This window comes from Mycobacterium sp. IDUB_5 (assembly GCF_055419565.1).
In genome coordinates this window covers 561,517-615,834 of sequence record NZ_JBVAXX010000004.1, presented here as the reverse complement: position 1 = coordinate 615,834, position 54,318 = coordinate 561,517, and the positions used below count along the sequence as shown (strand labels likewise).

Here is a 54,318-nt window from a genome sequence, read left to right as displayed (position 1 = left end):
CACCCCGGAGTTCGGCGCGAAGGGAATCACCGAACCTGTCGCGAACGGTGCGACGCGCAATCCATGGAACCTCGCCCACAGCCCCGGCGGCTCCTCGGGCGGATCGGCGGCCGCGGTCGCCGCCGGCATCGTCCCGTGCGCGGGGGCCAGCGACGGTGGCGGTTCGATCCGCATCCCGGCGGGCTGCTGCGGACTGTTCGGTCTCAAACCCGGCCGCGGCCTCATCCCGTCGGGTCCCAGCGCCGGCGAACCGATGCACGGCGCCGCCGTCAACGGTGTCGTGTCCCGGTCGGTTCGCGACACCGCGACCATGCTCGATGTGCTGCGCGGTGGCGAACCCGGCGCGCCGTACCTCCCAGCCGTCCCCGCCGAGCCGTTCACCGCCGGTCTGGAGGCCGACCCCGCCCCGCTGCGGATCGGTTACCGGGTCCCGTCGGCGATCACCCCTTCCCCACATCCGGAGGCCTATGCCGCCGTCGAGCACGCCGTTCGGTTACTGACCGAGCTGGGCCACCACGTCGAGGAGCTGCCGGAGGCGCCGTTCGACGACGCCGCGCTGGCCCGCGACTTCCTGCTGACGTGGTTCGTCACGCTCGCCTACCAGGTCGACGAAGCCAAGCGGCTGACGGGCGCCGGCGACTCATCCTTCGAGCGGGACACGCTGATCATGGCCGCGCTGGGTCGTGCCACCGGCGCCGTGGAGTACGTCGACGCCGTGGCCCGCCGACACGAACACACGCGGCGGCTCACCGACTACTTCTCCTCGTATGACCTGCTGCTCACGCCGACGCTGGCCAGCCCGCCGCCGAAGATCGGTGCCTTCGATCTGCCGGCGGCGTTGGCGCGCGGCGCCGACGTGCTGCTGAGAACCCGCACCGCAAAGATGCTGCGGTACACCAAGATCGTCGACGACATGGTCGACGACAACCTCGGCTGGGTGCCCTACACGCAACTGGCGAACCTGACCGGCCGCCCGGCCATGTCGGTGCCGCTGCACTGGACCGCCGACGGACTACCGCTCGGGGTGCAGTTCGTCGCGCCGCTGGCCGGGGAAGCGCTACTGCTCCGCCTCGCCGCGCAGCTGGAGCGTGCCGCCCCGTGGTTCGACCGCGTCGCTGCGCTCTAGCGTTCCTCGCCCGCCGGCGACTCAGCCTCGCGGCGTTCCTCTTTGAGCCGATCCTTGCTGCGGATCAGCCGCAGCAACGTGACCAGCGCCAGCCCGCCGACGATGTTGCCGATGAGCGTGTAGCCGAACCAGGACAGCCAATCCAGATAGCCGAACGAGGTGCCGCCGGCGATCAGCGCGCCGAAGATCAGCAGCGAATCCAGGATCGAGTGGAACAGCTGCAGACCGGCGAGCAGGAACGCACCCGCGACCGCCGCGGCGATCTTGGCCGGCATCGAGTCGGTGCCGTGCTGCATGCGCGTCATCAGCGTGATGGCCATGCCGCCCAGCAGCGCGAGCGCGACGGATTCGGCGTTCAGCGGCGCGTCCACGAAATGCTGCGCGGATTCGATCGTCTGGGCGTGCAGCTTCGGGAACGCCGTCATCACCAGCCACATGATCAGCCAGCCACCGACCAGATTCGCCGCGAGCGTGCCGGCCCAGAGCTTCAGCAGCTGCGCGACGCTCGCGCGTTTGGCGACCACGGTGGTGACCGGAACCAGGAAGCCCTCGGTGAACAGCTCGCTGCGGCCCAGCAGCAGCGCCAGGAACCCGACCGAGAAGGCCAGCCCGGCCAGCAGCGGGTTGCCCGTGGCCAGCAGCACCGACAGGTAGGCGAGCACACCCATCGCCACCTCGGTGCCACCGAAGAATCCGGTGACCAGAACTTCGCGGACACTTCGGTGCAGACGCTGGGTCCCCTCGTCGACCATCCGATTGAAGGCCTGTTCGAGGGCGTCCTCGATCGGGCTGTCGGAATCGCCGAGTTCGCGCTGGTCGGTGTCCATCGCGCGCGGGTACCCGCTTGCGGCCGGGTCACCCCCGAGGGGGTGCGAAATACAACTCCTGGCGCACGGTGCACACCAGCCGGCCGTCGCGGTTGAACATCGAGCCGCTGCCCAACGCCAGCGCACCGGTACTGCTGGGCGAGCACTGGTCGTAGAGCAGCCAGTCGGACAGGTCGGCCGGGGCGTGGAACCACACCGAGTGGTCACGCTGCAGCGAGACGCCGACCCTGCCGCGCGCCCGGTACACGGGCTCGGTCAGCGTCACCGCCGACAGGTAGGCGACCAATGCCGCCGTCCGCACCGGATCCTGATCGGGGAGGGGACCGTCGGGGCGCCACCAGATCCGGCTGCGCGCAGGCGGCGTCGACGCGGCATCGACGATCCGCCGCTCGAACCAGCGCAGGCTGGCCCACTGCCCTGCCGTCGCCTCCGACGATTCCGCGAGGTGTGGCGCGACCACAGGCAGCGATTCCGGCGCGGGCACCTCCGGGCACGTGGGCTGATACCCGTCGGCGGTCGGCCCCGGTGTCAGCGCAGTGAAGGACGACATCGCCTCGAGCAGGATCTGATCCTCCTGGCGGGCCGTCACCCGGCGTGCCGAGAACGTGCGGCCCTCCTGCAGGTCGACGACATCGAACCGGACGGGCCGGCGGGCATCGCCGGGACGCAAGAAGTAGACGTGCACGCTGTGCGGGGTGCGGTCGGGCGAGGTGAGGCTCGCGGCCAACAGAGCCTGCGCCGAGATGTGCCCGCCGAGGATGTGGTTGGCGGGGGCGGGCAGCTGCTCGCCGCTGAACGAGCGCGCGTCGATCCGCGTCAGGTCCAACGAGGCGAGGACGTCGACCAGCGAGGAGTTCGGGGAAGAGCCCATGCCGGCGATCTTGCACGACGTTCGCCAGCTCCCAGGATCGGGTGCAGGTTTACCCTGACCCCATGGTGGTCAATCTCACAGCCATGCCCGGGTTCGGTGATGCGCTGGAATGGCTCAAGCACGAGATCTCGGCACGCGTGCCGAAAGCGGACATGGATCAGCGCGACGCCGACTACATCCTCGAGCAGCTGCCCGGGCTGTGGTTGCTGGCATCGCTGTACTTCCGGGCCGACGTGCGTGGGCTGGACCGCATCCCGGCCAAGGGTCCGGTGCTGCTGGTCGGCAACCACAGCGGCGGCAATCTGCCCCCGGACACCTTCGTGTTCACGCTGGCGTTCTGCTCGTACTTCGGCGTCGAGCGGCCCTTCTACCAACTGGCCCATAACCTCGTGGTCTCCATGCCCGGGCTGGGTTCTCTGCGCAAGTTCGGCACGATCGCGGCCAATCACGACAACGCGACGCTCGCCCTGAAGTCGGGCGCAGCCCTTCTGGTGTATCCGGGTGGTGACTACGAGGTGTTCCGGCCGTCGTGGGAGCGCCACGAGGTCGATTTCGGCGGCCGCAAGGGCTACGTGAAGCTGGCGCGCGAGGCCGGTGTGCCGATCGTCCCGATCGCCAGCGTCGGCGGCCAGGAGGCCGCGCTCTTCCTCGACCGCGGGCAGTGGCTCGCCAAACTGCTGATGGTCGACAAGCTCGCCCGGCTCAAGAGCGTGCCGATCCTGTTCGCACCGCCGTGGGGAATCACGGTCAGCGACATGGTGCCGCGGCTGCCGCTGCCCACCAAGGTGGTCATCGAGGTCCAAGAACCCATCGAGGCCTCCGACATCGCCGACTCCGACGACGACGACGTCAACGACCGCGTGCTGGCCAGCCTGCAGGGGGCCGTGGATCGGTTGGCGGCCGAGCGGCGCTTCCCGGTGATCGGATAGGTGTAGCGATGCGACTCTCACGCAGCATCGTCGTCGACGCCGAACCGCACCTCGTGTGGAAACACATCAGCGATCCCGGCTGCTACCCCGAGTTCATGGCCAACCTGGAGCGCTGGGAGATCGCCACCGACTCTCCGGCCGGCGCGGGTGCGCGCTACACCGTGCACTGGAAGGTGGGCTCGGTGCCCATCGGCGGGGTGATCGAGGTGTCCGAGTTCGACGAGCCCCGCGACCTGGCGTGGATCGGCATCACCGGCATCACGCTTCGGGGTCGCTTCCGGATGCGCGACGTCGGTGACGGCCGCACGAAGGTGACGTTCCGGCTTGCGTACGAGGCGCCCGGCGGATTGCTGGGACTGATCGCCGACCGCGTCGCCGCCAGCCAGGTCACCCGCACGATGGACGAAACGCTGCGACGGCTCAAGGATCTCGTCGAGCACTGATGTCGGGCCGGTACTGACTCTGCTGTACTCGCAGGCGTGCCCGCGCGTGCGATCCCGACCTGGTCGGTACCGCTGTTCTTCGTCGTCGGCGCGATCTCGCAGTACGGCGGCGCGGCAATCGGCGTGTGGCTGTTCGCGACCACCGAGCCCGCGACCGTGGCGTGGCTGCGTGCACTGGGCGCCGCGGTGGTGCTGCTCGCGTGGCGACGGCCGTGGCGCCACGGCTGGACCCGGCGCGGCCTGGGTGCCGCCGCGGCGTTCGGCGCCGTCACCCTCGCGATGAACATCGCGTTCTACGAGGCGATCGCCCGGATTCCGCTCGGCACCGCCGTCGCCATCGAATTCACCGGGCCGGTGGCCGTCGCGGTGCTGGGCTCCCGCCGCCCCCTCGACTACCTGGCGGCGGGGCTCGTCGGCGCGGGCGTCTACCTGCTGGCGGGGGCGCAGTCCGATGTGGACACGGTGGGTGTGGCCTTCGCGCTGCTGGCCGCCGCGCTGTGGGCGGGGTACATCGTGCTCGGCAAGAGAGTCGCCGACGCGGGGGGCGGGCTGGACTCGCTGGCCGTGGGCATGGGTGTCGCTGCCCTGGTCAGCGCGCCGTTACTGCTCGCGACGCAGGTCGCCGTCGACGCGTCTGTGCTCGCCGAACCCCGAACCTGGCTGTGGGGCGCGGGTATCGGAGTGCTCTCCAGCGCCATTCCGTACGCGTTGGATCAACCGGTGCTGGCCACGATCGGCAGGGCCCGCTTCGCACTGCTGCTGGCATTGCTGCCCGCCACCGCAGCCGTGGTCGGCGCCCTCGCTCTCGCGCAGCGGCCCACCGTCGCCGAGGCTGCCGGTATCGCCGCGGTGATGGCCGCCCTGGCGGTCAGTGCGTGGGCCGCCCGCAGCCACCGTGACGCCGGCGGCACAATCGAGCCATGAGCTGTCAGCACGAGGCAGGCCTCGACACCGCATTCACCGTCGACGCCTCCCGCATCACATTCGGCCGCGGCTGTATCCGCGAGGTGGGGGACCGGGCCGCGGCGCTGGGGATGCGTCGTGTCGCGCTGTTCACCGATCCGTCGGTCGCCCGGCTGGAACTGTTCGCCGATGCACAGCGGTCATTAGGTGATGCGGGCCTCGACGTCGTCACCTATGCCGAGGTGGCTGTCGAGCCCACCGACGAATCCTTCCGTGCCGCAGCGGCTTTCGCCACGGACTCCCGACCTGACGGATACGTGTCGGTCGGCGGCGGATCGGTCATCGACACCGCCAAAGCCGCCAACCTCTACGCCAGCCATCCCGCCGACTTCTCCGCCTACGTCAACGCTCCGATCGGAGAGGGACGGCCGGTTCCCGGACCGCTGGCGCCGCACATCGCCTGCCCGACGACGTCGGGTACCGGAAGCGAAGTCACCGGCATCGCGATCTTCGATCTGCTGTCGCTGCACGCCAAGACCGGCATCGCCAGCCCCGCACTGCGGCCCTCCGAAGCGCTCGTCGACCCCGACAGCACCGACACCCTGCCCGGCGAGGTCGTCGCCTGCAGCGGACTCGACGTGCTGTCCCATGCGCTGGAGTCCTACACCGCCCGGCCGTTCACCCGGCGTACGGCACCGGCGCGGGCCAGCGCCCGACCCATGAGCCAGGGCGCCAACCCGTGGAGCGACCTGGGCAGCCGCGAAGCCCTGGCGCTGCTCGGCCGCTACCTGGTGCGTGCCGTCACCGACGCGTCGGACCGGGAGGCTCGCGAGCAGACGATGTGGGCGGCGACGCTGGCGGGCATCGCGTTCGGCAACGCGGGAGTGCACATCCCCCATGCGATGGCGTATGCGGTGGCCGGTCAGGTCCGCGAGTTCCGCCCCTCCGGCTATCCCGATGACAAACCGCTTGTGCCACATGGCATGTCGGTTATTCTGAACGCGCCGGCGGCTTTCCGGGTCACCGCGGCGGCCGACCCGGCTCGCCACCTCGCGGCCGCAGGCCACCTCGGCGCCGACGTCACGGACGCCGCCGACGCCGACGCAGGCGAGGTACTCGCCGGACATCTGACCGGCATCATGGCCGCGGTCGGGATGCCGGCCGGCCTCGCGGACGTCGGCTACACCGACGCCGACGTCGAGACCCTGGCTGCCGGGGCGTTCCCGCAGCAGCGGCTGCTGGGCAACGCACCGATCGATGTCGACGAAGCGTTGTTGGCCACCATCTTTCGCGGAGCGCTGAGCTATGCCTGACACAGCTCTGGACAGCTACGGCTACGTCCTGCCTATCGCCACCCGGTGGATGGACAACGACGTGTACGGCCACGTCAACAACGTCACCTACTACAGCTACTTCGACACCGTCGCCAACCACTTCCTGATCACCGAGGGCGGCCTCGACATCCACACTTCACCGGTCATCGCGCTCGTGGTGGAGTCGTCGTGCACCTACAGCGCCCCGGCCGCCTACCCGGACCAACTCCGGGCGGGTCTGCGCGTCGATGCGATGTCCCGACGATCGGTCACCTGGGGTGTGGCGGTCTTCGGTGCCGACGACACGGCGGCGCTGGCCCGCGGCCGCTTCGTTCATGTGTTCGTCGACCGCGCGGAGCGAAAGGCGGTACCGATTCCCGAGCGGATCCGCACCGCGCTGGAAACCATTGCCGCACAACCATAGCCAAAGCCACTACTCCCCGAACAGCGCCAGCCAGGTGTCGGTGACCGCGGACACCTGCGCGTCATCGGCGTTCATCAGCGGCGCGAGGTCGAGAAAATGCCTCGCGACGGTGATGCCGAGAATGCTCGACACGATGAGTGCCGCACGGAGTTCGGTGTCGTCACCGCTCATCGCGTGGGCAAGATTGGCGGTGCGTTCTTCCAGGTATTCGCGCATCACGCCGGCGGCCTCCGGCGACGTCAGCATCGAACGCATCAATGCTCGTGTCGGAGCGGGTAATTCGCGCAGTCTCGTCTGCAGCACCTCGGCCAGATGCGCAGGGATGTCGTCACCGGTCAGGTCGATCGCAGGCCGCACCGCCAATGCGAACAGCGACTGCTTCGAGCCGTAGTGCTGGAGCACCAGCGACGGATCGACCCCTGCCCGCCGCGCGATACCGCGAATCGTCGCGCCGTCTTCACCGCGAGCGCCGAATTCATATTGCGCCGCCTCGAGGATCTTGGCCGCCGTCGCAGCTCGTCGCTCGGCCCTGCTCAGCCCCTCCCGCACACCGTCACTCTACACACGTTGAGTGAACCTGGTACATTCACTCAACAGGTGATGAGTGAAGAACGGAGCAACCATGAGCACCTCGCACACCGTGACGACCCCGAACCGGAACGTGCTCGTCATCGGAGCCTCCCGAGGGTTGGGTGAAGCGATCGTGGAGACGTATGTCGCTCGCGGCGCCCACGTGGCGGCAACAGTGAGGGACGGCGCGCCCTCGCCCCTCACCGAATTCGCACGTCGGCATCCTGACGCGGTAGTCGTCGAGCACGTCGACATCACCGACCAGGACGAGATCGAGGCGCTGAAGGCGCATCTGGCGGGCCAGACGTTCGACCTGATGTTCGTCGTCGCGGGCATCTCGCTTGCCGAACGGTCCGCCGTCGGCGCCGATATCGACACCGACGACTTCCACCGCATGATGGACACCAACGTCCTGGGCGTCATGCGTACCGTCGAGCGTTTGCAGGACCTGGTCGACGCGGTCGGGACGATCGCGGTCATGTCATCTGGCCAAGGCAGCCTCGCCAACAACACCAGCGGCGGCTTCGAGGTCTACCGGGCGACCAAATCGGCTCTCAACCAGATGTTCCGTAGCTACGCCGCCCGGCATGCCGACACCACCCGGACGCTGTTGCTCATGGCGCCCGGGTGGGTGAAGACCACGATGGGTGGCCCCGGTGCCATGCCCGAAATCAGCGACAGCATCCCCCCACTCGTCGACACGGTGGACGCGCAGCGCGGTGTGCCGGGTCTTCGCTTCCTCGACCGCTTCGGCGAGACAGTGCCATGGTGACGGAACGGGTGACGGAAACTAGTGCCGCACAGCCGCAATGAGCTCAGCCACCTGCTGAGCAGCGAGCAGTGCGGACGGATCGTCCGACGGTGCGTAACGGTCAGCCGCGGCGTCGTAGCGCGCTCCGGCGATCGCACCGTGGTCGGTGTCGAGTTCGACCACGCGCACAGGCCATCCGGCGGAGTCCAGCCGCTGGGCGAACCGACGGCTCACCTCCACGCCGACGACGTCGTCGGCCCGGCCGTGCAGCAGCGTGAACGGCGCGCCGGGCGCGGCTCGCGGCAGCGCATCGGCCGGCGGCGCCCCGCTGATCGGGTCGGCCGCCATGAACGCCCCGGCCAGACACACCGTATGCGCCAGCGGCACCTGCAGGTCGTCGGCGTGCAGCGTCAGACCCGCAGCCGCAGCACCCCCGAGTGACCACCCGACTAGCGTGAGCCGATCCGGGGCGGCCGCCCAACCCCGCACGCAGTCGACCGACGCCAGCAGGTCCGCCCGGCCATGATCCGGTGCATGCGAATCCCAATCGGGCGCCACCACTCCGAAGCCCCATTCGGCAAGAGCGGTGGCCAGCCGCGCGACGGTGGCACGGGCGTCGGTCTGGGTCCCGTGCCACAGCAGCAGTGGCGCATCGGCCGGCTCCCCGTAGATGTCCGCGCGGCGGCCGGGTGCGTACTCGATGGTGTCCATAACCCTCGGGTGCCCAGCGCCGACCATTCGATTCATCGCTGACAGGTCGGGCACCACCAGGTGCGCCTGCGTTCCGGATCTCCTGCCACCTCGGCGACCACCCGCACCGCCGTCCCGCAGCGCAGACACGGACGGCCTGCGCGACCGGCCACCCAGTGCTGCTCGCCTTTGCGTCGCACCCCGGTCGTCACCTGCATCGCGCCCGGAACCGTCGCCGAATGGCGCAGTGCCCGCGCACCCAGCTCCAACAACCTGGCGACGTCGACCTGCCCGACCGGTGTCCACGGATCATGCCCTCGCAGGAAACACAGCTCATTGGCCCACAGATTGCCGAAACCGGCGACACACCTCTGGTCGAGCAGTGCGGCGACGAGCGGTCGTCGCGGATCAGCGGCGAGGCGGCGGACCGCCTCGCCGAGGTCCCAGTCGTCGCGAAGAGGATCGGGTCCGAGGTGGCCGATGCAGCGCCCCTCGTCGGGCGTGCGCACCAGCTCGACCACCGGGAGCTTCACCCCGTAGGCGGCGGGACCGTCGGTGCGCAGCAGCACCCGGACATCGGGCATTACCGACCGAGGCAACCACCGACCCGTCGGCGACACCGTCCACGAACCGGACATGCGCAGATGGGTGTGCAGCGTGACGTCGCCGGACAGCCGTGTCAGCAGATGCTTGCCATGGGTCAGGTGTGCCGTCACGGTCTGGCCAGCGAGATCGTCGGTGGCGTGCGCGGGCACGCGTAACTCGCCGCGGACGAGGGTGCGGCCCCTCAGGGCGTCATCGAGGCGCCGGGCCAGCGCGTAGACGGTGTCACCCTCGGGCACGCGGTTCTCAGACGCTGCGGGATTCGCTCGCCGCTTCGCGGGTGGGCCGGGTGGTCAGGTGATCCAGCACGCCCGTGATGTCCAGCAGCCGCTGCAGCTGTGCCGGCCGGTGGTCGAGGTGCAGCTGCACGCCCGCGGCGGAGGTCTTGCGGCGCACGAGCAGAAGACCGGACAGGCCGGCCGAGTCGCAGAACGTCAGACCGGAGAAGTCGAGGCGCAGGTCGGTGGCCGACGACGAAGCGGCCAGCAGGTCCGTCACGGCCGAGACCAGCGTGGGCGTGCTCTCGTAGTCGAGGTCTCCGGTCACGGTCAGCGTGGTGCACGTGCCGTCGATGTCGGTGCTCAGCGTGAGATTCATGCGGATGCTGCCTGGTCGATCGGGGCCCTGCCGAGTGCACGGTGTGCCGCGGCGAGGAGGCGCTGGGTACGGGGGAATTCGGACAGTCGGGCGGCTAGTGCGTCGAGTACGGGGGGCAGCGACGCCGCGGGCACCCCACGGGCGGAGAGGATCTGGGCGGTCCAGGTGACGAAGTCGGTGAACAATGCATCGTCGTCGGTGTACAGCGCGGTGGCCAGGAAGTCGACGATGTGCGCGATGTCCTCGACGGTGTGCTGGCGTTGCTGCTCGGTGAAGTCGCGCATCGCGGGAAGGCGGCTTTCCAGCTCGGTCATCGTGGTCGCGACCAGACTGCCGGCCGATGTGCTGACCATCGTGTATTCCTGGTCGGCCAGGTGCGGCAGGTCGTCGATGGGTTGATGCGGCGCGCACGGCGTCCGACGCGGGACACCGTCGGCGAGCAGGGTGGCGGCGGTCCTCGCGTCCGGCGCCCACGCATCGGCCCCCAGCAGTGAGGCGAAGCGCCCGTCGCTTCCGAAGCCGGCGCCGCCGGCGAGCACCGGAACTCCCGCGGCCTGGCACGCCGTGATCGCGGCGTGGGCGGTGGGGAGTCGCGTCGGGATCATGCAGGACAGTGCCACCGCGTCCGGACCGTGGTGATGCAGGTGGGCGATCAGATGGGGCGTCGGGACCTGGGCGCCGAGGAAGTCGACCTGCCACCCGCGCAGGCGCAGGACCTCCGCGAGCAGCCGGGCAGGCAGCGCGTGCCACTCGCCGTCTACGCAGGCAACCGTGACCCGGCCCGCCGTCGTCTCCGGTGACCGGCACGCACCGTGGTGCGCCAGAGCCGCGATCACCCGGTCGTTGATGGCGGTGGCGACGTGCTCCTGCACGACGGTGATCCGGTTGGCCGCCCACTCCGCGCCCACTCGGCGCTGCACGGGAGCGATGACGTCGAGCAGCAGTTCCTCACAGGGGACCCCGGTGTCGGCGGCACCGAGAACCGCTGCTGCGGCGGCGTACTCGTCACCGTCGAGGAGCGCGGTCCACAGCGTGTCGATGGTCGTGCTCATGCGGACGCCGTGAACCTCCCGGCCGTGTGCCCGTCGACCGCGCTGAGGTGAGTGCGGCGGGGGGACGTGATCGCCACGACGGCGATGTCGTCATGAGGGCGACCCTTCACCCACTGCGAGGTGAGCATCATGATGCGCTCGACGACGGCCTCGGCGGGCATGCCGGCGCACTCGCGCAGAGCGGCGGTCAACCGTGGCTCCCCGAACATCTCCGCTCCCGTCGGGCCGCCATGTGCCTCGGTCACACCGTCGGTGAACAGCAGGCAGGTCTCGCCAGGCGCGAGCGTGGTCTCGAAAGTGGACGACCTGATCTCGGGCAGCGCCCCGACCAGCGTTCCGCGCGTGTCGGCCTCTTCCACCCGCCCGTCAGCGCGCACGATCAGCGGCGCCAGATGTCCGGCGCTCGTCAGCCGCAGGCAGACCTGGCCGTCACGGCGGCACACAGAGGCCAGCACCAGCGTGGCGAACTTCGTGTGCTCGGCAGACAGCAGCGCGCTGTTGAGCAGACGCAGCACGCCGGAGTGGTCGTCGGCCAGCGGCGCGAGGGCCTGCAGGGTGTTGCGGATCTTGCCGGTGACGAGTGCGGCCTCGAGGCCCTTGTCGCACACGTCGCCGAGCACGACAAGGGTCTCGCCTTCAGGGCTCGCCGCCTGATGGACGTCGTAGAAGTCTCCGCTGATGAGATGGTCGTCCTCCGAGGCGCGATAGCCGCCCGCCAACTCGATACCGTGGAAGCGATGCAGCTGCGGGGGCAGCAGGTCACGCATCAGGGTGCGGGTGATCGCGGCCTGCTCGCCGTAGAGGCGGGCGGCGGACAGAGCCGTGCCGGCGCGGGCGGCGAAGAGGCGAGCGAACACCTCCTCGCCATCGCTGAACGCCATCTGCGAGGTCTGCCGCAGCAACACCAGCGCGCCGGCCGGCACACCGTGGCCAGGCAGCGGGGTGATGACAACGGACCCGACGGGACCGGAGAAGCCCGCGGGGATGAGCCATTCGGGAACCGTGGCCGGATCGATCCACCGCGACGGCACCGGTGGGAACCCGCGTAGGGCCTCCGCGAGGCCGGACACCAGCTCGGGGCCGCCCTCGACGGTGCGTTGCACGACCGTGCCGTCCGGACCCGCGCACACCAGCGAGATCTGTCGGCGCGTCGCGGGAGCCACGACGACCGCGGCGTCGGCAAGGTGGCGCGCCGCCATCCGGACCGTCGCCTCCATGCAGCGTTCGACGTTCAGCGACGCCATCAGCTCGGTGGACGCCTCGTCGAGGAACGCAGCGCGGTCGCGTTCGCGGCCCACGGCCTCCTGGGCCTGCAGCAGAGCCCGGTCGATGTCGGTGAAGAGCCACCAGGCGATCGCGCCATCCGGCAGCCGCGTCGGTCGCGCCTCGATCTCGCGGCCGGAGACGTCACCGGCGGCCGTGGCAGGCAGCTCCAGGTGGGCGGCGTTCAGCCAGTCCGGGGCACAGTCGGACAACGCCGCGCCAGGCTGCGCAGAGGGCAGGAGCTCCAACGCAGCGGCGCTGACGGCGCACACGACGCCATCGGCGTCCACGACGATCACGGGGTGGGGGACATGGTCCCACGGGGGCTCTGCGGCGATGGTTCCGTTGACAGCGCCGACGGCCAGTTCGGGGGTAGCGTTCTTACGCACGTCAACCCCCATTCGATGGTCTCGATCACTCTGCGCCGGTACAGCAGTTCAGCGATTTGCCTTCACTGCGGTGGTCGGACCACTCTGGAAGAAGTGAGCAAGGCCCCCACCACCGCAGCTGTTCCTTCGACGGTAACGCATCATCGGCCGCGGACGGGAGTTGTGACGATTCTGTCGGCGGTCGCGATCATGCTCGTCGCGGCGAATCTGCGGCCGGCCGTGGTGGCGGTGGCGCCCCTCGTCGGAGACATCAAGTCGGCGACGGGGTGGGGAAGTGGGGTCACCGGACTGCTGACCACCCTGCCGGTGCTGGTGTTCGGCCTCGTCTCCCCGCTCGCACCCCGGTGCGCGGCGCGTTTCGGCATCGAACGCACGGTGTTCGGGGCAATGGTGGTTCTCGTGGTCGCCAGCGCGGTGAGGCTGGTGCCCACCCCGGCCGCACTGTTCGCCGGGTCAGCGCTGGCCGGCGTCGGCATCGGAATCTGCAACGTCGTACTGCCGTCACTGATCAAACGCGACTTCGTGCACCATTCGGGCCTGATGACCGGTCTGTACTCGATGACGCTGTCGGGTGGGGCCGCGGCGGCCGCGGCGCTGACCATTCCCATCGACGGCGCGCTGGGCGGCAACTGGCGGCTCGCGCTGGCCAGTTGGGGTGTGTGCGCGGCGGTGGCGCTGCTCGTGTGGGTGCCGCAGCTGCGCCGGGTGCACCGGATCAGCGCGGGAGGGCCGGCACCGTCGCTGTGGCGGAACCCGATCGCGTGGGCCGTCACCGCCTTCATGGCGTCTCAGTCGTTCATCTTCTACACGTTCACGGCCTGGCTGCCCGAGGTTCTGGTGGACCGCGGCATGTCGGCCAGCAGCGCGGGTGCGGTACTGGCTCTCGGCCAGGTGGCCGGGCTGGTGATGTCGCTGCTGGCGCCGATCGTGGCAGGCCGGTTCACCGATCAGCGGGCGGTCACGCTGGCGGCGCTGGTGCTGACCGCCGTGGGTTTCGTCGGCTTGCTGACGACGACCTCGGCCCCGACGCTGTGGACGATGCTGGTGATGGCGGGCCCGGGTGCGTCGATCAGCCTCGCGCTGCTGTTCATGGTGTTGCGCAGCACCTCGACCGACCAGACCGGCCAGGTGTCGGGCATGGCGCAGAGCGTCGGATATGTCGTCGCGGCGATCGGGCCGGTCGCGATCGGTGCGCTGCACGATGCGACGGGGTCGTGGACCGTCGCGATGACCGTGCTCGCCCTGGTCCTCGTTCCACAGGCGGTCTCGGCTCTGTGGGCGGCCAGGGACGTGACGATGGACGAGTACCAGAAAAGCCGGTGACCGCGAGGTCACCGGCTTCTACGGCTGTTCCGGGGTGTTCCCCAGAACGTTGGTGGGCGTACGTCAGCCCTGAGAGGATTCGTACCGCTCAGCGACGGCTACGAGTTCGTCGCGGATCGACGAATCCGGCAGAGAGCGGATTCGCGCGTACAGACGACGCCGATCCCTGGCGAGCCTGAGGTTGGCGCGGAACTGCGCGACAGACATGGTGCGTGTACTCCTTGTTCGTGCCCCGGGGTGCCGGGGTGCTTGGTGTGGCCTGCGGGGCGAGGATCGCTCGCCCAGCAGGCACAACCAGACATGCTCCCGTGTTAATTCCACGTAAATCAACTCGCTGACGTGTGAGTTTGCGGACAGTGAGCGCTGTCACGCGGGAATAGCCGGAAGGGAAACGGGTAAATCCGCTGCCATGACAACCGACCCAGCCTCTGGTGATCCCGCCGACCTGAACGAGGTCATGGCGCCGACCGAGGAACCCCACCCCGATCATCGCGAACACTCCAAAGCGTCAAACCATCCCGACGACGACGAATTGGCTCGGCGCACCCAGCACGAGCGCGATCTGGTGGCCGAGGACCGGGAGCAGCAGCGATGACCACCCCTGACGATCCGGACGAGTCCGTCACCGATTCCGGGGAGGGCATGCCGCCGGCCAACCCGGCCTACGCGACGCCGCCACCCGAGGGAATGCCGGACGCCGACCGCGACTGAGCCGCGGCGCGGGGGCGTACGGCGACCAGCAGTGCGCCACCCGAGAACAGCGCGGCCGCAAGCACCGGGAGGTGGCCGCCGGGCGCGAATCCCTGGGCCGACAGCACTGCCAGAGCCAGCGCACACGCCGCGGTACCCGCATACAGCGTCGCCTCGGCCAGTGCTACCGCGAGCGGAACGGCGACCGTCGGCATGGCGGCCGCGACCAATCGGCGTTGCCAGTGCAGCAGCGCCAACAGTGCAGCCGCGACCACCGCGAGCACCACTTCCCACTCCAGCCGGGCCAGCCACCAGGCGCCCGAGCCCAGCGGGGGCTGCGGCAGCAGCCCGGTGGGATAGCCGACCAAGGTCACGATGATGACGGGCAGCATGTGCCACAGGTAGAGCGCCATGACGTTCGTGTTCGCGACGGCGAGCACCCGCGGCCAGACACCGCGTGCCAGCACCCGGTTCAGCGCCGGAGCCAGGGCGAACAGCACCCCGAACTGCACCAGGGCCAGCGCCAGCAGTGCCGCCGACGGGGGTGCGCTGTTCTCCACACGGTCGCCGGGAACACCGATCATCGCGATGGGATACGGGCCCCACGTCACCAGCGCGGGCAGCGCCAGCGCAGCGGCCGCCGCCGTGCCGAGCAACACGCGCCGGCTCGTCAGGCCGTCATGGAAAGTGATACCGAGCTGGTAGACCGCGGCCCAGCAGAAGAAATAGTTCGCCATCCGGATCTCGGCGTGGTCCGTCGCGATGCCGACCACGTCGACGAGCACCAGGCAGGTCCCCAGTGCCAGGGGCACCCGCAGCCCCCACCGCCGGTTCGCGGCAACCGCCAGCGGCGTCAGCGCGACGACCATCAGGTACACGGCGAGAAACCACAGGTGCATCGCGACGGCCCAGCCGCCCAGTTCCAGCACCGAGCCGCTGATGCCCAGCGCCATCAGCACCGCCATCACCACCACGATGAATCCTGCATAGACGCCGGTGGGGCCCAGCGTCCCGGCCACCCGGCGCCGGATCCACTCCTGCCGGCCTGCGGTACCCGCATCGGCGGGCTGCCGCTCCCACGATGTCGCGCTGGCATACCCGGCGACGGCGAAGAACACAGGAACGACCTGGAAGAACCACGTGATCCACTGCGTGAACGGCATCAGCACCAGCGGGTTGTCCCGACCGAAGGAGCCGTCGCGGTAGGTCATCACCGACAGCAGCCAGTGCCCGATCACGACGAGCAGCACCGCGGCGGACCGGTAGAGGTCGAGCGCGCCCTGGCGCGGTGCAGCTCCGGCGGCGGCGGTCTCGGTCATCGACCCTCCCGGGGCGCGTGTCTCCTCTTCGCACGGTAGCCGACACGCGAAGTCACCGATCCGTGCGAAACGCAGACTGAGGCTGACGGCAGCGTCAGAATCTCATGTGTGAAGTGCCTGCTGAGTCATCGCCGAATGGGCGTGTTGGCCGGTCTGGGCGCGACGCTGCTGGGCAGTGCGGTGTGTGCACCCACCGCGTCGGCTGACGTGTGCGGCAGCGTGGGCGGCCGATTCGTCTCCGTGAGCGGGTGCGGCAACATCGCCGACGCGGTCGCGCCGTGGGTGCCGCCTCCCGGTGCGTATGCGCCGTTGCCCGAGGACTACGCGGCTCCGCCGCCACCACCGCCTCCGCCGCCGCCGAACGTCAACGTCTGCGCGAGCGTCGGCCGTCGCATCAGCGTGAGTGGCTGTGTCTAGCTTCGGGGCCGCCGCGGCACTGTGCGGGTCGTCGGTACTGGTCGCCGGAACCCTGGCGGTCGCGCCGCCGGCCGGCGCGGAATGCGTGAGCTCCAACGGCACCACGGTCTGCTCGCAGGGCTCCGTGCGTGGCACCGACAACGGGCAGGGTCCCGGAACGCTCGACACCGGACCCGCGTGGCCCTATCCCTGCGACTACGACTGGTACTGCGACGACGGCGGGCTCTCGATCATCTTCACGCCCGGCCGCAACTGAATCCGAACAGGAGCACCATGAGAACTTTCCTCCCCAGCGCCGTGATGGCGGCACTCGCCTCGGCAGCGGCGCTGTTGGCCGTCGCGGTCCCGGCGTCCGCCCAGCCGGCGCCGCCCCCGCCGCCGAACTGCACGGCCGCCGACCTGGCAGGCGTGATGGCCGGCGTCACCGCCGCCACCTCGGCGTATCTGTTCACCCACCCGGACGTGAACGACTTCTTCACCAGCCTGCGGGACAAGAGCCGCGAGGACATGAAGACCGCGGTCGAGGCGTACATCGCCGCCCGCCCGGACGTGGGTGACTCGCTGCGCGCGATCCGGCAGCCCTCGGTCGACTTCCGCGCCCGCTGCGGCTAACCGCTGTGCGGTGACGCGGCCCGAGCCGTCCCGGTCGACGGGGTCATCTGACGTGGTCGGCACAGCACCACCACGGCACCGCACAGCACGGCCGCGACGCCGAACGCGGCGTACACGCTGACGGCGTCGGCGGTCCCGCCGAGCAGGACGGCCGCCAACGGGCGTGAGCCGAGGAAACCCACCAGCCACAGCGCCATGATGCGGCCGCGGAGCTCCTCGGGCGCCTGCTCCTGCACGACGGTGCCGAGCCCTGTCATCGCCCATCCGAACCCCAGGCCGGCCAGCGCGAACCCGGCGACGGCGACAGCGGCCACCGTCCCGACGGCCAACACCGCACAGCCGGCAGCCAGGCCCCACAGGCCGAACCACGAGACGAGATCGGCGCCGATGCGGCCGCGCAGCACTGCCAGCAGTGCCATCCCGACCGCGGCGCCGACACCGAAGACCGCCGAGAGCATGCCGACCATCCGGGGGCCTCCGCCGAGCGCGTCGGCCACCGACGGGGTGAGGGTGATCGACGAGTCCGACGCTATGCCGACCACCGTCACCGCGATGAGCGCCAGCAGCAACCGGCGGTCGCGCAGGACGTAGCGGACCGCGACCCGCACGCGGTAGTCGGCACCGGCGCGCCGAGGCGGGGGTGCGGGAAAGCGCACCACGATCAGAAGCGCCGCGAACACCAGGTGCAGACCAGCGCTCGCAGCGAAGGCGGACGCCGGTCCCACATGGGCGGCCAGATACGCGCCGGCAGCAGGACCGAGAATGCGGCCGATCGTCATCGGCATGCTGTTGAGCGCCATGGCCGTGGACAGCTCGCCGTCCCTGATCAGGCTGGGCACGATGGACTGCATCGCCGGACCGCCGACGGCGAACCCGAAGCCGACGAGCAGCGACCCGAGGAGCACCGCCGCAGCTGCCGCCGTTCCGTGCGCGGAGGGCGCAGCGAACAACCACACCGCCACCAGGCCGGAGCCCACGGCGCAGAACATCCGGCCGAGCAGGATCTGCCGGACAGGGTTCCCGGTGTCGGCCCACTTGCCGCTGGTCGGGGTGAGCAGGAGCTGCGGCCCGAACTGGGCGACGCCCACCATCCCGACCATCAGCGCCGACCGCGTGGCGTCGTAGATGACGATCGCCGCGACGATGCCGTGGGTCCAGACGGCGACGACCGAGAAGATCTTTCCCCAGAACAGCGCGCCGAAGACGCGGTCGAACATCAGCCCCACCGCGCCGCGGGCGCGGGGGCCGAGGGCGTCATCACGGGCTGAGGTCACCCGATCTGCATAGCACAGCGGCGCCACCCACCTCGACCGACCATCCTGTCCACTGGGCGAAATCGCCAGTGCTGCTTGCTTTTCGGCGTAACGGCTGGCGTGCGTGGATCGATACACTGGGCGGCTGGCTCGTGTCCGGCCGTTCTCCCGCCCAGGCTTGCTAAAGGATGATGCGTTGACTCCCCCGACCGCACAGGTCAGCTCCGCCGTGCCCGGAGGTGCCCTGGGCCGCCGTACCGCGCTCAAGGCGTCCGTCCTCGCGGCTGCGGCGATGACGTTGACGCCGGTACCCCGGGTGTCGGCCGACGACGGCCGCTGGTCGCCCGAACGTGCCGGGCGCTGGTACGAGCAACAGGCCTGGTTGGTGGGCGCCAACTACATCCCCAGCAACGCGGTCAACCAACTGGAGATGTTCCAGCCCGGAACGTTCGATCCGCTGCGCATCGACGTCGAGTTGCGGTTGGCGAGGCTGGCCGGACTGAACACGGTGCGGGTGTTCCTTCATGACCTGCTCTGGATTCAGGACCCCACCGGCTTCCTGCGCCGCGTGGGTCACGTCGTCGACATCGCCTCGCGCCACGGGATACGACCGCTGTTCGTCCTGTTCGACTCCTGCTGGGATCCGCTGCCGGCACTCGGCAGGCAGGCCGCGCCGCGGCCGGGGGTCCACAACTCCCGCTGGGTGCAGAGCCCCGGCGCGGAGAATCTGGACGACCGGCGCTACAAGCGTGTGCTGCACGACTACGTCGTCGGCGTGCTCACCCGGTTCCGCGGCGACCGGCGCATCCTCGGGTGGGATCTGTGGAACGAACCCGACAACCCCGCCAAGCAGTACCGGGGCACCGAGCGCGCCGACAAGCTCGCGCTCGTCGCCGATCTGCTACCCCAGGTGTTCCGCTGGGCGCGCTCTGTCGGGACCATCCATCCGCTGACCAGCGGTGTGTGGGACGGGCCGTGGGCCGATGCCCGGCTGCGTAGTGAGATCGCGGGCATCCAGCTCGCGGAGTCCGACGTGATCTCGTTCCACAGCTACGACAACCCGGCCGGGTTCGACGCCCGCATCAGCGAGCTGGACTTCACGCGGCGCCCGCTGCTGTGCACCGAGTACATGGCCCGGTCGCTGGACTGCACGGTCGAGAACATCCTGCCGATCACCAAGCGCCGCAATGTCGGAGCGTATGCGTGGGGTTTCGTGGCGGGCAAGACGCAGACCTACTATCCGTGGGATTCGTGGGACCGGCCCTATACCGCCGAACCGCAGCCGTGGTTCCACGACCTGCTCGCCCGCGACGGGCAGCCCTACCGGCCGGCAGAGATCGCTGCCATCCGCGGCCTGACCGGGCGACCCCGCCCGTCGTGATGGCTGTCCTGACCCGTCACCGGGCCTTCCACTGCGGGCGGCGCTTCTCTCGCCAGGCCGAAATCCCTTCGGCCACATCGGCTGTCGCGCCGGCCACCTTGCGCATCACCTCGCCGAACCGCACCGACTCGATCCACCCCATGTCGGCGGTGCGCCAAGACACTTCCTTGGTGGCCCGCTGGGCGAGCGGCGCAGCCTCGGTCAGGGTGCGGGCCCACTGCTGAGCCGCGGGGAGAAGGCCGTCGGGTTCCACCAGCTTCCACACCAGTCCGACGTCCTTCGCCCGTTCGGCCGTGATGGGCGTGCCGGTGAGCAGCACTTCCATCGCGTCGGCCCAGCGCAGGCGCTGTGGCAGCCGGATGGCCCCGACGATCGTCGGCACGCCGATGGACACCTCGGGAAACCCGAACGTCGCCTCGGTGCTGGCAATCACAAAGTCGCAGAACAGAACTCCGGTGAGTCCGTAGCCCAGGCACGGTCCCTGCACCGCCGCGATCGTCGGCTTGAACAACTCCATACCGCTCTCGAAGGAGTTGATGGTCGGCTTCTCCCAGAACGTGCCGCCGAACGTCCCGACCGCGCCGTCCCCGTCTTTGAGATCGGCGCCGGCGCAGAACACTCGACCGTTGGCGGTCAGGATGCCGACCCAGGCGTCTTCCTCGTCACGGAACCGGTTCCACGCCGCGTTGATCTCTTGCCGCATTGCGCCGTTGATGGCGTTGCCGGCCTCGGGCCGATTCAGCGTGATCGTGGCGACGTGACCGTCGAGCTCATAGGTGACCAGGCTCATGGCGCCACTGTAGAGCTCAGCGGCCGCTCTTCTCCGCGTGCAGGAACGCCGCCGTGTCGTAGTACGTGCGGAACGCGGTGATCGTCTCGTCGTCGCCCTCCAGCACACTCATCCCGTCGTAGCGGAAGTCGGTGCCGTCGCGCAGCCTGCCCGTCGAGCTCCACTCCAGATAGGCGATGCCGTCGTCGGTGACGATGTGCGAGAAATCGGACGTCAGGTCGTCGAAGACGTCGCGGTACTGCGTCCAGAAGGTGCGCGCACCATCTCGGCCGTGCTGTCCCTGGGGCAGCCCCGCCTTGGTGAGGGTGGCGTCGTCGGCGAACAGTTCGACCAACGGCTCCACATCACGGCTCTCGTGGAGGCGGCCGAGTGCGTCGGTGAAACGTCGTGTCAGCTCATGCATTCCCGTCGCCTACCCGCCGTCATCACGCCCACACGCTCGACCGTGACCGGTCACTGTTTCGACAGATCAGGTGTGCGCAGGCGTCTCGGCGAACCGATCGGTGATGGCCTGACAGAAGGCCGGGAGATCGTCGGGCGAGCGGCTGGTGATCAGGTTGCCGTCGATGCACACCTCCTGGTCGACGACCGTCGCACCGGCGTTGCGCAGATCGGTCCGCAGGCTGGGGTACGACGTGACCGTGCGACCGCCGATGACACCGGCCTCGAGGAGCACCCACGGGGCGTGACAGATCGCAGCCACCGGCTTTCCCGAACGGACGAAGTCCGCGACGAACGAGACGGCAGCGTCCTCGAGGCGCAACTTGTCGCCGTTGACGGTGCCGCCGGGGATGACGAGGGCGTCGTACTCGTCCACCCGTGCGTCACCCACGATGCGGTCGACCGAAAAGGTGCCCGCCGGTTCGAGATCGTGGTCACGTGCCTCGATCTCACCGTCGCTGATCGAGAGCAGTTCAGCGTGCCCGCCCGCGTCGGTCACCGCGGCGCGCGGTTGCTCGAGTTCGACCTTCTCCACCCCGTCGGTGGCCAGGAACGCGATCTTGCGTCCGTGCAGTTCGTTCGGCATGGCGGCATCCTTTCGTCGGCTGTGCGGCCGGTTACCCGCAACCCGACGATCGAATCCCGCGGGCGCTCACGCCGTATCGGTGCCGCCGGTGTGCGGGGTAGGGCTCTGCGCTGACTCCCACTTGGACTCCAGCGACCGCGTCACGCGCGTTCCTGCAGCGAACTGCTGCTGGAACGTCTCGCCGTCGCCGTCGTCTTCGAGCGTCACGAGGTAGCCACCGTCGGTGGCCGTCATGTGAACCACCTTGTACGGCCGTGCCCCGTCGCCGCGATCAGCCGTGATGATGTCACCGGGTGCGACGTCGTCGATGGGATCGTCAGAGGTGGGGTCGGCCGGGGGTGTCGAGGAGTCGGCGTCAGACATGCGTCGACCGTAACCGACGCCATCGTTTGGTCACCATTCGATCGTTTGACCAGCAAACGGGCGGGTACTGAAAATTCGGCGCCGTTCTCCGCGCGTCAGCCCGAGAGAGGAAGCCTCCCTATGCCATCCAGGACCCGAAGCCCCTTGGCCAGAGTCGCCGCAACGCTGATCGCCGGAGCCGCCACGGTGTCGGCCGGCGCTGTCGCCGCCCCGACCGCAACTGCCCAAGGATGTCCGGATGTCGAGGTGGTGTTCGCCCGTGGAACCGGTGAGCAACCGGGCGTCGGCGGTGTCGGGCAGGCCTTCGTGGATGCGGTGCGTGCGCAGGCGGCACCTCGGACCGTCGGCGTGTACGCGGTGAACTACGCCGCGTCCAACAACTTCGACGCTCGCACCGAGATCGCGCAGACCGTCATCGACGGCATTCGGGACGAGGCCGACCACGTGCAGGCGATGGCGGCGAACTGCCCGAACACCCGGATGGTGCTCGGTGGCTACTCACAGGGTGCGCTGGTGTCGGGCTTTGCCACGTCCGACGTTGTTCCCGCAATGGTGCCCGCCGCGATCGCCCCCCGTCCGATGGCGCCGGAGGTGGCCGATCACGTCGCCGCCGTCGTGCTGTTCGGGACACCGTCGGAGCCCTTCCTGCAGCGCTACGGCGCACCGGCCATCACGATCGGGCCGCGCTACGCGGACAAGACCCTTCAGTTGTGCGCGCAGGGCGACACGATCTGCTCGGGCGCCCCTGATGGCGGCCCGACCGTGGCGCACGCCCTGTACCCGGTCAACGGGATGGTCAACGAGGGTGCGGCCTACGCCGTCGGCCGACTCTAGAGGCTCACGCCCCGGCGGGCACGGGGTAGCGGTCGTTGACGTCGGCATTGGTGTCCTTGCGAGCGCAATGCGCGCAGCAGAACATGCCTTCGTCGGTTTCGATGCCGTGGCCGAGGATGCGACACCCGCAGTGTCCGCATTCCGGCGCGAGTTGCATTGCCGCACACTCGACGCTGTCGAACGTCGCGGACCGGCCGTCCGGCCAGGTCACCGTGAAAGCCTTGTCGTAGTCGTTGCCGCACGTCGCGCAAATGGTCACAGTGAGCCCTCTCTGTCATGGTTGCCGCTGGTACTCGCAGCACCGCAACGGTTTCCCGCAGCGTGGTGGGACAAACAGGGGTTTGGCCGGTCGCAGAGGGGGCATCAGTCGGGAGCGATGCCACCCGGCGTCGGGATCGTCATTGTCATCGTCGGCGAGGAGGCCACGTGACCACCGCATACACCGATTTCGGTATCACTCCGGTCGGAGTCTATCCGCCGCAGGAAGATTCGCAGCTGCTGATCGGGGCGATGGTCGCCGCCGGCCTCGCTCCCGGAGCCAGAGTGGCCGATCTGTGTACCGGCAGCGGAGTGGTGGCGTTGGCCGCTGCGCAGGCCGGCGCCGCCGAGGTAGCAGCATTCGACATCTCTCCCGCGGCCGTCTCTCATGCGCGCCGTGCCGCACGCGCCGCAGGGGCGAACGTGTCCGTACATCGCGGGTCCTGGGCGCGTGCAACCGAATTCGGCCCTTTCGACGTGGTGCTGGCCAATCCGCCCTACGTCCCGCAGGCACCCGTCGACGACACCGACGAGATACCGGTGGGCGCAGGACCGGCCCAGGCGTGGAACGCCGGCGCCGACGGTCGCCTCGTGCTCGACCCGATGTGCGCCGCCGCGCCGCTTCTGCTCGCCGAGGGCGGCACGATGCTGATCGTGCATTCGGAATGCTCGAATGCCGAGCGCACGATCGACGCGCTGCGCAGTCAGGGCATGACCGCGGACATCGTTGCCCAGCAATTCATTCCGTTCGGACCGGTGATGACGGCCCGGGCCGACTGGTTGATGAGCGCGGGGCTCTTGCCTCAAGGTTGTGCGATGGAACGCATTCTGGTCATCCGCGCGGACGCACCGTGAGCGACGAGCCCCCGCGTACCGTCCGGGTCGTGCCCGGCGGTCCGGTGATGGTGGAAGGTCCTGTGCGGGTCGAACTTCCGGACGGGTCAGTCGTGGAATCGGACAGGTTCATGGTGGCGATCTGCGCGTGCCGGCGCTCCAAGACCTATCCGCTGTGCGACACCAGCCACCGCCGCCGGCAGCGGTCGACTGCAGAAGCGGAGTCAGTCCAGAGCGCGTCGGAGTGAGCTGCGCCCCGCAACCCAGCTCTGCATGAGGTGATCGGCCAGCCGACCCTCGATGAGGTCGAACGCCCGGATACCGAACACCACGTCGGCGTCCAGTTCGGGTTCACGGGCCACCAGGTCGCCCACCACGTCGGTGCGCACGACCTGCTCGTGTACCGCGTCCGCCTCGACGTGTTCCCGATAGAAGGCCGCACATTCGTCCGGCGCGCCCATACGCTCCAGTGCCGCCACCATGCGCTTGGACCCGGGCGGTGAGGTCACCTCGGTCGCCGCGAAGTGGCCGACTGCGGCGCCACGCCACCGGCGGTGCAGTCCGAAAAGGGACATCAGGTTCACCACGGCCAACGAGTGCGCCGGAACGTCGGCGAGGTAGCCGAGGTACGCGGTGTCCAGCCCGGCCGCCGCCATCAGATCGGCGAACAGCTGCTGGTGCAGCCTGGCGCCCTTGCCTGCACCGAACTCGTCGAACTCGACTGCGACGAACGACGCCTTGGCTTGTCCCGTCAGGCGGGGGATTGCCCACGCGTGCGGATCGCCTTCTTTGAGGTGGTACAGCGAACGGTGGGCGAAGTACTCGCGCATCTGGTCCCACGTACCGCTGTCGCGCAGGTAGTAGGACGGGCCGGTGCCACCGACGGGCTCGAGGCAAAGTGCGTCCAGCTCGTCGAGCGCACTGGTTCCGGGATCGATCGCCCCGACTCCGCGCCTGACGTCCTCGAGGAAGAGATCCTCCAGACGGCCCCGCAGGTAGAGCAGTCCGGGATTCCACTCCCAGCCGGCGTCGACGCCCGCGAACCCGCGGTAGTGCAGTTCGTAGCAGAGGTAGAGCGCCAGCTGCAGATCGATCCCGGCGGGATCGGCGTCGGCCAGCGACGTCTCGACTTTCGTGAGGTAGCGCAGCGGTGCCCGCTCGGCCAGCAGCTCGACCACGGACAGCGAGATCGGACCGCGGGGTTCGGGGAGCACGGGTTCAACCATCGTCGGCATCACGGCTGCGAGATACCCCGCCCAGATCCCGCCAAACGGGACCGCCCCCGTACCCACACAGGGGGCTTGATCACACGTAGATGCTGCCTTTTTCACATTTCGAGACCTGAGCTTCAGGCCCCCCGGTCGGTGGGTAGCCCTTCGTCAGGCGCACACAAGTGCCAGAGACCGAAGCACGAGCCAACTCCCGAAGGGGTGAGTACCACACATGGCCACCACAGCCACCACCGAGTCCATCACCATTGAAGCCACGAAGGCCACGCTGATCGCGCAGCTGCGCACCATTCTCGACCTGACCAACACCGAGATTCAGGTCGCCGAGACCCGCATAGCCCAGGCCCGCACCGATGCCGTCCGTCAGGAACTGACGCAGAACGCGGAGAACGGGCGTGCGCGTGCCGAGCAGATCGAGACGACGATCCGCGACCTCGGCGGATTTCCCGACGTCATCGGGCCGTTTCTGGGACGTGCCGCGGCCGCCGTCAAGGCCCTCACCGAGCAGGCCGAGCCCTTCGACGAGGCGCTGCTGGGTGACCTCGCTCTCGAGGACCAGCTGCTGGACCGTTCGCGCTACGTCAAGGCCCTGGCTGTCGCCGCCAAGGAGAAGGACGTGCAGGACCTCGCCGACCGGCTCATCACAGCGCACTCGGCGACCGTCGACTGGCTGACCACCGTGCTCGCCGAGGACGCGCTCGGCGGTCCGGCGGCGCTGCGGCGCACCCCGTTGCAGGCCGCGGCGGGTCTGACCGTCAAGCTCCTGAACCTGCCGTTCACGTGGTCGGTGGAGCGCGCAGACCGTGCCGTGGAAGCGGTGCGTTCGGTGCGGCCGGCTGTCGGTGACCTCGTCGACCGTGGCGCCCGCAGCGGTGAGATCGCCGCGAAGGCGCTGGCCGGGGCGCGCAACTCGGCTCTGGAAGCCGCCGAGCGCATCACCCGCGAGCAGGGGGCCGACGAAGTCGCCGACGTCATCCACGCGGCGCGCGGCGCGGCCGGAGTGCTGGACAGTGACGAGCTGCCGATCGCCGGGTATCACGAGCTGAACCAGACCGACGCGATTGCCGCGGTCAAGGAGCTGACCGAGGCCTCCGACATCAGCGTGATCGTGGCATACGAGGAAGCGCACAAGAACCGCCAGCGGGTGGTTTCTGCGGCGCAGACCCGGTTGGCCGCAATTGCGCAGGAAGTGGTCGGCATCAACTGATCCACCGGACACAGATGCCGCCGGCGCGGACCCTTTTAGGGTTCCGCGCCGGTGGTCTCTGACCGGCGCCGGAAGCGTTCTGACACAGACTGCCTTGACGGCGCCTGCACGTCTCGTTAGAGAATTATTTGTGAGTTTCCGACGGGTCGAGGGGAATCGGACGAGATGACAGCCACAGCTGACCGGCCGGCCGTCGTGGTGACAGCGCTGGCGGCGACGACGGCGCTGGCCGCCGACGCCGAGGAATCGTGGGCCGCGCTTCTCAACGGCAAGAGCGGCATAGGTTCCATCGACGAGCGCCTGCCCGATGATCTGCCGGTGCCGGTGACCATCGGCGGATTGGTCCGGGAGGACTTCGACTCCCAGCTCAGCCGGGTGGAAGTCCGGCGCCTTTCGTACATGCAGAAGATGGCTCTGGTGCTCAACCGGCGGTTGTGGACGGCCGCCGGTGCACCCGAGGTCGACACCCGCCGGCTGCTGGTCTCGGTGAGCCACGCCTACGGGTCCACTCAGGATCTGTGGACCGCGTGGGACGAGTTCAAGGTTCGCGGTATGCGTGCGGTCTCGCCGCTGGCCGTGCAGATGCACATGCCCAACGCCCCGGCGGCCGCCGTCGGGCTGGACAGGCAGGCCAAGGCCGGGGTCATCGCGCCGACCAGCGGCGACGCCTCCGGTTCGGCAGCGATCGCCGAGGCGTGGCGGTTGATCACGCTCGGTGAGGCCGACGTCGCGATCTGCGGTGGCGTCGAGTCGCGGATCGAGCCGGTGCCGATCGCCGCCTTCGACAACATGGGGCTGCTGTCCCACCACAACGACGACCCGGTCGGCGCATGCCGTCCGTTCGACAGGAATCGCGACGGCATGGTGTTCGGTGAGGGCGGCGCACTGCTGCTGCTCGAGACAGAGGAGCACGCCAGGGCGCGTGGCGCGACCATCCTGGGTCGGCTGCTCGGCGTGGGCACCACGTCGGACACCTACGACCTGATCGAGCCTGAGCCCGACGGGGAGCTGGCCGCCGCAGCGCTGAGCCGGGCGTTGCAGCTCGCGGGCGTGGACCCGGGCGACGTGGATGCCGTGATCGCCCACGCGGCGGGCACGCGGATCGGCGATCTCGCCGAAGCCCGCGCGTTGCACGCCGTGCTGGGGACTCACCGGCCTGCCGTGACCGCCCCGAAAGCCGCGCTCGGGCATGCGATGGGAGCTTCGGGTGCGGTGGCAGCCGCGCTGACCGTGCAGTCGCTGCGCGACGGGGTGATGGCGCCGACCCTGAACTACGGCACTCCCGATCCCGACATCGAGTTGGACGTCGTCGCCGGTGAACGGCGGTCCGGCGACTACCGCTTCGCGATCTCCAACACGCTGGGATTCGGCGGCCACAACGTGGCACTGGTCTTCGGACGGTAGCTCCGGCGTTACTGTCGAGCGGTGACCCTGGTCTACGACGACGCACTGCGGGACCGCATCAGGGACAACCTGGCCGCGCATCAGCGGCGCACCGTCTCGGATCCCGGAAAGCGCCGCGCGGCGGTCGCCGTGGTTCTGGTCGACTCCGTGGTCGGGGAGGACCGGGTGGATCCGGCTCCGGTGGACGACTGGATCGCCGGCAGACCGATGCCCGAAAATCTGGACGGCCGCATGGTCGACGTCTCCGGTGGTGCGTCTTTCCTGTTGTGCCGCAGAGCATCTCGACTTTCCACGCACGCCGCCCAGTGGGCGCTGCCCGGCGGCCGGCTGGACCCGGGGGAGGACGCCGTCGACGCTGCGTTGCGTGAACTCGACGAGGAGGTCGGCGTGGCGCTGCCCGAGACGGCCGTACTCGGACTGCTCGACGACTATCCGACGCGCTCGGGGTACGTCATCACCCCAGTGGTGATGTGGGGCGGTGGCCGGCTCGATCTGCAGCCGTCGCCTGACGAGGTGGTCGCGGTGTACCGCGTCGGACTGCACCAACTGCTGCGGGACGACTCGCCGCGATTCATCACGATCCCGGAGAGCCCCCGGCCCGTCGTGCAGATTCCGTTGGGCAACGACCTGATTCATGCTCCGACCGGCGCAGTGCTGCTGCAGTTGCGGTGGCTGGGGCTGGAGGGGTGCGGCGACCCGGTTGATCAGCTCGAACAGCCGGTGTTCGCCTGGCGGTGACCGGCGGCCGGTGTTTCTGCCTGCACCGGGCCGGGTAGTCGGAGCTCGATGGCCACGACGCACCTGCATGGCAGACACCGCCTCTCGCCGGCGCACGCCGGCCCGCGGTGGGGTTGGGCGTCGCTGATGGTCGCCGCGGGTGTGTCGGGCTGGTTGCTCGCCGTCGCGAGTCCCGACGGCACCCGGACGATGACGGTGTCTGCGCCTCACGTACCGCAACCGGTCGCGGCCGCAGCCCAGGACATTCAGCACACCGGGTGGGTCACCGCGGTGTCATCGACGTCGTTGACCATGGCCGACGCCGCCGGACGGTCCACCACATTCGCCATCACGCCCGACACCACGCAGGTTCACCGCTCGGGTGCGACGGGGTTCCACCCGAGCGAGCACGTCGTCGTGGTCGCTGTTGTCCGTGACGGAGTACCGGTGGCCACCGCGATCGTTGACAGAGGCGCAACGGACGGGTCGGGTCAGCCGATGGACTACCACCTGCCGCACTGACGACTCTTGCAAAGTTCACACCTCGATTGTTAGTTTTGTGACATTCGGTGTGAAGTCTTGGCGTGCAAGGAGGCGCGGCGATGTCCATCCCGCCTCTGCGCGCCAGCGGTAACTCCTCCCGGCGCGCCGAGATAGCGCAATTCATCCGCGACAGGGGCGCCGCGCGGATCGACGAGCTGGCCCACCAGTTCGGCGTCAGCACCATGACCATCCACCGCGATCTCGACCACCTCCACCAGGCGGGCATGGTGCGCAAGGTCCGCTCCGGAGCCGAGGCGCCCCCCAGCGAGGCGTTCGAACGCAACATCGAGCTGCGCCGCATGCTCAACCTCACCGAGAAACAGGCCGTCGCCCGGGCCGGCGTCGCGTGGGCCGCCGATCGCATCGACATGACTGCGGTTGCCCTCGACGACAGCACCACCGCGCTGCACGTGGTGCCACTGCTCACGTCGCACCTGCCGCTGACCGTGATCACCAACTTCCTGCCGGCGATCAACGATCTCTCGGCGGAGCCGCGGGTACGCCTGAACGCGATCGGCGGTGACTTCGTCCCCGAGTTCTGCTCGTTCCTCGGCCCGCAGGCCACCGGCGCGCTCAATGACGTGCACTGTGACGTCCTGTTCATGTCGGTGCCCGCGCTCTCCCGCGGCAAGTGCTTCCATCCCTCCAGTGCCGCAGCACAACTCAAGCGCGCCTTCATGGACAGCGCCGAGCTGCGCGTGCTGCTGATCGACCACTCCAAGCTCGCCCGCCGTGCGATCCACCGGATCTGCGATCTGACGGACTTCGACGTCGTCGTGGTCGACGCGGGGATCGATCCCGAGGAGCACCGCCGACTCGACGACGCCGGTGTCAACGTTCTGGTGGCCAACGAGGAGGTCCGCGGGTGAGCGCACCGGCGGCCCCGTTGGTCATCGCGGTCGACTGCTCGACCACCGCCGCGAAGGCGATCGTCGTCGATGCGACGGGCCGGGTCGTGGGCGCCGGCAGCCAGGAACTGGACACCCGAAGCCCCGTCCCGCACTGGTTCGAACAGGACGCCACCCAGTGGTGGGCCGCCACCAATGCCGCGATTCATGCTGCACTGCAGGATATTTCCGAGCGCAGCGTCGTCGCTGCGGTGTGCGTGACCCATCAGCGCGAGAGTTTCGTCTGCCTCGACGAGGGCGGAACGCCACTACGGCCGGCGATCCTGTGGCTCGACGGGCGAGCCGAGGCGGAGGTCCGCACCTACGGCACCGAACGCGTGGAACTGCTGTCGGGCAAGCCCGCCGACATCACCCCCGGGCTCTACAAGCTGCTGTGGCTGCGCGATCACGAACCCGACACCATGGCGCGCTGCCACCGCGTCGCCGACGTGCACACCTACCTGGTGCACACCATGACCGGTCGGTGGGTGTCGAGCACCGCATCGGTCGATCCGCTGGCCGTGATCGACCAGAGCACAGGTGATTACAGTGACGAGCTGCTCGATCTCGCCGGGCTGCGTCGTGACCAGCTGCCCGAGCTCGTCACAAGCGGAACCGCAGTCGCGGCACTGCGCCCGGAGATCGCCGACGCATGGGGCGTGGGCCACGACGTCGCGGTCATCGCCGGAACCGGCGACGGCCAGGCCGGCGGAATCGGCCTGGGCGTGACGGATCCGGGCGCGGCCTACCTGGTTCTCGGGACGGCGGTGGTGATCGGCAGCGAGACGATGTCCTATGTTCCGGCACGGGCCTACCGGTCGATGATTTCGGCCATGCCGGGGCAGTCCACCGTGGAGACGTTCAGCTCGTCGGGTACGTACCTGTCGACGTGGTTCCGCCGCGAGTTCGGCGATCCCGGCTTGGCGGGCGCGCCGGATCCGGCGCTGGAGAGCGCGGCCGCGGCGCTGCCGATCGGCAGCGAGCGGCTGATGACACTGCCCTATTGGAACGGCGCGCAGACGCCGCACTGGGACGGGCAGGCCTCGGGAGTGACGTTGGGGTGGCAGGGATGTCACACCCGTGCGCACTTCTACCGGTCCCTGTTGGAGGGCATCGCACTCGAGCTCCGACTGCAGCTCGACGGGCTCGAAGCTGCGCGCGGCGAGCGGGTCGAGGTCATCCGCGCCACCGGCGGAGGCGCCCGCAGCGCGCTGTGGACCCAGATACTGGCCGACGTCTTCGACCGACCGCTGCAGGTGTGCGCGTCCGGTGAGGTGAGTGCGCTCGGTGCGGCGGCGATCGCGCTGACCGCGGTCGGGGCGTACGACTCGCTACCCGCGGCCGCCGCGGCGGTCAGCACCACCGACGCCGTCGTCGTCCCCCGCCCGGACGCGGCCGCCGCCTACCGGCACCTGCGTTCGCTCTACTCGCGGGTCTACGCGCAGACCCGCGAGCTCTTGCACACCCTGCACGAAATAGCCCCCGAAACACCTGCAGCGAAGGAGAATCCACCGTGAGAGCCGCCATGTTCTACGGTCCCGGCGAACTACGGCTGGAGGACATCGGCTCGACCGAGCCCGCGCCGGGGGAGATCCTCGTCGAGGTCCGCGCCGCCGCCACCTGCGGTACCGACCTCAAGTCCTACCGGCGCGGCCACCCCAAGCTGTTCCCCACCCTACCGTCGCGGTTCGGCCACGAGTTCGCCGGTGTGGTGACCGCCGTCGGCGACGGAGTCGAGCGCTTCACCGTCGGCGACCGTGTCACCGCCGCCAACACGGTGCCGTGCGGGTACTGCTGGGCGTGTATCCGCCATCGCGAAAGCCTCTGCGAGAACCTCGAATTCCTCAACGGCGCCTTCGCTGAAGAAGTGGTGATCCCTGCGGCGATCGTGGCCAGGAACACCTACACGCTGCCCGACGACCTCGACTTCGCCGACGCGGCGCCGCTGGAGCCGCTGGCCACGGTGGTGCACGGAATGGCCGAGACGGGAATCGAACTCGGCGACACCGTCGTGGTGCACGGGGCGGGGCCGATCGGCCTGATGTTCGTGCGGCTGGCGACCCTGCGGGGCGCCAACGTGATCTCGGTCGACCAGTCGCCGTGGCGTCTGCAGCAGGCGGTGCGGGCCGGCGCCGTCGACACCATCGATCTGTCCGAGGTGTCGGATTTCGACGATCGGGTCGCGCTGATCAAACGGCACACGCCCCACGGTCGAGGCGCTGACGTGGGGATCGAGGCGGTCGGGCTGCCGCAGGTGTGGGAGCAGACCGTACGCACGCTGCGGCCCGGCGCGACGGCCGTGCTGTTCGGTGGAACACCGGCAGGCGCAGCGTTTTCCGTAGACTCCAGCGCCATGCACTACGAGGAGTACACCCTCAAGGGCGTCTTCCACCACACCCCCAACTACGTGCGCACCGCTGTCGAACTGCTGTCCAGCCGCAAGGTGGACGGCTCGATGCTGGTGACCGAACGTCGGCCGCTCTCGGAGCTGGTGCCCAGCCTGGAGGATATGGCCGCCGGCCGCGGATCGAAATACATCCTCGAACCATGAGACCTCGACCCATTCGATTCGAAGAGCAGCGGCAGCAGGTCGTCGACGCCTGCCAGTTCCTCAGCCGCTCGGGCCTGGTGGTCGGCACGGCCGGCAACGTGTCGATCCGGGTCGACGACGTCATCGTCATCTCACCCAGTGGTGTCGACTACGAGGCGATGTCGGCGCGCGACGTCGGCATCCACGACCTGGACGGCAACGTCGTCGACGCGGTCCTCGCGCCGTCCAGTGAGCTTGCTCTGCATCTGGCGGTCTATCGTTCGTCGGCGCACACAGCCGTCGTGCACACCCACGCGCCCGCATCGACGGCGCTGTCCACGGTCGTCGACGAAGTCCCTGCGTCGCACTACTATTCGGCGCTGTTCGGCGGCCCTGTACGCGTCGCTCCGTACGCCACCTTCGGTACGCAGCGGCTGGCCGACAACGTCACCGCCGCCCTGCGCGACCGCACCGCGGCGCTGATGGGCAACCACGGCGCGGTGCTGGCCGGTGCAGCTCTACCCAAGGTGCTGAACCTGGTGCCCTACCTCGAGTACGTGTGCGACGTGCAGCTGCGGGCGATGGCCACGGGGGCGCGGGTGCGGGTACTCGACGACGGCGAGATCGCCGAGGTGGGCAGGCTGCTGTCCGGTTACGGGCAGCAGGCGTCCGGAACACGCTGACGAAACAGGGGCCGGTCGCATGGTGCGACCGGCCCCTGCTCGTTGTAGTGCGTCAGGGCTGCTTCTGGCCCGGGATTCCCTCGTAGGCGATGTCGCCGGTCTTGAGGTTCGAAGCGGTCAGCTCCGAGAGCCCGTCGAGGAACTTCTGCCGGTCGGTCACTACGTGCTCGATCGCGACGTCGACGTTGTCCTTGGTGATGGCGGGCATCACGTACACAGGCTTGGTGTTGACCTCTTCCTTCTTGGCCAGCGCGTTGGCCACGGCCAGTCCGGCGGAGAGTTCCACGGTGCCGTTCTGCAGCGAGGTGCCGATGAACTCACCGCTCTTGACGGCGTTGAGGCCGTCCTCGATGCCGTCGATGCCGACGATCGGGACGTCGGTGCGGCCGGACTCCTTGAGCGCCTGCAGGGCGCCGAGGCCCATGTCGTCGTTCTCGGAGACCACGGCGTTGATCTGCGGGCCGAAGCCGGAGATCCAGTTCTTCATCTTGTTGACGGCCTCGTCGCGCTTCCAGTTGGCCGTGTCCTTGGCCAGCACCTTGATGTCCGGGTACTTGGCCAGCACGTTGTTGATGCCCTTGGTGCGGTCCAGTTCGCCGGACTGCCCCAGCGGGCCCTGCAGGATCACGATGTTGCCCTTGCCGCCGAGGCGGTCGGCCATCATCTGCATTTCCTGCTCACCGGCCTTGACGTCGTCGGGCTGCACGCTGCCGGCGACATCCGGGTTGTTCAGCGCCGCGTTGACCGCCACGAGCGGGATGCCCTTGGCCTTGGCGCTGGCGACCTGCGGGCCGAGCGAATCCGCCTGGATGGGGACCACGATGATCGCATCGACACCCTGATTGACCATCGAATCGATCTGGCTGGCCTGCGTGGACACGTCGAGATTGGCCGAGTTCCAGACCAATTCGATGTTGTTGTCCTTGGCGTAGGCCTCCATGCCCTCTTTGCCCGCGGTGATGAACGAGCTCATGTCGTACACCGTGACGCCGATGCGCTTGGTGTCGGCGTTGGACGTGGTGTCTCCGGCGCCGCAGGCGGTCAGCGCAGTGCCGACGACACCCACCGAGGCCATCGCCGCGATCTTGGTGAGCAATCTCATGGGTTCTCTCTATCTTTCGTTGTCGGAATTGCCAGCGTGTACAACTCGATCCAGGCTGTCGTCAGGTACGCCTCCTGGAGGACCAGACGTCGACCGCGACGGCGGCCACGATCAGCACACCCTTGATGACGTCCTGCCAGTACGCCGGGACGACGAGGATGTCGAGGCCGTTGTTGAGCGTCATGATCATGAACAGGCCCAGCGCGGTACCCCAGATGCTGCCGCGTCCACCCATGAGGCTGGCGCCGCCGATCACCACGGCTGCGATGGCGTCGAGTTCGTAGCCCTGGCCCAGGTTCGGCGGGCCGGAGATGACGCGGGAGGCGAGCATGACGCCCGAGAGTCCGGCCAGCAGACCGGAGATCGCGTAGACACTGAACAGAACGTTCTTGGCGTTGATGCCGGCGATCTCGGCGGCGTTGCGGTTTCCGCCCACCGCGTACACCCGCATGCCGTAGGTGGTGCGCTTCATGATGATCGCCAGCGCGATGATGCCGACGATCATCAGCAGCACGGGTATCTGCAGACCGAGGATCTTGGTGTTGGCGATGGAGCCGAACTCGGCGGGCAACCCGTTGATCGGGGCCCCACCACCGATCACGTACGCCAGACCGGAGCCCGCCGTCAGTGTGCCCAACGTGGCGATGAACGGTGGAACGTTGATGCGCGACACCAGGAATCCGTTCACGCAGCCGACGGCCAGGCCGACCAGCAGGGCCACCAGCACGGTCATCCACACCTGGCCGGGGTTGGCCTTGGCTGTCGCTGCGGCCGACATCGCCGACACCGCGATCACGCTGCCCACGGACAGATCGATGCCGCCGGTCAGGATCACCAGAGTCTGACCCAATGCGATCAGCGCGAACGGCGCCGCGGCCACCAGGATCGTGATCAGGTTGTCGGGGGTGGAGAAGCGCGCACTGCGGTAGCTGAAGTAGGCGATGACCAGCAGCACCACGATCACCATGGAGTAGCGCAGGAGCACGCCCGAAATCCACTGCCGCGAGAACAGTTTCACCGGCTCGCCGGTGATCGGCGAGGCGACGGTCGGGGCAGCTGACGGGCCGGGCGGCTGTGCGCTGCTGTCGACGTCGGTACTCATGAAGCCTCCTGCTGCGGGGTCGTCGTTGATCTGCTGTCGAGTGCGGTGGCCAGGCGGAAGACCGATTCCTGGACCTCGGGGTGGTCGAGGGCGTCGCGGTCGAGCTCTCCGACGAACGTGCCCTCGCGCATCACGAATGCGCGGTGGGAGAGCCCGACGATCTCGGGCATGTCCGACGATGCCATCAGCACCGCCATCCCATCCGCCGCGAATTCGTTGACGATGCGGTAGATCTCGCTGCGGGCACCGACGTCGACGCCGCGGGTCGGCTCGTCGAGCAGCAGCACGTTGACGTCTCCGGTGAGCCAGCGCGCCAGCACCACCTTCTGCTGGTTGCCGCCGGACAGTGTGCCGACCTCCTGACTCAGCCCGCGCGTCTTGAGCCGCACCGACGACATCACCTCGGACACCGCCTTGTTGCGCGCCCGGGTGCGCAGCCAGCCGGCCAGAGAGAACGACGAGAGCCGGGGCAGGGTGCCGTTGTCGAGCACGCTCATCGACAGCACCACCCCGGACAACTTGCGGTCCTCGGGCACCATTGCCATGCCCGCGGTGATCGCCGCGGCCGGCTGATTGCGCTTGACGGTCTTGCCGCGCACCGTGATCTGGCCATCGCTGCTGGACCGCGCCCCGAAGATCGCCTCGAGCAGCTCGGTACGTCCTGCGCCGACGAGGCCCGCGAGACCGACGATCTCGCCGGCGTGGACGGTGAACGACACCGGTCCCGAGGCGCCCTCGACCTGGAGGTCACGCACCTCGAGCACGGGATCGGTGCCCGGTGTGGGGCGGTCTGGGAACAGCGCGTCGAGCTCACGGCCGATCATCGCGGTGACGATGTCGTCGTCGCTGACGTCGTCGATCTCCTTGTCGAGGATGAGCCCGCCGTCGCGCAGCACGACGACCCGGTCGGCGATCGCGCGGATCTCGGCCATCTTGTGGGTGGTGTACACCATCGCCACGCCGTGCTCGCGCAGCCGGCGCACCACCTTGTAGAGGCCCTCGACCTCGCGTTCGGAGATCGCTGACGTCGGTTCGTCGAGCATCACGATCTGCGCGCCGGTGCTGGCGGCCTTGACGATCTCGACGATCTGCCGCAGCCCGACCGGCAGGCTGCCCATCCGCGCGGACGGGTCGATCGCGACGCCGAAGACGGCCAGCGAATCGCGCGCCTGGTCGATCATCGCGCGCCGGTTCAGGAACGGACCGACGGTGAGTTCCCGTCCGACGAACAGGTTCTCGTAGACCGACATGTTCTCGATCGAGGCCAGTTCCTGCGGCACGATCGCCACGCCGTGGCGCACCGCGTCCTTGGTGTTGCCCGGTGTCAACGTCGCATCACCGACAGTGACCGTGCCCTGATCGGCGCTGTACTGGCCGCTGATGATCTTCATCAGCGTGGACTTGCCCGCACCGTTCTCGCCGGCCAGTGCGGTGACCGTGCCCGGCTGCAGGTCCAGAGTGATGCCTTCGAGCACCGGCACACCGCCGAAGCTCTTGCGAATGTCGCTGCAGCGCAACAGCGCTCCGCTGGTCATCGGGGCTCCACGATCGACTTCAGGCTGGCCGGGTCCGAATCGCTGTCGAGCGCTTCACCGACGTGCTCGAGGTCGTAGCGGCCGGTCACCATCGCGTCGAGATCGACAGCGCCACTGGACACCAGGTGGATCGCCGCGGGCCAGGTGTCGGTGTAGCGGAAGATCCCGGTGAGGTTGATCTCGTTGTTGGCGATGTGGGCGACGGGCAGCGCGTACTCGTCGGCGCCCATGCCCACCAGGACGACATGCCCGGCCGGGCCGACGGCCTTGATCCCGCTGACCACCGCCGCGGGCACGCCGGTCGCGTCGACGAACGCGTCCACGGGATCGATGCTCGCGACGTCGACGGCGGTGGGATCGAGCACCTCGGTCGCGCCGAACTGGAGCGCCTTGTCCCGGCGGGAGGCCACGAGGTCGGTGACGACGATGCGGGCGGCCCCGAATGCGCGGGCCGTCTGCGCGCAGATGACGCCGATGGGCCCGGCGCCGGCGATCAGGATCGAGGTGCCCGGGGCCACGTGCGCCTTGCGCATGGTGGCGATGGCGACCGACAGCGGTTCGAGCAGTGCGGCCGCGTCGTCAGACATCGAATCGGGCACCGGGTGGGCCATGTCGTCGTCGGTGAGGACGTAGCGGCAGAAGGCGCCGTCGATCGGCGGGGTCGCATAGAACTCGATGTGCGCGCACAGGTTGTATCGGCCTGCGCGGCACTGGGTGCACCGGCGGCACGGATGTTGCGGTTCCACCGCCACGCGCTGGCCGACCCGCTGCGGGTCGACGCCGGCGCCCACCGCGGCGATACGCCCCGAGAGCTCGTGGCCGAGGATCATCGGCTGCTCGACGATGAAGTCGCCGATACGGCCGTGCCGGTAGTAGTGCACGTCCGAGCCGCACACGCCCACGGCGGCGACCTCGACGAGAACCTGGTGATCGCCTGGGGCCGGGACGGGTCTGTCCTCGATCCGCAGGGCGCCGACGCCGGTCATGACGCTGGCCCGCATGGTGGCCGGGGTTGGTGCGGCGGTATCGGAACTGGCCACGGTCACATCGCACTCCTCGCGCTCATCTGTTACAAGAGCCGCTCATTTGATCCTTGTGATGTGGATCATTCTCTGGGCTATGCTCACATGTCAAGCAGGTGTGCTCATATGAGCAGAGTTGGTGATCGGCGAGAGGGGAGGCGAGATGGGACCGGACGAGCTGTTCCAGCGCGCCGTCATCGCCCGCCGCTACTACCTCGAGGGACGCACCCGGGTCGAGATCGCCGAGGAATTCGGCCTGTCCCGCTTCAAAGTCGCCCGCATGCTCGAAGAGGCACTCGAATCCGGCATGGTCGAGATCACGATCCACGATCCGGGCTCCATCGACGTCGGCCTGTCCAGCGCTCTGCAGAAGCGGTACTCGCTGCGGCACGCCTATGCCGTTGTCGCACAGTCCAAGAACACCGCCGACCGGGTCGAAGCCGTCGCCAAGGCGATGGCCGATCTGCTGCATTCCGTCCTGCGCAAGGGCGACGTGATCGGCATCGACTGTGGCCGCACGATGACCCGCATCGCGCCCTACCTGCACGACCTCCCGCGCTGCGACGTCGTCCAGCTGACCGGACTGGCCGGCGGCCTCACCTCCAACGGCGCCGACCTGACCCGGCGCATCACCGAGGTCACCGGCGGCAAATCCTGGCCGCTGTACGCCCCCTACGTCGTCGGCGACGCCCGCACGGCCCGCAGCTTGGCGAGCACACCGCCGATCAAGGACGCGTTCGCCAACCATTCCCGGGTCACCTGCGCGCTCGTGTCCGTCGGCGGCTGGACCGCCGAGGCCTCACAGGTGTACACGTCGGTGCCCGAAGAGGAGGCCGCGGCGCTCTACGAGGCGGGCGTGCGAGCCGAGACCTGCGGCCTGCTGCTCGACGCGGACGGTCTGCGCGTCGCCGGTCTCGACGAGCGGCGCATGGGCATCACCGAGCAGGGCCTGCGCGCGATCCCCACCGTCATCGCGATCTGCGCCGGAGCGGAGAAGATCGTCGCCACCCGCGCCGTCCTGCGGTCCGGCCTGATCTCCGCACTGGTGACCGACACCGAGATCGCGGCCGCAGTCCTCGACTGAGGCCGCATCCACCCAGCGAAAGGACTCCACCATGACCGAGCCGGTAGTCGATCTGAGCTTCCCGCTGACCGGTAAGACCGCAATGGTGACCGGAGGAGCGTCCGGCATCGGCGCCGCCATCGCCGCCGCATTCGCGACCAAGGGCGCCCGGGTCGCCGTCGTCGACCTGGACGGCGACGCTGCACAGCGGAGGGCGACCGAAATCGGTTCCGAGAACCGCGGATTCGCCGCTGACGTCGCCGACCCGACGTCGGTCACCGCGGCCGTCGACGAGGTCGTCGCCGCATTCGGCCGGATCGACATCCTCGTCAACAGTGCGGGCATCGTGATGCTCGCCCCCGCCGAGGACCTGCCCCTCGACGCGTGGGCCAAGACCATCGCGGTCAACCTCACCGGCACCTTCCTGGTCAGCCAGGCCGTCGGGCAGCACATGCTCGCCGCGGGCGGGGGCGCGATCGTCAACATGGCCTCCCAGGCGGCGACCGTGGCCCTCGACCAGCACGTCGCGTACTGCGCGTCGAAGTTCGGCGTCGTGGGCGTGTCGAAAGTGCTGGCTTCGGAGTGGGGACCGCGCGGGGTGCGGGTGAACACGATCTCGCCGACCGTGGTGCTCACCGAGCTCGGGCGCAAAGCCTGGGACGGCCCGCGCGGCGACGAGTTGAAGAAGCAGATCCCCACCGGCCGCTTCGCGTATCCTGACGAAATCGCTGCGGCTGCAGTCTTTCTCGCATCCGATGCCGCTGCGATGATCACCGGTGCCGACCTGCTGATCGACGGCGGCTACACGATCCGTTAGCCGGTCTTCTCGAACGCCCGATTGCGGCGCTCGGCGTCTGCGCTACCGCTGAACAGCCCCGAATCCGCCTGTGGCGCATCGCGATACACGTCGTCGCGGTTATTGCCGCGCACCGCGTCGGTTTGGTGCTCGATACGCCGAACAGGCAGTGCGCCGGGATTGGTGCGCTGCAGCCACGCCACCATGCCCTCGCGGACATCGCAGCGCAGGTCGAACAGCTGCCCGGCGTCGGGCGCGCTGACCAGCATTCGAACCCGTACCACGCCGTCGACCGCGTCGGTCACCTGCAGCACCCCCACGCGGCCGTCCCACTTGTCGTTGGCACGCAACAGCCGATCCAGCTCGGCGCGCATCGCGTCGAACGGCACAGTGAAATCGACATCCAATTCCGCCGTTCCCAGCAGCTGGGTTGCGTTGCGGGTCCAGTTCTGGAACGGAGTGGTCGTGAAGTACGTGCAGGGCAGAACCAATCGCCGCTCATCCCACAGGTGGACGACGACGTAGGTCAGCGTGATCTCCTCGATGCGTCCCCACTCCTCTTCGAGCACCACGACGTCGCCGACGCGGATGGCGTCGGAGAAGGCGATCTGGATACCGGCGAACACCGAACCGAGTGACGTCTGGGCGGCCAGCCCGGCGACCACGGTCAACACGCCCGCCGAAGCGAACACTGTCTTCCCGACATCGGAGAACGACGGGAACGTCATCAGCGTCGCCGCGACGCCCAGAACGACGACGACCGCGACCGCGAGCCTGCGTAGCGTCATCACCTGGGTGCGGATCTTGCGTCGGTGCCGGTCGGCGTCTGTCAGCCCGGTGTCACCCCCGGCGAACCGGTCGATGACCTGACGCTCGGCCACCATCAGCAGGCTGGCCACCAGCCAGGTCAACGTGCCGATCACAGCGATCACCAGCGCGTGGTCCAGCCAGCCGCGCCAGGCAGTCTGCCCGTCCGAGGCGTGCCGCACGGCGACGGATGCCGCGATCACCACCAGGGTCGCGCGTAAGGGTCGGCGGGTCAGATCGGCGACATCGCGCAGGACACGGCTGCGCCGGCCCAGTCGTTGGAGCAGCCAGGAGAGGGCCAGGCCCACCACGTACGCGAGCGCGATGGCACCGGCCACCCATGCTGCGGCGGTGGCCAGATGAGTTGCAGGGGCGATGGCGTTGTCCACAGGGAAAACAGCTCCTCGGGATCGGGGGTCTGCGCCAGAAGGGACGTCTTCGTCGCGTGACGGCAGTGTCGGCGCGTCAGGAGCGTTCCCTGCGATGTCCCGGTGCAAAACCGCATCGCAGGATCTGCGACGCGATTGCGACTCACCTCACACGCTTGGCCACCTGTCGCTTGATCTTGTCCGGCAGCGCGTCGGCCACCGCGAGCTCGGGCAACAGCTCCGGCTCGGACATCAACGCGCGGAACACAACCCCCACGGTGACGCCATGGTCGGGCCGCGAGACGATCTCGATCGCGTCGCCCGCGCGCACGGTTCCGGGGGAGATGACGCGGAAGTAGGCGCCGGGCAGCGCGGCGGCGGTGAACGTCTTCATCCAGCCGCGAATCCCCAGCCAGGTGGTGAACGTCCGGCACGGGGTGCGCGGGCTCGTGACCTCGAGCACCAGGCCGTCCGAGCCGACCGCCCACCGCTCACCCACCAGCGCACCGGTCACGTCGACGCCGGTCGTGGTCAGGTTCTCGCCGAACACCCCGTTGGTCAGTTCCCGGTCGAGCTCAGCGGCCCATCGGTCGAGATCCTCCCGCGCGTAGGCGTACACCGCCTGATCGTCGCCGCCGTGATAGCGGCGGTTGCAGATCGAGTCGCCGACGACGCCGCTGCCCAGGCCGTCCTTGCGCGGCCCGGGAGCCCTCACCTCGAGGGGTTCGGCACTGGGCCGCTTGTCGATCCCGGTGCGCAGCTCGCCCAGATCGATGGGCGAGGACGCCGTGTTCACCGTCAACACCGAAGCCATCACAGGTCCGCCAAGTCGTCGGGCACGTCGACGGCATAGGACGCCAGCACGTCCAGCGGTACGACGTCGAGGGTGCGTTCATGTGTCGAGGCCAGCACGACGGGGCAGGCCTGCCCGTCCTGATGTGCTCGCAGCCAGTTGCGCGCCGTCACGCACCAGCGGTCGCCGGGCACGAGCCCGGGGAACCGGTAGGCGGGCATCGGCGTGCTCAGGTCGTTACCGATCGAGCGCTGATGGGCGAGGAACTCCGCGGTCACCACCGCGCAGATGGTGTGCACGCCGAGGTCCTCGTCGCCGGTGCTGCAGCAACCGTCGCGGTAGAACCCGGTCAGGGGTTCGGTGCTGCACGGGTCCAGCTGCTCGCCGAGCACGTTCAGTTCTGCCACCGGTTCAGCCTAGGTGTCAGATGCTGAGCCTGCGGTAGCGCTGCAGCCGGCGGATGGCCGGTGCCGCCGCGGTTCCGTCGCTGGGCGCCAGCGCCGCCGACGCGGCCGCGCGCACGCTGTCGATGTCGAGGTGCATGCCGATCGCGACCAGAGAGTTGGCCGGCGAGTTCGCCGGGGCGGGCGCGACGTGCACGGACGCGCCGACGACATTGACCACGTAGTGGCGCACCGCGCCACGGAACCGGACCGCCACCGTGCCCTTCATCCGGTACACCCCGGCGGGCGGTTCCTCGAGCAGGTCGAGCACCGCGCCGGGGTCCACGCACCCGTCGCTGAGCACGGTCACCGAATCCGCGTGCGTGTGCTCGTGCGGACGGTCGTCGGCAGCTGTCAGCAGCTCCCGGAACGTCAGCTGCCCCATCTGCTCGTCGGCGGCCACGTCGAACAGCAGGGCCGGGTCGATCCGTCCAGCCGTGGCGCCGACGACCTGCGCGTGCGGGTTGGTCTCGCGTACCCGGTCGGTGACGCGGCGCAGCACCGCGTCGCGCTCCTGCGGCTCGACCTGGTCCAGCTTGTTGACCACCACCAACGTCGCGGCGCCGTAGCGTGCCGGTGGGCTGGCGTCCCGGTCGACGGTGTCGAAGTGCGTCACCGCATCCAGCACGTCGACCACGCCACCTGAGCGGATCCCGTCCACGCCGCTGAACCGGATGATGCGGGAGATCGCCACCGGGTCGGCCAACCCGCTGGCCTCGACGATGATGGCGTCCAGCCGCAGACGAGGGTCGGCGAGCCGGGCCAGCGCCACGTCGAGACCGCCGTCGTCGGGTAGGCAGCAGATGCATCCGCCGGCGATCGAGGCGGGCTCGTCGACCTGACCGGTGACCAGCCCGGCATCGACATTGAGCTCGCCGAAGTCGTTGATCACCACGCCGATTCGCGCGTCGGGGCTGCGCAGCACGTGGTTGAGCAACGTCGTCTTCCCAGCGCCGAGATAACCGGTCAGGGCGATGACAGGTATCGGTTGCACAGCTGGGCAGGTTACCGCCGCGCGAAGAAATGACGGCTCCCAGCATTCGCCGGTAGCATCAGCCTCTCCGCGCCAGGAGCGCGGATCGTGGGGGTGGGACGGGTGCGCGGCGACATGGACGGTGGCACGGCAGAAGAGCTGTCGCTCCCCGATGCCGCCTCTGACCTGCAGGTACTCCGGTGTCTCCTGCGCGTGGCCGAGGCCGTTGCTCGGGCCGACGCATTCGACGAGGCCCTCGAGGTGATCGCGGAGCAGGCGCTCGGCGCGCTTCGGGCGTCGTCGCTGTCGATCAGCCGCTGGGAGGCCGACCTCGCATCGCTGCGCACCCTGATCAACGTCGGCGACCTCGGCCCCGACGAGACGCGCTGGCCCGCCGACGAGTACTACCCGATGGGTGGCGACCCCCACGTCGCGGAGTTGCTGCTGCACGGCCGCCCCTACCTCAACGCCCTCGACGAGCCCGACTGCCCCCCGCACTGCACTGCCTGGCTGAACAAGATCGGCAAGGAGAGTGAAATCGCCGTACCGATCATGAGCGGCGACTCGATGTGGGGTGAGATCTGGGCCTCCGGTGTCGACGGCCGGCGATTCGACCTCGGTGACGCGCAGCTGCTCTCGGCCATCGCGGCGTACATCACGGTGGCGATCAACCGATCCGAGACGCTGAACATGGTGTGGGGATATGCCCTCCAGGACCCGCTCACCGGCATCGCCAACCGCCGCGCCATCGACCAGCGTTTCGCCGAATTGGATTGGGAGACATCGACTCCCGTGGCCATCCTGTGTGACCTGGACGGGTTCAAGCGCATCAATGACCGCGACGGTCACCCTGCGGGAGATGCACTGCTGCGCGACGTCGCCGCCGTGCTGGGTGGTCTTGCCGACACCGTCGAGGGCGCGATCGCCGCGCGGCTGGGTGGCGACGAGTTCTGCATCCTGCTTCCCGATGCGTCGCTGGCCTCGGCGCAGGTGTTCGCCACCGATGCCACCCGCGCCCTGCACGACGTCGTCGATCGCGAGGTCAGCCTGTGCTGGGGTGCCGCGACGACAGGTCCCGATGTTCGCAGTGCCGCGGAGTTGCTGGCCGCCGCCGACGCCGCACTGCTGCACGCCAAACGGCAGGGACCCGCGCGCTACAGCACGGGTGCACCGGCGTCGGTGGATGCACGAGACCTCGCCGGGTGGGACCGCCGCACGGGGCCGCGCCGCGCCGTGGACCGGTTGGCCTCCGATCTGGTGCGCATGCTCGACGAGCAGCCGGAGATGACGCTCGCCCAGGCGCTGGAGGCGGTGGCCGTCGCCCTCGCGCAGGCACTGGACGCGGCGGCCTGGGCGATCTCGGAGACCACCGGGGGAGGGACGGCGCTCCGGCTGGTGAGCAACGTCGCCAGCGTACGCAAGCAAGAGGCCGGGCTGACGGTGCTCGTGGACTTCGGACCGCCGAACTACGCCCTCGCCGACTACCCCACCTCGGCGCGTGCGATCGCCGACGGCTCGACCTTCCTGGCCGCGGTGGGGATGGAGTCCGCCGATCCCGACGAGGTCGCCCTCCTGGAAGCGCTCGGATATCAGGCGGTGCTCGGCATCGGTGTGCCCGCGGGCGAGAACAGCTATCTGATGGAGATCTACTCCCATGACGGATACGCCGATCTCGCCGAGATCGCGCCGCTGGCAAGGATTCTCGCGGCCTACTGCGTGACCCGGATCGGTCAGCGGAAACCGGCCGATCCACCGTCGGCCATGAGCGTCTGACCGGTGACGAACGCGGCGTCGTCGCTGAGCAGGAAGCACACGACGGGCCCGATGTCGGTCGCCACGTCACCGAGCCGGCCCAGCGGGACAGCACGCACCGTGCGTTCGTAGGTCTTCGGGTCCAACTCCCGCCACGCTCGGATGCTCTCGGTTTCGGCGTACGGGCACACCACGTTGACCCGAATGCGGTGACGGCCCCACTCCAGTGCCGCGACCTTCGACATGCCCCGGATCGCTTCCTTCGCCGCACCGTAGGCGCCGAACCGGGACAGACCCTGGGTCCCCGATCCCGAGCCGAGGTTGACGATGCTGCCTCCGCCGTTGTCGACGAACACCGGGTACACGGCCTGCATCAGCAGGAACGTGGCGCGCGGCCCGACGTCGAACACGAGGTCGTAATCCTGCTCGGTGATCTCGTGAAAAGCCTTGGGCTCGTTGGTCGCAATCGCGTTGTTGACCAGACCGTGCACCGTGCCGAAGGCTTCGACCGCGGCCGCCACGATGCGTCCGGCGGCGTCCGGCTCGCGCAGATCCTCCACCGACGAGACGACGGAACCACCGGACAGTTCTTCGGTCGTCGCGTGCAGCATCTCCTCGTCGCGGTCGACCAGAAGCACCGACGCACCGCGCGCGGTGAGCGCGGTCGCGATGCCCTTGCCGACACCGCGGGCCGCGCCGGTCACGATGACGGAGCGCCCGGCCAGGTCCGTCACGATGCGGCCCCCTTCACGATCACGCCGTCCTTGACGATCACGCGCAGGTTCTTCGCCGGATCACCCAACAGGGAGAGATCGGCGGTCGGATCGCCGTCGACCAGCAGCACGTCGGCCCATGCGCCGGCGGTGATCTCACCCAGGCGGGCCGACCGATAGGGGTCCCGGTCGCCGGCCATCCGCAGCAGCGCGGCGTTGCCCGAGGTGACGAGCTTGAGCGCAGCGACGGCGCTCATGTAGTCGCCGAGCCGCACCATCATCGCGCTCTGCAGATCGGCGTGCTCCGGCTCGAACAGCAGGTCGGTGCCCCACGCCAGACGCACCCCGTGGGTGGCGGCCCAGCCGAACAGCCGGTCGGTGCCCGCGCAGATCTCCCGGTTCTTCTGCGCGCTGGCCGGATTGGCGAACGTGTGGTCGTGCTCGGCGAACGGCTGGGTGGACAACCACACCTCGCGTTCAGCGAGCATCGCGATGGTCGGTTCGTCGGCGAGGTGGCCGTGCTCGATGGACTTCACCCCGGCGTCGACGGCGCGACGGATCCCAGTGACGTTGTAGACGTGCGTGGCGACGTAGGTGCCGTAGTCCTCGGCGGCCTGCACGGCGGCTCTCAACTCGGCGGGGGTGAACTGCACGGTGTAGAGCGGGTCGTACAGCGACGCCGCACCGCCGCCGACCATGAGCTTGATCTGGCTGGCGCCGAGCTTCAGCTGCTCGCGCACCGCGGCCAGCACGCGATCGGGCCCGTCGGCGACCCGCATGAAACCGATCTGTTCGGCGCGGGACTCGCTACCGCCCAGCGCGGTCGGGCGTTCGTAGACGAAGCCGAAGTCGCCGTGCCCCCCGGTCTGCGACAGCGCGGCCTGGCTGGGGTAGATCCGCGGACCGAGCGCGGGTCGTGCGTCGATCACCGTCTTGAGGCCTGCGGTGTCGCCGGCCATGTCGCGCACCGTGGTGAAACCGCGCAGCAGGGTGTCGGTGGCGCCGGCCAGCGCAGTCGCGGCGAGCAGTGTCTGAGAACCCATGGCGAGGTTCAACAGCGAGTTCGCCATCCCGACCAGATGAACGTGCGCATCGATCATGCCGGGCATCAATGTCCGTCCGGCTCCGTCTATCACAGTTGTGCCGTCGGCCTCGGCGATGGGCGATGTCTCGACGGCGGAGATCATCTGACCCTCGATCAGCACGTGCCCGTCCGTCACCCGGTCGGACAACCCGTCGAAGATGCGCACGTTCTTGATCAGCAGCGGCATGGCGCTCACGCTAGCCGCTGAGCAGACACCGAAAAGCCGGACCCGCGTTGCGGGTCCGGCTGCGTTCGGTGGTCAGTTGTCGGTCAGGAGTCAGGAGACGGGGATGGAGGCGCAGCCCACGCCGGGGATGCAGCCCGAGACGCCGCCGGGTCCGGCTGTACCGCCGACACCGCCCGGGTTGGTCGAGCCGCTGGCACCACCCGGACCGGCCACACCGGACGGCCCGCCGGGGATCGCGCCACTGGCGCCCTCGGGACCGGCCGCACCGGCCACACCGCCGGGATTGGTGGCGCCGCTGACACCACCGGGACCGGCTGTGCCGCCCGGGCCGCCGGGGATGGCGCCGCTCGCACCACCCGGACCCGCTGTCCCGATCGACGCGCAGGGCGTGCCGTCCGGATTGAAGCACGGCGGGGGAGCCGGCTGAGCGAAAGTCAGGGGCGCAGTTGCGATTGCAGTCGCCGCCGCGCCCGCGAAGATCAAGGAACCGAGATTCAGAGTCTTGTGTCGCATGACTAATTAGTTCCCCAGTCGGTATCGAATCGAAACCACGGGTTGATGGCATTCTGGCGGGATGGGTCTGATCTTCCGGTTGGTCGAGCTGCTGGTGGTGCTCGTGCCGCTGGTCGGCGTGGCCTACGCCACTTATCGCGGGATAGCCGCCGCGCGGCGCCAACGCGACCCCGAACTCCCCGCGGCGCCGCCGGCAGTGCGGCCCGCCACGGCGGCTCAGCGTCGCACCGTGCTGCGGACGATCGAGCAGCATGATCGCACCGACACCCGCTGGCTGGAGTACGAATTGGACGCCGCGAAGGTGCTGGACTTCCCGCTGATGACCGATCTGCGCGATCCGCTGACCGAACGCTTCCACCGCGCGAAGCTGCGTGCGGATTTCCTGCGGCCCGCCGACATCGCTGAGCTGCTCGAGGACCGGGACGCCCTACCGACCTATGTCGAGGCGGTCGGTGAGTACGCGACCGCGTTCGACGTCGCGGAAGCCGAAGCGCGGCGGCGCAAACGGGCCGCGTTCACCGCGGAGGAACAGGAGCGTCTGGCGCGCGCGCAGCGGCTGCTGCGGGTCGCCGCCGACACCGCCGCGACCCCGCAGGAACGTGAGCGGGCCTACCGCCTGGCGCAGCGCGAACTCGACGGACTGTTGGTGCTGCCCGAGCGCGCACGACATGCGCTGGAACGCGGAATCAGCGGCGAACTCGGGGATTAGCCGATCGCGGCGTCGGCGACGTCGAGCGCCCGGTCCAGGATGTCGACGCCTTCGCGGGCCAGCTCTTCGGTGATGATGCACGGCGGCACCACGTGGATACGGTTGTAGTTGGCAAACGGCAGCATGCCGAGCTTCTTACATTCGGCGATCACGGAATTCATTGCCGCGCTGGAACTTCCGTACGGAGCCAACGGTTCGCGGGTGGTCTGGTCGGAGACCAGCTCGACGGCCCAGAACACGCCGGTGCCGCGCACTTCACCGACACTGCGGTGCCGCGCCGCGACGTCGCGCAGCGCCGGTCCGAGCACCTCGGTGCCGATGCGGGCGGCGTTCTCGACGATGCCTTCCTCGGCCATCGCGGTGATGGTCGCCACTGCGGCGGCGGTCGCGAGCGGATGCCCGGAGTAGGTGAGCCCGCCGGGGTAGGCGCGGTGGGCGAACGTCTCGGCGATGTGGGGGCTGATCGCGACCCCGCCGAGCGGCACGTAGCCGGAGTTCACTCCCTTGGCGAACGTCAGCAGATCGGGCACGACGTCGGCATGGTCGATGGCGAACCACTTGCCGCTGCGACCGAAGCCCGACATCACCTCGTCGGCGATGTAGACGATGCCGTACTCGTCGCACAAGGCGCGGACACCGGCGAGGTAACCGGGCGGGGGCACCATGATGCCTGCGGTGCCCGGGATGGATTCGAGGATGATCGCGGCGATCGTCGACGGGCCTTCCATCCGGATGATGTCGCGCAGATGCGCGAGCGCGCGCTCGGTCTCCTCCTCCTCGGTGACGGCGTGGAATTGCGAGCGGTAGAGGAAGGGCCCGAAGAAGTGCACGATCCCGGCGTTGCCGTGGTCGTTGGGCCAGCGGCGGGGGTCGCCGGTCAGGTTGATCGCGGTCTCGGTGCCGCCGTGGTAGGAGCGGTAGCGGGCGAGCACCTTGTAGCGGCCGGTGTGCAGGCGGGCCATGCGCACGGCGTGCTCGACGGCGTCGGCGCCGCCGTTGGTGAAGAAGATCTTGTTCAGCTCGCCCGGAGTGCGTTCAGCGACCAGGCGGGCGGCTTCGGAGCGTGCGGCGTTGGCGTGCTGGGGCGCGACCGTGCACAGCTTGGCTGCCTGCTCGGCGATCGCCGCGACGACCTTGGGGTGCTGGTGGCCGATGTTGGTGTTGACCAACATGGAGGAGAAGTCGAGCAGCCGGTTGCCGTCGCCGTCCCAGACGTGGCAGCCCTCCGACGCGGTGATCGTCATCGGCGCGATCTCGGCCTGTGCCGACCATGAGTGGAACACGTGGGCACGGTCGAGTTCGTACGCGCGGGCGGCTTCGGCGCGGGCCTCGTCGGCGGTCAGGCCGTTGGGCAGGGTCGCGGTGTCGTCGGTCAGAGTCGGGTTCGCCACAGGTAAACCGTAGTCCTTTTGCGTGATCAGCTGCCACGCCGTTTAGGCGCGACTCTTTTTGTCGGTGATCGTACGTATGTTCGATTCATGTCGGAGGTGCGGGAGGCGGTGGCGGTGCTGCGGGCCGCGGTCGATTACGTGCTCGCCTGCGATCTGGACCTCTCGACGGCCGGCGAGTTGAAGGAGCTGCTCGACGAGCTGGAATCCGCCGGGTGCCGGTTGCCGGCGGCCCGCAATCGCGGCCTGGCGCGGCTGCAGGCCGAGACCACCCCGCAGCAGATGGGCGCCAAGAACTGGAAAGACGTCCTCGCGATCCGCTACCGGATCAGCGGTCCGGAGGCGAATCGCCGGTTGACTGAGGCCGCGCTGCTGGCGCCGTGTCAGTCACTGACCGGAGAGCCGTTGCCGCCAGTGTTGCCCGCGACCGCGGTCGCCCAGGAGCAGGGGCTGATCAACGGCGAGCATGTGGAGATCATCCGTAAAGCCGTCGACAAACTCCCCGGCTTCTGCGACACCACGACCCGGGAACAGTTCGAAGTCGAACTGGTCCGCACCGCCGTCGGGGCCGGCCCGAAAGAAACCCGCGACGCCGCAGACCTGACCCTGTTCCTGCTCGATCAAGACGGGCCTGAACCTGATGACACCGAACGCACCCGAAAACGGGGTCTGAAGAAATCTCGGCAGGGCCGCGACGGGATGACGCAGTGGTGGGCGGATCTGACCCCGGAAGCCGCGGCGGTGTGGGAGGCGATCTTCGCCAAATACGCCGCCCCCGGCATGTGCAACCCCGACGATGACGAGCCCTGTATTTCCGGGACACCGACGCAGGCGCAGATCGACAACGATCACCGCAGCCTCGCCCAACGCCAACACGACGCCCTGCTCGCCGTCGGACGCATCGCCCTGATGAGCGGCGAACTCGGTCAGCTCAACGGGTTACCGGTCACGGTGATCGTCCGCACGACGCTGCAGGACCTCGAGTCCTGCGCCGGGATCGGGGTCACCGGCGGTGGCACCCGCCTCCCGATCAAGGACGTGATCCGGATGGGGGCGCACGCGTCCCACTACCTGGCGATCTTTGACCGCGCCACCGGCGCGGCGCTCGACTTGTTCCGCACCCGCCGCACCGCATCACCAGCCCAGCGGATCATGCTGATCGGCCGCGAGGGTGGCTGCACGAAACCCGGCTGCCCGGTCGGGGCTTACGGCTGCCAGGTCCACCACGTCACACAGGATTGGGCCGAGGGCGGGCTGACCAACATCGACGACCTCGGCCTGGCCTGCCCGCCCGACAACCGCGCCGTCGCACCCGGCGGCTGGACCACGTCGATGAACGCCCGCCATGAAGTCGAATGGACCCCACCACCGGACCTAGACACCGGACAAACCCGGGTCAACACCCACCACACACCCGAACGCCTCCTGCGCCCACCCGAGGACGACGAGAAGAACGACGTTGAGGCGCAAGCCGATTCGACCAGGGGCGCCGCCGCGTGCCCGTCACCCTCAACCAGCGGACCGTCAGAACCCGGCGGACCCGCACCACCCGACAACGAAGCGGCGTGAAAGCCGCGAACAGGTGCACCCCTCGCCGAGGGGTCCCTTTTGGGGTGCGACTAGGCCTCCGAGGCTTTCTCGAGCTCGGCCAGCGCGTCGCCGGTGTAGACGGCCAGGCGCTGCAGGTGGGGCAGCCGATCCCGGCAGCCCACGAACCCGATGTTCAGGGTGTCGGCGTAGCTCTGCAGCGTGATGTTCAGCGCCATGCCGTGGATCGGAATGGACACCGGGTAGGTGGCTTCCAGCCGGGAGCCGTTGAACCACAACGGTTCCCGTGGTCCCGGCACGTTCGAGACGCAGAGGTTGAACGTGTAGGGCCAGGGCGCCTGCACACCGGTCAGAGCGCCGGCGATCTGCGTGCCCGCCGGCGCCAGCAGTGCCGCGCTGTAGGCGATGATCGCCGCCGGAGACATGTTCTGCAGCTGCGCCTTGGCCGCCCCGGTCGCGGCGGTGATGACATTCAGCCTTTCCACCGGATCGGCGATGTCGGTGCCCATCGGAGCCAGGATCGCGCCGACGGCGTTGCCGCCGCCTTCGTCACCCTTGGGTCGGACGTTGACGGGAAGGAACGCGATCAGCGATCGGTCGGGCAGTTCGTCGATCTCGGAGAGGAAGCGACGCAGGCCGCCGCCGAGGATGGCCAGCGACACGTCGTTGATCGTCGCTCCGTGCTGGGAGCTGAGCTTCTTGAGACGGTCGAAGTCGTACTGCTGAGTCGCGAAGCGCCGATTGCGACTGATCCGCGCGTTGAGGATGCTGTGCGGCGCCGACGCCGACCCTGCGATCTGGGCGTACTCGCCGTCGCGGCGGATCTGGGTGTTGACCACCGCCGTCGTCAGGTCAACGGCAGCGCTGACACCACCGCTGACGGTGGCGCCGATCCCGCTGATCGTCCGCAGCGCCGCGGTGAGCGGATTGACCGACGTCCCGTTCGATTCGGTGGCCTTCGGCCCCTGCGCCCGTTCGGGCATCGGCACGTTGAAGAACATCCGGGTGTCGTTCGACTCCGGGTCGGTGGACAGGCTGCGAGCGAGCATGCGCATCGCGCTGTAGCCGTCGACCAGCGCGTGGTGGATCTTCATGTACAGCGCGAACCGGCCGCCTTCGAGACCCTCGATGGCGTGCAGCTCCCACGGCGGCCTGGTCAGGTCGAGGTGGTTGCTGTGCAGCCGCGACACCAGGATGCCGAGCTCGCGTTCGTCACCGGGGCTGGCCAGTGCCGAGCGACGCACGTGGTAGTCGAAGTCGAAGTCCTTGTCCTCGACCCAGCTGTGCAGGGGGCTGTACTGCAGTCGCGGGTGGGCGAGCTTGAGGTTCCACGGCCGCATCACCTCCTGGCGGCGGGCCTCGGCGATCATCTCGCGCAGATACTCGACCGTCGCGTTGGGCGGCGGCGTGAACGGCAGCAGGCCGGCCACATGCATCTTCGAACTGGGCGTTTCCCCGTAGATGAACAGCAGGTCCTGCAGGCCGAGCCTCTTGCTAGTCGCGCTCACCCCGTCACGGTACGCGGTGTGATCAGGTCCCACAGAATGTTCGGAACGTGGCCGAGAACTCCTGCTGGCCCGGCTCCGCGTAGCGCTCGAAACCCGGTCGTATCTGGTAGGGCGAGCGCACTGCGGCGAGCAGGTTCTCCGCCGGACCCAGGTCCCCGTCGGTGGCGGCGGCGAGCGCCTCTTCCACCAGATGGTTGCGCGGGATGTAGACCGGGTTCACCGCGTCCATGGCCACCGGATCGGGATCGAGCGCACGCCACCGGCGCAGCCATGCGTCGACGCCGGCGAGGTCGACGAACTCGCCGCGCACCGGCTCGGCCTCACCGCGGGCTGCTTCGGCCAGCCGCCGGTAGAACGATGTGTGGTCGATGCCGTTCGCCTGCAGCAGCACGAGCAGGTCCTGGCTCAGCGCATCGGCCTGTTCCGCCGAGGCGCCGGCAAGGCCGAGCTTCGCGCGCATGCCCTCGTCCCAGCGGCTCTGGTAACGATCGCGGAACCGGCCCAGAGAATCCTCGGCCTGGCTGATGGCGCGGTCGGTGTCCTCGTCGAACAGCGGGAGCAGCGCCTCGGCGAAGCGCGCCAGGTTCCACAGCGCGATGCCTGGCTGGTTGCCGTAGGCGTAGCGGCCGCCGTGGTCGATCGAGCTGAACACTGTTTCCGGATCGAAGGCCTCCATGAACGCGCAGGGGCCGTAGTCGATGGTCTCGCCCGAGATCGTCATGTTGTCGGTGTTCATCACGCCGTGGATGAAGCCCACCAGCATCCACTGTGCGATCAGATCGGCCTGCACGTCCATGACCGCCTCGAGCAGCGCCCGGTACGGCTGGGCGGCTTGCGCGCAGGCGGGGTGGTGCCGCGCGATCGCGTAGTCGGCGAGGCGGCGCAGCACACCCACATCGTGGCTCTGGCGGGCGACCAGCGACGCGTACTGGAAGCTGCCGACGCGCAGATGGCTGGCCGCCACCCGAGCCAGGACGGCGCCGGGCAGCTCGGTCTCCCGGTAGACGGACCGGCCGGTGGCGACCACCGACAGCGAGCGGGTGGTCGGGATGCCGAGGGCGTGCATCGCCTCGCTGATCACGTATTCGCGCAGCATCGGCCCGACCGCGGCCAGGCCGTCGCCGCCGCGCGCGAACGGGGTGCGGCCCGACCCTTTCAGGTGCAGATCGCGAACCCGTCCGTCGGCGTCGAGGAGTTCGCCGAGCAGGAGGGCGCGCCCGTCACCGAGCCGGGGGACGAAGCCCCCGAACTGGTGGCCGGCGTAGGCCTGGGCCACCGGGGTGGCGTCGTCAGGAACGGCGGTGCCGGCGAGCAGACGCACCCCGTCGGGGCTGCGCAACCACGCCGGATCCAGGCCCAGCTCGGCGGCCAGCGCCTCGTTGAGGACCAGCAGTGTCGGGTTGGGCGCATCCTCGGCCTGCCATCGCACGGCGAGTTCGGGAAGGTCCCGGACGAACGTGTCTCCCAGCGCGATGCTCATCCTTCCGAGCCTACGGAGACGGGTGGATCAGGGCGATGGCTCGATCAGTGCGATGGCGTCGACGTCGTCCTTCACGGGAATCCGGCGGTTGCTCTCTTCGATCACCAGTGCGCCGGCGGGATCGTCGTAGCCGTCGCTGTGCGGCAGGATCAGCGCGCGCTGCCCCGGGGTCAATTCGGTGGTCTGCAGCGCAGACGTCGGTGGGGCGACCTGGGCGATGTGGTCCCCGGTCAGCTGCCAGACCACGGGTGGCGCGGCCTGCGATTGACCGCAGCGCCAGGTGGTCAGGCTGAGCTTCGGCGGCCCCTGCTGCGGCCACCACAGCTTGGTGATGCGGAATCCGGCCGCGGGGTCGGCCGCAGCGACGTCGAACGTCTGCT

At 69.1% G+C, this 54,318-nt stretch carries 61 protein-coding genes (2 of these 61 cut by a window edge); 29 read left to right on the top strand and 32 right to left on the bottom strand.

All coding sequences use genetic code 11. From position 1 onward, the window contains the following. Positions 1–1,126, top strand: partial view of an amidase gene (locus tag ACZY1G_RS16120; RefSeq protein WP_463822930.1) — the 3' portion only. The gene continues 338 nt to the left of window position 1, outside the view; only the last 1,126 of its 1,464 coding nucleotides appear in the window; the start codon falls outside the window, past its left edge; it ends in the stop codon at positions 1,124–1,126. Here the strand turns inward: ACZY1G_RS16120 and ACZY1G_RS16115 are convergent. Together ACZY1G_RS16115 and ACZY1G_RS16110 are read right to left on the bottom strand one after the other, a co-directional pair. After that, entirely contained in the window at positions 1,123–1,953 is an 831-nt protein-coding gene (locus tag ACZY1G_RS16115; protein WP_463822929.1) for a formate/nitrite transporter family protein, read from the bottom strand. The genes ACZY1G_RS16120 and ACZY1G_RS16115 overlap by 4 nt on opposite strands. A 28-nt stretch (positions 1,954–1,981) precedes the next feature. Next, a complete protein-coding gene (locus tag ACZY1G_RS16110; RefSeq protein WP_463822928.1) occupies positions 1,982–2,824 on the bottom strand; it encodes an acyl-CoA thioesterase in 843 nt (280 codons plus the stop codon). 83 nt (positions 2,825–2,907) lie between these two features. Between ACZY1G_RS16110 and ACZY1G_RS16105 the strand changes: the two genes are divergently transcribed. Genes ACZY1G_RS16105 through ACZY1G_RS16085 form a run of 5 tightly spaced genes read left to right on the top strand, consistent with a single transcriptional unit; the run spans position 2,908 to position 6,836 of the window. Further along, positions 2,908–3,753 (top strand): lysophospholipid acyltransferase family protein, encoded by an 846-nt coding sequence (locus ACZY1G_RS16105; protein ID WP_463814779.1) that lies wholly within the window; start codon positions 2,908–2,910, stop codon positions 3,751–3,753. A gap of 8 nt (positions 3,754–3,761) precedes the next feature. After that, complete coding sequence (locus ACZY1G_RS16100) at positions 3,762–4,196, top strand: SRPBCC family protein (RefSeq protein ID WP_463812830.1); 435 nt, start codon at positions 3,762–3,764, stop codon at positions 4,194–4,196. Positions 4,197–4,232: 36 nt separating this feature from the next. Beyond that, a complete protein-coding gene (locus ACZY1G_RS16095) occupies positions 4,233–5,120 on the top strand; it encodes an EamA family transporter (protein ID WP_463822927.1) in 888 nt (295 codons plus the stop codon). Further along, a complete protein-coding gene (locus tag ACZY1G_RS16090) occupies positions 5,117–6,412 on the top strand; it encodes a hydroxyacid-oxoacid transhydrogenase (protein WP_463822926.1) in 1,296 nt (431 codons plus the stop codon). The genes ACZY1G_RS16095 and ACZY1G_RS16090 overlap by 4 nt, the downstream gene beginning before the upstream one ends. Beyond that, positions 6,405–6,836, top strand: a complete 432-nt coding sequence (locus ACZY1G_RS16085) for an acyl-CoA thioesterase (protein ID WP_463822925.1) — start codon at positions 6,405–6,407, stop codon at positions 6,834–6,836. The genes ACZY1G_RS16090 and ACZY1G_RS16085 overlap by 8 nt, the downstream gene beginning before the upstream one ends. Before the next feature lie 9 nt (positions 6,837–6,845). On the opposite strand, the gene ACZY1G_RS16080 is transcribed toward ACZY1G_RS16085, so the two are convergent. Further along, on the bottom strand, positions 6,846–7,385 hold the full coding sequence (locus ACZY1G_RS16080; RefSeq protein ID WP_463822924.1) for a TetR/AcrR family transcriptional regulator: 540 nt from the start codon (positions 7,383–7,385) through the stop codon (positions 6,846–6,848). Between the two features lie 73 nt (positions 7,386–7,458). Between ACZY1G_RS16080 and ACZY1G_RS16075 the strand changes: the two genes are divergently transcribed. Further along, entirely contained in the window at positions 7,459–8,178 is a 720-nt protein-coding gene (locus ACZY1G_RS16075) for an SDR family NAD(P)-dependent oxidoreductase (protein WP_463822923.1), read from the top strand. Between the two features lie 18 nt (positions 8,179–8,196). Here ACZY1G_RS16075 and ACZY1G_RS16070 read toward each other — a convergent pair whose 3' ends face one another. The 5 genes from ACZY1G_RS16070 to ACZY1G_RS16050 are packed head-to-tail and all read right to left on the bottom strand — an operon-like array spanning position 8,197 to position 12,727. Further along, positions 8,197–8,868 (bottom strand): alpha/beta hydrolase, encoded by a 672-nt coding sequence (locus ACZY1G_RS16070; RefSeq protein WP_463822922.1) that lies wholly within the window; start codon positions 8,866–8,868, stop codon positions 8,197–8,199. 32 nt (positions 8,869–8,900) lie between these two features. After that, the gene (locus tag ACZY1G_RS16065) at positions 8,901–9,689 is read right to left on the bottom strand and encodes a DNA-formamidopyrimidine glycosylase family protein (RefSeq protein WP_463822921.1); all 789 of its coding nucleotides are present in this window, start codon (positions 9,687–9,689) and stop codon (positions 8,901–8,903) included. Positions 9,690–9,696: 7 nt separating this feature from the next. Further along, the gene (locus ACZY1G_RS16060) at positions 9,697–10,047 is read right to left on the bottom strand and encodes an STAS domain-containing protein (RefSeq protein ID WP_463822920.1); all 351 of its coding nucleotides are present in this window, start codon (positions 10,045–10,047) and stop codon (positions 9,697–9,699) included. Further along, positions 10,044–11,099, bottom strand: a complete 1,056-nt coding sequence (locus ACZY1G_RS16055) for a cobalamin B12-binding domain-containing protein (RefSeq protein WP_463822919.1) — start codon at positions 11,097–11,099, stop codon at positions 10,044–10,046. The genes ACZY1G_RS16060 and ACZY1G_RS16055 overlap by 4 nt, the downstream gene beginning before the upstream one ends. Beyond that, a complete protein-coding gene (locus ACZY1G_RS16050) occupies positions 11,096–12,727 on the bottom strand; it encodes a PP2C family protein-serine/threonine phosphatase (RefSeq protein ID WP_463823016.1) in 1,632 nt (543 codons plus the stop codon). The genes ACZY1G_RS16055 and ACZY1G_RS16050 overlap by 4 nt, the downstream gene beginning before the upstream one ends. A gap of 213 nt (positions 12,728–12,940) precedes the next feature. Here ACZY1G_RS16050 and ACZY1G_RS16045 point away from each other — a divergent pair, with 213 nt between their 5' ends. Further along, on the top strand, positions 12,941–14,074 hold the full coding sequence (locus ACZY1G_RS16045) for a CynX/NimT family MFS transporter (protein WP_463814777.1): 1,134 nt from the start codon (positions 12,941–12,943) through the stop codon (positions 14,072–14,074). Positions 14,075–14,137: 63 nt separating this feature from the next. Here the strand turns inward: ACZY1G_RS16045 and ACZY1G_RS16040 are convergent, their stop codons facing one another. Then, positions 14,138–14,281, bottom strand: coding sequence for a hypothetical protein (locus ACZY1G_RS16040; protein ID WP_463812820.1), 144 nt, complete (start codon positions 14,279–14,281; stop codon positions 14,138–14,140). Between the two features lie 202 nt (positions 14,282–14,483). On the opposite strand from ACZY1G_RS16040, the gene ACZY1G_RS16035 reads away from it, so the two are divergent. Then, a complete protein-coding gene (locus ACZY1G_RS16035; RefSeq protein ID WP_463822918.1) occupies positions 14,484–14,669 on the top strand; it encodes a hypothetical protein in 186 nt (61 codons plus the stop codon). 67 nt (positions 14,670–14,736) lie between these two features. Here the strand turns inward: ACZY1G_RS16035 and ACZY1G_RS16030 are convergent, their stop codons facing one another. Next, the gene (locus ACZY1G_RS16030; protein WP_463822917.1) at positions 14,737–16,083 is read right to left on the bottom strand and encodes an acyltransferase family protein; all 1,347 of its coding nucleotides are present in this window, start codon (positions 16,081–16,083) and stop codon (positions 14,737–14,739) included. Positions 16,084–16,218: 135 nt separating this feature from the next. Here ACZY1G_RS16030 and ACZY1G_RS16025 point away from each other — a divergent pair, with 135 nt between their 5' ends. From ACZY1G_RS16025 to ACZY1G_RS16015, 3 genes are read left to right on the top strand one after another with little or no spacing between them, the layout of a single operon-like run. After that, complete coding sequence (locus ACZY1G_RS16025; RefSeq protein WP_463814776.1) at positions 16,219–16,500, top strand: hypothetical protein; 282 nt, start codon at positions 16,219–16,221, stop codon at positions 16,498–16,500. Then, positions 16,493–16,756, top strand: a complete 264-nt coding sequence (locus tag ACZY1G_RS16020) for a hypothetical protein (protein WP_463812817.1) — start codon at positions 16,493–16,495, stop codon at positions 16,754–16,756. The genes ACZY1G_RS16025 and ACZY1G_RS16020 overlap by 8 nt, the downstream gene beginning before the upstream one ends. A 17-nt stretch (positions 16,757–16,773) precedes the next feature. Next, entirely contained in the window at positions 16,774–17,112 is a 339-nt protein-coding gene (locus ACZY1G_RS16015; RefSeq protein WP_463812816.1) for a heme-binding protein, read from the top strand. On the opposite strand, the gene ACZY1G_RS16010 is transcribed toward ACZY1G_RS16015, so the two are convergent. Then, positions 17,109–18,329, bottom strand: a complete 1,221-nt coding sequence (locus ACZY1G_RS16010) for an MFS transporter (RefSeq protein ID WP_463823015.1) — start codon at positions 18,327–18,329, stop codon at positions 17,109–17,111. The two genes, ACZY1G_RS16015 and ACZY1G_RS16010, sit on opposite strands and share 4 nt — an antisense overlap. Before the next feature lie 328 nt (positions 18,330–18,657). Between ACZY1G_RS16010 and ACZY1G_RS16005 the strand changes: the two genes are divergently transcribed. Beyond that, a complete protein-coding gene (locus ACZY1G_RS16005) occupies positions 18,658–19,746 on the top strand; it encodes a glycoside hydrolase 5 family protein (protein WP_463814774.1) in 1,089 nt (362 codons plus the stop codon). 16 nt (positions 19,747–19,762) lie between these two features. Here ACZY1G_RS16005 and ACZY1G_RS16000 read toward each other — a convergent pair whose 3' ends face one another. From ACZY1G_RS16000 to ACZY1G_RS15985, 4 genes are all read right to left on the bottom strand, one after another. Further along, positions 19,763–20,536, bottom strand: coding sequence for an enoyl-CoA hydratase/isomerase family protein (locus ACZY1G_RS16000; protein ID WP_463812815.1), 774 nt, complete (start codon positions 20,534–20,536; stop codon positions 19,763–19,765). 16 nt (positions 20,537–20,552) lie between these two features. Beyond that, positions 20,553–20,939 carry a nuclear transport factor 2 family protein gene (locus ACZY1G_RS15995; protein ID WP_463812814.1) on the bottom strand — a complete coding sequence of 129 codons (387 nt, stop codon included), beginning with the start codon at positions 20,937–20,939 and terminating at the stop codon, positions 20,553–20,555. Between the two features lie 66 nt (positions 20,940–21,005). Continuing rightward, complete coding sequence (locus tag ACZY1G_RS15990; protein ID WP_463812813.1) at positions 21,006–21,563, bottom strand: type 1 glutamine amidotransferase domain-containing protein; 558 nt, start codon at positions 21,561–21,563, stop codon at positions 21,006–21,008. Positions 21,564–21,629: 66 nt separating this feature from the next. Then, positions 21,630–21,926, bottom strand: coding sequence for a hypothetical protein (locus ACZY1G_RS15985; protein ID WP_463812812.1), 297 nt, complete (start codon positions 21,924–21,926; stop codon positions 21,630–21,632). 120 nt (positions 21,927–22,046) lie between these two features. Here ACZY1G_RS15985 and ACZY1G_RS15980 point away from each other — a divergent pair, with 120 nt between their 5' ends. Next, positions 22,047–22,760, top strand: a complete 714-nt coding sequence (locus ACZY1G_RS15980) for a cutinase family protein (protein ID WP_463812811.1) — start codon at positions 22,047–22,049, stop codon at positions 22,758–22,760. 4 nt (positions 22,761–22,764) lie between these two features. Here ACZY1G_RS15980 and ACZY1G_RS15975 read toward each other — a convergent pair whose 3' ends face one another. Beyond that, the gene (locus ACZY1G_RS15975; RefSeq protein ID WP_143815934.1) at positions 22,765–23,019 is read right to left on the bottom strand and encodes a hypothetical protein; all 255 of its coding nucleotides are present in this window, start codon (positions 23,017–23,019) and stop codon (positions 22,765–22,767) included. 167 nt (positions 23,020–23,186) lie between these two features. On the opposite strand from ACZY1G_RS15975, the gene ACZY1G_RS15970 reads away from it, so the two are divergent. Together ACZY1G_RS15970 and ACZY1G_RS15965 are read left to right on the top strand one after the other, a co-directional pair. Beyond that, entirely contained in the window at positions 23,187–23,873 is a 687-nt protein-coding gene (locus tag ACZY1G_RS15970) for a HemK2/MTQ2 family protein methyltransferase (RefSeq protein WP_463812810.1), read from the top strand. Continuing rightward, the gene (locus tag ACZY1G_RS15965) at positions 23,870–24,100 is read left to right on the top strand and encodes a CDGSH iron-sulfur domain-containing protein (RefSeq protein ID WP_463812809.1); all 231 of its coding nucleotides are present in this window, start codon (positions 23,870–23,872) and stop codon (positions 24,098–24,100) included. The genes ACZY1G_RS15970 and ACZY1G_RS15965 overlap by 4 nt, the downstream gene beginning before the upstream one ends. Here ACZY1G_RS15965 and ACZY1G_RS15960 read toward each other — a convergent pair. Continuing rightward, positions 24,077–25,087 carry an iron-containing redox enzyme family protein gene (locus tag ACZY1G_RS15960; RefSeq protein WP_463822916.1) on the bottom strand — a complete coding sequence of 337 codons (1,011 nt, stop codon included), beginning with the start codon at positions 25,085–25,087 and terminating at the stop codon, positions 24,077–24,079. The genes ACZY1G_RS15965 and ACZY1G_RS15960 overlap by 24 nt on opposite strands. Before the next feature lie 208 nt (positions 25,088–25,295). Between ACZY1G_RS15960 and ACZY1G_RS15955 the strand changes: the two genes are divergently transcribed. From ACZY1G_RS15955 to ACZY1G_RS15920, 8 genes are all read left to right on the top strand, one after another. Next, on the top strand, positions 25,296–26,288 hold the full coding sequence (locus ACZY1G_RS15955; RefSeq protein ID WP_463822915.1) for a ferritin-like domain-containing protein: 993 nt from the start codon (positions 25,296–25,298) through the stop codon (positions 26,286–26,288). A gap of 165 nt (positions 26,289–26,453) precedes the next feature. Continuing rightward, the gene (locus ACZY1G_RS15950) at positions 26,454–27,692 is read left to right on the top strand and encodes a KasA/KasB family beta-ketoacyl-ACP synthase (RefSeq protein ID WP_463812805.1); all 1,239 of its coding nucleotides are present in this window, start codon (positions 26,454–26,456) and stop codon (positions 27,690–27,692) included. A gap of 21 nt (positions 27,693–27,713) precedes the next feature. Beyond that, positions 27,714–28,430 (top strand): NUDIX hydrolase, encoded by a 717-nt coding sequence (locus ACZY1G_RS15945; RefSeq protein WP_463812804.1) that lies wholly within the window; start codon positions 27,714–27,716, stop codon positions 28,428–28,430. Positions 28,431–28,478: 48 nt separating this feature from the next. After that, positions 28,479–28,931, top strand: coding sequence for a hypothetical protein (locus tag ACZY1G_RS15940; RefSeq protein ID WP_463812803.1), 453 nt, complete (start codon positions 28,479–28,481; stop codon positions 28,929–28,931). An 80-nt stretch (positions 28,932–29,011) separates the two neighbouring features. After that, positions 29,012–29,821, top strand: coding sequence for a DeoR/GlpR family DNA-binding transcription regulator (locus ACZY1G_RS15935; RefSeq protein WP_463822914.1), 810 nt, complete (start codon positions 29,012–29,014; stop codon positions 29,819–29,821). Further along, on the top strand, positions 29,818–31,356 hold the full coding sequence (locus tag ACZY1G_RS15930) for a xylulokinase (RefSeq protein WP_463822913.1): 1,539 nt from the start codon (positions 29,818–29,820) through the stop codon (positions 31,354–31,356). The genes ACZY1G_RS15935 and ACZY1G_RS15930 overlap by 4 nt, the downstream gene beginning before the upstream one ends. Continuing rightward, positions 31,353–32,390, top strand: a complete 1,038-nt coding sequence (locus ACZY1G_RS15925) for a zinc-dependent alcohol dehydrogenase (RefSeq protein ID WP_463812800.1) — start codon at positions 31,353–31,355, stop codon at positions 32,388–32,390. The genes ACZY1G_RS15930 and ACZY1G_RS15925 overlap by 4 nt, the downstream gene beginning before the upstream one ends. Then, a complete protein-coding gene (locus ACZY1G_RS15920) occupies positions 32,387–33,052 on the top strand; it encodes a class II aldolase/adducin family protein (protein WP_463822912.1) in 666 nt (221 codons plus the stop codon). Before ACZY1G_RS15925 ends, ACZY1G_RS15920 begins: the two co-directional genes overlap by 4 nt. A gap of 52 nt (positions 33,053–33,104) precedes the next feature. Here ACZY1G_RS15920 and ACZY1G_RS15915 read toward each other — a convergent pair whose 3' ends face one another. From ACZY1G_RS15915 to ACZY1G_RS15900, 4 genes are all read right to left on the bottom strand, one after another. Next, a complete protein-coding gene (locus ACZY1G_RS15915; RefSeq protein ID WP_463812798.1) occupies positions 33,105–34,154 on the bottom strand; it encodes a substrate-binding domain-containing protein in 1,050 nt (349 codons plus the stop codon). Positions 34,155–34,215: 61 nt separating this feature from the next. Next, positions 34,216–35,256 (bottom strand): ABC transporter permease, encoded by a 1,041-nt coding sequence (locus ACZY1G_RS15910; protein ID WP_463812797.1) that lies wholly within the window; start codon positions 35,254–35,256, stop codon positions 34,216–34,218. Further along, complete coding sequence (locus ACZY1G_RS15905; protein WP_463822911.1) at positions 35,253–36,791, bottom strand: sugar ABC transporter ATP-binding protein; 1,539 nt, start codon at positions 36,789–36,791, stop codon at positions 35,253–35,255. Before ACZY1G_RS15905 ends, ACZY1G_RS15910 begins: the two co-directional genes overlap by 4 nt. After that, positions 36,788–37,792, bottom strand: a complete 1,005-nt coding sequence (locus ACZY1G_RS15900; protein ID WP_463814772.1) for an NAD(P)-dependent alcohol dehydrogenase — start codon at positions 37,790–37,792, stop codon at positions 36,788–36,790. Before ACZY1G_RS15900 ends, ACZY1G_RS15905 begins: the two co-directional genes overlap by 4 nt. Before the next feature lie 184 nt (positions 37,793–37,976). Between ACZY1G_RS15900 and ACZY1G_RS15895 the strand changes: the two genes are divergently transcribed. Both ACZY1G_RS15895 and ACZY1G_RS15890 read left to right on the top strand, forming a co-directional pair. Beyond that, positions 37,977–38,897 carry a sugar-binding transcriptional regulator gene (locus tag ACZY1G_RS15895; protein ID WP_463812795.1) on the top strand — a complete coding sequence of 307 codons (921 nt, stop codon included), beginning with the start codon at positions 37,977–37,979 and terminating at the stop codon, positions 38,895–38,897. 31 nt (positions 38,898–38,928) lie between these two features. Continuing rightward, a complete protein-coding gene (locus ACZY1G_RS15890; protein ID WP_463822910.1) occupies positions 38,929–39,693 on the top strand; it encodes an SDR family oxidoreductase in 765 nt (254 codons plus the stop codon). Here ACZY1G_RS15890 and ACZY1G_RS15885 read toward each other — a convergent pair. The 4 genes from ACZY1G_RS15885 to ACZY1G_RS15870 form a co-directional block, all read right to left on the bottom strand. Further along, positions 39,690–40,868: a mechanosensitive ion channel family protein gene (locus tag ACZY1G_RS15885; RefSeq protein ID WP_463822909.1), complete on the bottom strand. Its 1,179-nt coding sequence runs from the start codon at positions 40,866–40,868 to the stop codon at positions 39,690–39,692. The two genes, ACZY1G_RS15890 and ACZY1G_RS15885, sit on opposite strands and share 4 nt — an antisense overlap. 142 nt (positions 40,869–41,010) lie before the next feature. Further along, positions 41,011–41,661: an MOSC domain-containing protein gene (locus ACZY1G_RS15880; RefSeq protein ID WP_463822908.1), complete on the bottom strand. Its 651-nt coding sequence runs from the start codon at positions 41,659–41,661 to the stop codon at positions 41,011–41,013. Continuing rightward, complete coding sequence (locus ACZY1G_RS15875; protein ID WP_463812791.1) at positions 41,661–42,047, bottom strand: DUF2237 family protein; 387 nt, start codon at positions 42,045–42,047, stop codon at positions 41,661–41,663. Before ACZY1G_RS15875 ends, ACZY1G_RS15880 begins: the two co-directional genes overlap by 1 nt. Positions 42,048–42,063: 16 nt before the next feature. Continuing rightward, positions 42,064–43,077 (bottom strand): CobW family GTP-binding protein, encoded by a 1,014-nt coding sequence (locus tag ACZY1G_RS15870; protein ID WP_463812790.1) that lies wholly within the window; start codon positions 43,075–43,077, stop codon positions 42,064–42,066. Between the two features lie 87 nt (positions 43,078–43,164). Here ACZY1G_RS15870 and ACZY1G_RS15865 point away from each other — a divergent pair, with 87 nt between their 5' ends. Further along, a complete protein-coding gene (locus ACZY1G_RS15865; protein WP_463812789.1) occupies positions 43,165–44,829 on the top strand; it encodes a diguanylate cyclase domain-containing protein in 1,665 nt (554 codons plus the stop codon). Here ACZY1G_RS15865 and ACZY1G_RS15860 read toward each other — a convergent pair. From ACZY1G_RS15860 to ACZY1G_RS15850, 3 genes are all read right to left on the bottom strand, one after another. Beyond that, the gene (locus ACZY1G_RS15860; RefSeq protein WP_463822907.1) at positions 44,787–45,542 is read right to left on the bottom strand and encodes an SDR family NAD(P)-dependent oxidoreductase; all 756 of its coding nucleotides are present in this window, start codon (positions 45,540–45,542) and stop codon (positions 44,787–44,789) included. The genes ACZY1G_RS15865 and ACZY1G_RS15860 overlap by 43 nt on opposite strands. After that, positions 45,539–46,792 carry a metal-dependent hydrolase family protein gene (locus ACZY1G_RS15855; RefSeq protein WP_463822906.1) on the bottom strand — a complete coding sequence of 418 codons (1,254 nt, stop codon included), beginning with the start codon at positions 46,790–46,792 and terminating at the stop codon, positions 45,539–45,541. Before ACZY1G_RS15855 ends, ACZY1G_RS15860 begins: the two co-directional genes overlap by 4 nt. 90 nt (positions 46,793–46,882) lie before the next feature. Continuing rightward, positions 46,883–47,305: a hypothetical protein gene (locus tag ACZY1G_RS15850; protein WP_463822905.1), complete on the bottom strand. Its 423-nt coding sequence runs from the start codon at positions 47,303–47,305 to the stop codon at positions 46,883–46,885. 61 nt (positions 47,306–47,366) lie between these two features. On the opposite strand from ACZY1G_RS15850, the gene ACZY1G_RS15845 reads away from it, so the two are divergent. Continuing rightward, a complete protein-coding gene (locus ACZY1G_RS15845; protein WP_463822904.1) occupies positions 47,367–48,014 on the top strand; it encodes a hypothetical protein in 648 nt (215 codons plus the stop codon). On the opposite strand, the gene ACZY1G_RS15840 is transcribed toward ACZY1G_RS15845, so the two are convergent. After that, positions 48,011–49,405 (bottom strand): aminotransferase class III-fold pyridoxal phosphate-dependent enzyme, encoded by a 1,395-nt coding sequence (locus ACZY1G_RS15840; protein WP_463812784.1) that lies wholly within the window; start codon positions 49,403–49,405, stop codon positions 48,011–48,013. The two genes, ACZY1G_RS15845 and ACZY1G_RS15840, sit on opposite strands and share 4 nt — an antisense overlap. Before the next feature lie 87 nt (positions 49,406–49,492). Here ACZY1G_RS15840 and ACZY1G_RS15835 point away from each other — a divergent pair, with 87 nt between their 5' ends. Further along, entirely contained in the window at positions 49,493–50,971 is a 1,479-nt protein-coding gene (locus ACZY1G_RS15835) for an HNH endonuclease signature motif containing protein (RefSeq protein ID WP_463822903.1), read from the top strand. A 50-nt stretch (positions 50,972–51,021) separates the two neighbouring features. On the opposite strand, the gene ACZY1G_RS15830 is transcribed toward ACZY1G_RS15835, so the two are convergent. The 3 genes in view from ACZY1G_RS15830 to ACZY1G_RS15820 are tightly spaced (at most 27 nt apart) and all read right to left on the bottom strand, a layout consistent with a single transcriptional unit that may run on beyond the window. Next, positions 51,022–52,458, bottom strand: coding sequence for a WS/DGAT/MGAT family O-acyltransferase (locus ACZY1G_RS15830; protein ID WP_463822902.1), 1,437 nt, complete (start codon positions 52,456–52,458; stop codon positions 51,022–51,024). Positions 52,459–52,480: 22 nt separating this feature from the next. After that, complete coding sequence (locus tag ACZY1G_RS15825) at positions 52,481–53,938, bottom strand: protein adenylyltransferase SelO (protein WP_463822901.1); 1,458 nt, start codon at positions 53,936–53,938, stop codon at positions 52,481–52,483. A gap of 27 nt (positions 53,939–53,965) precedes the next feature. Continuing rightward, positions 53,966–54,318, bottom strand: partial view of a hypothetical protein gene (locus ACZY1G_RS15820; protein WP_463822900.1) — the 3' end only. The gene runs 820 nt beyond the window's last position; 353 of the gene's 1,173 nt are visible here — the last part of the coding sequence; the start codon falls outside the window, past its right edge; its stop codon occupies positions 53,966–53,968.

Coding starts and splice junctions, on each gene's coding strand:
- ACZY1G_RS16090 (WP_463822926.1), top strand. CDS start 5,117: ATGAGCTGTCAGCACGAGGCAGGCCTCGACACCGCATTCACCGTCGAC.
- ACZY1G_RS16035 (WP_463822918.1), top strand. CDS start 14,484: ATGACAACCGACCCAGCCTCTGGTGATCCCGCCGACCTGAACGAGGTC.
- ACZY1G_RS15990 (WP_463812813.1), bottom strand. CDS start 21,563: ATGCCGAACGAACTGCACGGACGCAAGATCGCGTTCCTGGCCACCGAC.
- ACZY1G_RS16115 (WP_463822929.1), bottom strand. CDS start 1,953: ATGGACACCGACCAGCGCGAACTCGGCGATTCCGACAGCCCGATCGAG.
- ACZY1G_RS16070 (WP_463822922.1), bottom strand. CDS start 8,868: ATGGACACCATCGAGTACGCACCCGGCCGCCGCGCGGACATCTACGGG.
- ACZY1G_RS16055 (WP_463822919.1), bottom strand. CDS start 11,099: ATGAGCACGACCATCGACACGCTGTGGACCGCGCTCCTCGACGGTGAC.
- ACZY1G_RS15825 (WP_463822901.1), bottom strand. CDS start 53,938: ATGAGCATCGCGCTGGGAGACACGTTCGTCCGGGACCTTCCCGAACTC.
- ACZY1G_RS16100 (WP_463812830.1), top strand. CDS start 3,762: ATGCGACTCTCACGCAGCATCGTCGTCGACGCCGAACCGCACCTCGTG.
- ACZY1G_RS16045 (WP_463814777.1), top strand. CDS start 12,941: ATGCTCGTCGCGGCGAATCTGCGGCCGGCCGTGGTGGCGGTGGCGCCC.
- ACZY1G_RS15960 (WP_463822916.1), bottom strand. CDS start 25,087: ATGCCGACGATGGTTGAACCCGTGCTCCCCGAACCCCGCGGTCCGATC.
- ACZY1G_RS15985 (WP_463812812.1), bottom strand. CDS start 21,926: ATGTCTGACGCCGACTCCTCGACACCCCCGGCCGACCCCACCTCTGAC.
- ACZY1G_RS15880 (WP_463822908.1), bottom strand. CDS start 41,661: ATGGCTTCGGTGTTGACGGTGAACACGGCGTCCTCGCCCATCGATCTG.
- ACZY1G_RS15900 (WP_463814772.1), bottom strand. CDS start 37,792: ATGCGGGCCAGCGTCATGACCGGCGTCGGCGCCCTGCGGATCGAGGAC.
- ACZY1G_RS16075 (WP_463822923.1), top strand. CDS start 7,459: ATGAGCACCTCGCACACCGTGACGACCCCGAACCGGAACGTGCTCGTC.
- ACZY1G_RS16030 (WP_463822917.1), bottom strand. CDS start 16,083: ATGACCGAGACCGCCGCCGCCGGAGCTGCACCGCGCCAGGGCGCGCTC.
- ACZY1G_RS16040 (WP_463812820.1), bottom strand. CDS start 14,281: ATGTCTGTCGCGCAGTTCCGCGCCAACCTCAGGCTCGCCAGGGATCGG.
- ACZY1G_RS15920 (WP_463822912.1), top strand. CDS start 32,387: ATGAGACCTCGACCCATTCGATTCGAAGAGCAGCGGCAGCAGGTCGTC.
- ACZY1G_RS16085 (WP_463822925.1), top strand. CDS start 6,405: ATGCCTGACACAGCTCTGGACAGCTACGGCTACGTCCTGCCTATCGCC.
- ACZY1G_RS15950 (WP_463812805.1), top strand. CDS start 26,454: ATGACAGCCACAGCTGACCGGCCGGCCGTCGTGGTGACAGCGCTGGCG.
- ACZY1G_RS16010 (WP_463823015.1), bottom strand. CDS start 18,329: ATGTTCGACCGCGTCTTCGGCGCGCTGTTCTGGGGAAAGATCTTCTCG.
- ACZY1G_RS15905 (WP_463822911.1), bottom strand. CDS start 36,791: ATGACCAGCGGAGCGCTGTTGCGCTGCAGCGACATTCGCAAGAGCTTC.
- ACZY1G_RS15935 (WP_463822914.1), top strand. CDS start 29,012: ATGTCCATCCCGCCTCTGCGCGCCAGCGGTAACTCCTCCCGGCGCGCC.
- ACZY1G_RS15915 (WP_463812798.1), bottom strand. CDS start 34,154: ATGAGATTGCTCACCAAGATCGCGGCGATGGCCTCGGTGGGTGTCGTC.
- ACZY1G_RS16060 (WP_463822920.1), bottom strand. CDS start 10,047: ATGAATCTCACGCTGAGCACCGACATCGACGGCACGTGCACCACGCTG.
- ACZY1G_RS16000 (WP_463812815.1), bottom strand. CDS start 20,536: ATGAGCCTGGTCACCTATGAGCTCGACGGTCACGTCGCCACGATCACG.
- ACZY1G_RS16005 (WP_463814774.1), top strand. CDS start 18,658: ATGACGTTGACGCCGGTACCCCGGGTGTCGGCCGACGACGGCCGCTGG.
- ACZY1G_RS15995 (WP_463812814.1), bottom strand. CDS start 20,939: ATGCATGAGCTGACACGACGTTTCACCGACGCACTCGGCCGCCTCCAC.
- ACZY1G_RS15955 (WP_463822915.1), top strand. CDS start 25,296: ATGGCCACCACAGCCACCACCGAGTCCATCACCATTGAAGCCACGAAG.
- ACZY1G_RS15845 (WP_463822904.1), top strand. CDS start 47,367: ATGGGTCTGATCTTCCGGTTGGTCGAGCTGCTGGTGGTGCTCGTGCCG.
- ACZY1G_RS15980 (WP_463812811.1), top strand. CDS start 22,047: ATGCCATCCAGGACCCGAAGCCCCTTGGCCAGAGTCGCCGCAACGCTG.
- ACZY1G_RS16105 (WP_463814779.1), top strand. CDS start 2,908: ATGCCCGGGTTCGGTGATGCGCTGGAATGGCTCAAGCACGAGATCTCG.
- ACZY1G_RS15890 (WP_463822910.1), top strand. CDS start 38,929: ATGACCGAGCCGGTAGTCGATCTGAGCTTCCCGCTGACCGGTAAGACC.
- ACZY1G_RS15850 (WP_463822905.1), bottom strand. CDS start 47,305: ATGCGACACAAGACTCTGAATCTCGGTTCCTTGATCTTCGCGGGCGCG.
- ACZY1G_RS16025 (WP_463814776.1), top strand. CDS start 16,219: ATGGGCGTGTTGGCCGGTCTGGGCGCGACGCTGCTGGGCAGTGCGGTG.
- ACZY1G_RS15940 (WP_463812803.1), top strand. CDS start 28,479: ATGGCCACGACGCACCTGCATGGCAGACACCGCCTCTCGCCGGCGCAC.
- ACZY1G_RS15855 (WP_463822906.1), bottom strand. CDS start 46,792: ATGCCGCTGCTGATCAAGAACGTGCGCATCTTCGACGGGTTGTCCGAC.
- ACZY1G_RS15835 (WP_463822903.1), top strand. CDS start 49,493: ATGTCGGAGGTGCGGGAGGCGGTGGCGGTGCTGCGGGCCGCGGTCGAT.
- ACZY1G_RS16110 (WP_463822928.1), bottom strand. CDS start 2,824: ATGGGCTCTTCCCCGAACTCCTCGCTGGTCGACGTCCTCGCCTCGTTG.
- ACZY1G_RS15910 (WP_463812797.1), bottom strand. CDS start 35,256: ATGAGTACCGACGTCGACAGCAGCGCACAGCCGCCCGGCCCGTCAGCT.
- ACZY1G_RS15895 (WP_463812795.1), top strand. CDS start 37,977: ATGGGACCGGACGAGCTGTTCCAGCGCGCCGTCATCGCCCGCCGCTAC.
- ACZY1G_RS16015 (WP_463812816.1), top strand. CDS start 16,774: ATGAGAACTTTCCTCCCCAGCGCCGTGATGGCGGCACTCGCCTCGGCA.